The following is a 55,772-nucleotide window of genomic DNA, read 5'->3' on the forward strand; positions in this document are numbered from 1 at the left end:
TCGGTTTCCATCGAGGTTGCAATTCTGGCTGAACTGGGTCCTCGAGACGCAGCCATTTCCGCGCGAGACAGGCTCTACAAAATTCGTCCGGGGATAAAAATTGCTGACATTGTCTGGATGTATCGGCGCTTTGCGCGCCCGGATCAACATATCCTGCCTTTTGTCGAATCTTACAGAGCAGTGGACATGCCCGAGGGACAGTTTGCCCCGCTGCGGGAGGATAGTGCAGGCTGACCGCTACGATGCGGTCCTGCATGGAGTAGCATCAAGCTTGGCGCACCTTCTCATTCGGGCACCCCAACCCTTTGTAAGCTTGAGAGCCAGATCCATTGGCTTTCGAGGTGACTTTTTTTGCGAATTACCTGTTGCCAACGCGCCCAACTGCCGGGCTGCGCCCACTGCATTTTCACAACGTTCCACATTAGACTCAGATGAATTCGCACCGAAGTACCCCTTGATTTGCAAAATCATCTCGCCTTTCTGGAGCAAGAAACTGGTAGTCCGTTTCGCGCGACGCTTCCGACAGATCAGTACGGAATGATCATGGCTGTCGTCCAGAGCGTGGACATGCTGACGTGCGCGCCGCGCCACTTGCTAAAGCCATACGTGACCGACGGTCGGTTAAGCATACTGGAAACGTACGATCATCGTCCCACATGGCGGGTGGCTGCAGCTTACCGGGCCGTTTCGGCACTGCTGGACATGATCGAGGACTAGTTTGATCAGCAACGACAAAAACTGATCGAAAACGGGAATTCTTGTTGAAAAATCCCAAATTCAGGGTTCAAAAAGAACCGGGCCAACTCAGCAGTGCCAGTTGTCGAAAGTGCCAAATTCAGTTTGGCAGCACTCATAGTAAGCGCCGTTTTGACAATATTTGAGTCTCATGTCGATTTCGCTAAAGGCACCCAAGTATTCTATTTTCCAGATGGGCGCGAAAGGTTAACTTCACCTTTCAACTGATCCTGAAGTCGCCGCTATTGGGTTAGAATTAAGTGACACGATTTCCCACTTGTTAAGGAAGCTGCAGTAGCCCAGCACCACGGACCAAGCCGCCGGTCTCCTTCTTGCGTCCGCCTTCGAGACATCTCCGACAGCCAAGATACACCATAGGTGGGCGTCGGTTATTCTCTTCTGAGTCGACGTAATAGTTCAACTTCACCTCAAACTGGCATTCGTATTGCAAACATATTCAGAGGCGCGAGGCCGTCGTAAGCTCTTCTCTATCTTGTGTTGACCCGGGTGAAAGTTCAGAAGTACCCACTTGTTCGGCGCAAACGAAAATTTCTTTTGATCGAGGCGATAACAGTGGTCGCGGTCACCGAAAACCTGGCTTTGAAAAAGCTATTCTCGGACCTTATACGCCTCGATTTCATTGGATAAACCGCGGATTGAGTGACAGCCGGCTGATTGCATATGGTGTGGCATATGTTCTGCGACGCTCTGCGTCACCAGTAACTTTTCATCCAAATTCTTACATAGCTCCTGAACACGACTGGCCACATTCACAGCTTGTCCGACAACTGTGAAATCCAAGCGATCCGGACTGCCGATGTTGCCAAAGGTGACGCGACCGAAATCAATGCCGACTACGAATTCTATTGGCTCTTTTCCCGTGTCGGCGGCTGTTTCGTTGTAGCCTCTCAGGGTGGTCAGGGCTTGTTCTGCAGCTAGCACCGCAGATCTACACGAGGTTTCCGCATCGTCATCAATGTTGAAAACTGCAAGTATGCCGTCCCCCATGAACTTGAGAACGTCACCGCCCTGTTCTTGGATGGGCGACACGACCATTTCGAAATACTCACCCATCATGGCAAGCAAAGCGTCTTCGGACCAGGATGAGGCTTTGCTGGTGAAGCCACGAAGATCCGCAAATAGGATCGCGGCTGAAACTGTTCTGTGTTCTCCGCGCTTTATGTGGCCCTGATCAATCTCTTCGGCGGGACCGTGCCCCAGATAGGTTTGCAGAAGGCTTTTTTGCGAATGACGCATTGCGATGGGTTCCAAAGCAGCGGCAAGTGCGTATCGCGTGTCTTCGATGTATCGGATATGCGCGTCCGAAAACCCAGCATCTGCGTCCGAGGTGAAGCTGGTGCCCTGAACCGAACCGTTGCCATGCTCCAGCGGGATGGCCAGAAAATCTGTGGCACCTGCTTCGGCCAACTCGGCATAGACCGGATGTTCTTCCAGAACGTCAAGATCGGTCAGGCGTTTGCGCAATGGGCGCCGCTGCGTGACGACATATTCAAACGGGCTGCCGTGCCATGCACTTGTTGCCAGAACCGTGGTCGGTACGGTGTAGCGGCGGGTTTCTTCCGGCGTCCAGATGATGCCCCACGCGCTAAGCAAAGGGTTCGAGTAATTCTGGGCGATCCTTGCGCGGGCCAGGGGTACGCCAAGCGCCACCAATCCTTCGCAATACCCTTTGACAATGAGACCCTCGTCGCCCAGCAGGCGACCATCGGAAATCAACCAGTGTTTCAGGTGATCAGTCTCGGTCATCGTGGTCTCACACTCTTGTTCCGCGCTGATACTTTAGCTGTCATTGGTCACGAAAGAACCCACGCCGGCTGAAAAACTCATGCCTTTCTGCCAGACGCGGGATCCGTCGGCTTCAGCTCACCGCCGCCGTCAGCGAGGGGTCGTCTTCTAGTTGCTTGAGCAATCGGGCTTGTCTCACTCTTGGATCCAGTTCGGGATCACTCAAATAAGCCAGCATATGGGGCACATTCTCGTCAATCTGATCCTGAGTTGCCACCGCCATGCCGTGAGCCACGAACGGGCGTAGATATGTCATGCCTGCTAGGTTCGCCGTCTGTTGGAACGGTTTCAGAAACTCAGCCATGGAGAAGTTGTTGTATCCACCTGCGTGATAGCTGTGCTCCGGGCCACCGGTTGAGACGAGGATCAACTGCTCGCGCCCCTTCAAGCGGTCCCCGCCCGGCCCGTAAGCGAACCCATAGTTCAGCACCTGATCCATCCAAGCCTTCATCACCGGCGGTGCGGAATACCAGTAGAATGGAAATTGAAACACGATCCGGTCATGCGCCAGCAAGAGGGCCTGTTCGGCTTCTGTGTCAAAACGCATCTCGGCACCACCAATGGCGGTTAGATCTCGGGTCGTCACGTTCGAAACATCAGAGAGTGCGTCGAACCATGCGCGGTTGATTCGCGATTTGCTCAGGTCCGGATGGGCGGTCAGTACGAGGTTTTTCATGTATCAGCCTCTTGCAAGAATTTTGCGGAATAGTGGGTGATCAGCGGGCGGCCATCGGGTCGGGTTTCAAAGCGCCAGTCTTCCTGAACGCTGGCTTCAATGAGGTCGCCCGCAACGGTCGTGGCGCGAAACAGAAGTTCGAACTGTGCGGCACCGGGTTTGACTACGATCTTGCTGACGTGATGCTCGGTCGGGCGCTGCAAGGTTTCCAACACGACCCGATACCAGGCCCGCACCCGGTCATGTCCGCCAAGTGCGGTGTCGATGTCAGGCGTATCCCACTCTACGTCTGGATGGAGGTCAGGCAGGAACGCGTCGATCGGATCCAGCCTGTCGAACCGGGCAAACCAGTCGGCGATGAAACCGCGGATTTCGGGGTAATCGGTCACTTGAATCACCTGTTGATAGTTCACTTGGCCAGCCGCTCAGGGACCGGAGCCAGCGAGTACTGGGACCAGAAAAACGTGTTTGCCGCATCCTGATCGGCGGACAGGTTGGTTGCCTCGACGATCTTGCCATTCTCGATCCTGTAGACGAGCGCCCAGGTCGTATCGACATTCGGTTTGCCGTCGGCGTTCGACCAGCCGCGGTGGATATCAACCACATGGGTCTCATCCGCTCCGAAATAGATGGGTTCGGCCTGAAATCCGGCGGTGCCCAGCTGTTCGAAAAACGCCAGTACTTCATCCCGACCGGTCTTGGTTCCGGACAAGGGATGGCGGCCCGGGATGTGCCATTTTACGTTCTCGTCCATCACGGCTGCGATGCCGTTCAGATCGTTGGCGCCATAGGCGGCGAAGAAGTCCTGTACGACCTTGATATTGTCTTCGGGGGATGCGGCCATGGCGATCTCTCCTGTGATCAGAGCAGCGGTGAGGGCAGCAACTTTGGTCAGAGTGTTCATCTTGTATCCTCCTGAATACGTGGTGACACAAAGTTAATAATTTTCATTGCGCGTGATAATTAACCAAGTTGGCATTACTTTCATGTATCATATCGAATAATGAGGTAGCTCGGAGATATGATGCGCCTGCCACTTGCCACGCTTGAAATCTTTACGGCCATCGCGCGTCACGGATCGCTACGTGCTGCGGCCGAGGCGCTGGGTATCAAGCCGTCAACCGTTAGCCATCAATTGAAATCGTTGGAAGATCAGTTGGGCACCGCGCTTTTCATTCGGACAACACGCTCGATCAGCCTGACCGAGGCCGGACGCGCCCTGATCCGTGGCGCTGGGCCTGCCTTTGATCAACTCTCTGAGGCCGTCGAAAGCGCGCGCAGCACCGGTCACGCCGCGCGGGGCACGTTGAAACTGGCGATGCCCGAGTTTGCCTATCACCTCTTTGTTGGTCCGATCCTCAACAGTTTCTGCGCCGCGTATCCCGAGATCGAGTTGGAGCTGTCGCTAACGGATGCGCTGTCAGACATACTGGGCGAAGAGCTGCACGCCGGTTTCCGTCTGGGGGATCGTGTGGCGCAGGATATGGTGGCAGTGCGGTTGACGCCGCCGCTTCCGGTGACCGTTGTCGGCAGTCCGGACTACTTGGCGGCACGAGGCATCCCGGACACACCACGTGATCTTCTGGGGCATACTTGTATCCGCTACCGGTTTCAATCCTCGGGCCAGATTGCGCCGTGGAGTTTTCTATCGAGCGAGGGAGGGTATGACGTCGATGTGCAGGGCAACCTGATCGCCAACGCCCTTCCAGCCTCCGTCGATCTGGCTAAGCGAGGGCTGGGCCTCGCCTATACATTCAAGGCCTATGTCGGCACCCAGATCGCTGCGGGAGAGTTACAACCGGTTCTGGACGACCACTTGGGACCCACCCCTGGCTTTTTCATGTATTTCCCACGCGAGTATAAATCCATGATGCCCCTAAGGCTGTTCATCGACCACATAAAGCGCCAGCAAAGCGTTTGACCCTGCGCGCGCAGACCCCACATATCGAATAGTGCCAGCCGGAGCCGCTCTTTGCCCCTAAGATACGCTGATATCTACCCGTCAGAACCGTTGCTGAACAGCGATGCGATGCAGCGCCCTTCTGCGGCAGGTTTGATGTCAGTGCGGTATTTTCGCGCCGAACCCGATCGGATGCCGGAAGAGGTGTTTTCGGAACACCACGTCCTCCTGAACCTGCAGGAAAAGGGGCATCGCGTGCAAAACTGGCGGGACGGCACGCTGCGGGATTTCACCTTTTGCAAGGACGAAGTCATCGTGACCCCGGCAGGCATGCGGTCGGGTTGGCGGTGGTACGGGCAGTCCGACGTGATTGTGATCACCTTGCACCCGGACAAGGTTCAGCACTTTGCCCAATCTGAACTTGGTATGTTGCTGGCACCAGAGCAGTTTCACGACCAGCCGCAGTTTTCTGATCCTGACCTATGTGCTGCGGGCGTCATCCTGCGCGACGCGCTTGCGACCGACGATATGTCCTCGGCGGTGATGTTCGAAGCCATGAGCCGGGTTTTTCTGGTCAAACTGCTGCAGAAATACGGCAAACGCCGCGCCGAAGAGGTTGAGCTGTCCTCGCGCTTTACCTCTCAGCACTACCAACGGGTGCTGGCCTATGTGCAGGACCGTTTGGACCAGACGATCACCGTCGATCAATTGGCGTCTGAGGCGGGCATGAGCCCCTCGCATTTCGCGCGGGTATTCAAGGAAACGCTGGGCTCGACCCCCATGCAATATGTCATGGCCTACCGGGTCGAGCAGGCGATGAAGATGATCGAAGACACAGCGCGCCCTCTGGGCGACATCGCTTTGGCCTGCGGGTTCTCGGATCAGGCGCATTTCACGCGCAGTTTCAAACAGGTGGTGGGCCAGACCCCGCGCGTGTTCCGTGCGGCGCAGGCTCTCTGAAGCAGAATCTTTCAAAAACGCGGCAGTCCGGTGCAAGTATCCCTGCCACCGGCGTCGTATCTCAGGTGTCATTGGGCGTATGCCCATCCAGACAGATTTTGGGAGATACCGCTATGAACACCCTTGCTATGAACACTGCTGCCGCGTTGATGGCGTCGACAGCCGCCGTTGCGCAGGTGGAAACCCGCACCGTCACCTTTGAGAACGAAGGCGCCACCATGTCCGGCACATTGTATTTGCCGGAAGAGCGCGGAACCGAGCCGCTGCCGACCGTCGTCGTGACCGGGGCCTGGACCTCGGTTCAGGAACAGATGCCCGCCAACTATGCCCGCGAGATGGCCGAACGCGGTTTTGCGGCCTTCACCTTCGATTTCCGCGGTTGGGGCAAATCGGGTGATCTGCCGAACAACGTGCGCTTTGTTGAAAGCCCCGAGGCCAAGACATCGGACATCCAAGCCGCGATTGCATTCGTCGCGACCTTGCCCGAAGTAGATGCCGAACACATCAACGGTCTGGGGATTTGTGCCTCGGCCGGGTACATGGTCGATGCAGTCTCTGGCAATCCGCTGGTTCAGCGGCTGGGTCTGGTTGCACCTTGGTTGCAGAACGCCCAGATCGTCGAGGCGGTTTATGGCGGTGCAGAAGGTGTCGCAGGGCTGATTGAAGTGTCCCATGCCGCCGAGGCCGCTGGCGGCCAGATCATTCCTGCCGCAGGGCCCGAGGGTGCCGAGGGCGTGCTGATGCCAATCGGCGGATACTACTATGAGGCCGACCGTGGCGCGATCCCCGAATACGATGACAAATGGAACAATGCGGGCTGGGAAGGTTGGCTGACCTATCACCCCGCCGACAATCCGCAGCGTTTGGATAAGCCACTGGCCATTGTGCATTCGGAAAGCGCGGCGATCCCACAGGGCGTGCAGACCTTCCTTGCCGGCTTTGCAGGCGAGGCGACCGAGCAATGGCTGGAGGATGTCACGCAGTTCGACTTCTACGACAATCCCGCGGATGTCACCCGCGCAGCGGATACCGTCGCTGACCACTTCCGCGCCGGTTCGAGCAACTAAGCCCTGTCCGGACGCCGAGCAATCGTTCGGCGTCCACCCTCATCTATTCGGAGCATCCTCATGCGTAGAAAACTCACATCGACCCTTGCGGCCGTCTCTATGATCGGATCCGCGGCTTTTGCTGAACAACAAGCGGATATCTCGACTGCCATTACCGACATCGCGGCAGGTGCTGACCGCCACGACTGGGCCCGCGTACGCGGCGCGTTTTCCGATACCGTCACGACGGATTATACCAGCCTCTGGGGCGGAGACCCAGTAACACAACCCGCCGACGAGCTTATAGCTGGATGGTCCGCCTTTCTGCCCGGTTTCGACGCGACGCACCATATGGTGACCAATCACACCGTCACCTCCCTGTCCGATACATCTGCGACGGCACAGGCGGATTTCACAGCAACCCATCGTCTTGATGACGGCTTGTGGGTGCTGGGTGGCCGCTATGATTATGAGCTTGAGAAATCAGATGATCGCTGGGTTGTCACATCGATGACCATGACGGCAATCTGGGAATCCGGTGACCGTGGGCTTGTGGCTCTTGCCGGTCAGCGCGCGGCCGAGGCAAATTGAGGAAGGACCATGACCAGTCAGCGCGTCGCACTCGTGACCGGAGCCAATCGCGGTATTGGCAAAGAGGTCTCCCGGCAATTGGCCCGAGACCATGGGATGAAAGTTTTGATCGGTGTGCGCGACTTGGCAAAAGGGCAGGCCGCTGCGGATGAAATCGGATATGGGGCGGAAGCCTTGCAACTGGATGTCTCTAATCCGGACTCTGTTGCTGCCGCTTTCTTTTTGACGATTGAATCGGTCTATGGTCGCCTTGATGTTCTGGTGAACAACGCGGGCGTGGATTATGACGCCGACCAACAGGTTCACCACGCCGATCTGGACAGGGTCCGCCAAGCATTCGATACGAACCTTTTCGGACCATGGGAGACGACGATCGCGGCGGTGCCACTGTTAAAACGAGCCACGGATGCCCGGATCGTCAACGTGTCCTCTGGGGCGGGGTCGCTGTCCAGCATGTCCGCCGGAACGCCTGGCTATGGCGTGTCCAAAGCGGCTCTGAATGCGCTGACCCTCAAGACCGCTGCCGCCTTGAAACCTCAGAGCATTCTCGTGAACGCCGTTTGTCCCGGCTGGGTTGCCACGGATATGGGCGGCGGGGGACGTCCGATTTCCGAACGGGCCAAAGGAGTCGTCTGGGCAGCGACTTTGCCGAAAGGCGGCCCGACCGGAGGGTTCTTTCGCGATGGTGTTGCAATTGATTGGTAGGTTCAGCCGGGTGTCATGAAATCAATTAGCTTCCTGATCCGTGCGGGCAACAGACGGCGGCTGGGATAGACTGCGAACATGTCCCGCGTCAGAGGGACGGTGTCTATAACCTCAAGCCGTTTTAGATCGCTGTTTACCATATCCGAAGGCAGCATCGCGACACCCAGGTTTCGACGGGCGGCCTGCGCAATGACATCAAGGTCGGTTAAGTTGTGTGCGGTTTGCTTCGGGTGCAGTGTTTCCCCGCTCTCTAGCACCCAGGGTTGACCAGCTGTCAGCGCGGGCAAAGCAAGAAAGTCCGGTCTGGAAATCAACCCTCTTAGCCCACGCTCTCCAATAAACCCTTGTCCGGCACAAAAGCAGTAGGGAACCGACCAGAGCCGTTTCGCGACAAGGCTGGAGTCGGTGAGTGGGCCTACCCGAAAAGCCACATCAATATTGTCGCGAAAGAAGTCCAGCATGATGTTGGTGGTGGTCATCTCAAGCGCCACATCCGGATTCTGTTCCGCAAAATCCAACAGCCGAGGGCCAATCGTCGTGCGTGCTGCCAGCGGAGGTGCCGTGATGCGGATACTCTGGCGTCTGGTATCGTCGGCAAAGCCTGCAACACCCTGCAACGCCTCGATCGGATCCTGGCATCGGTCCAGAAGGCGCCGGCCCTCCTCCGTCAGGCGAACCTGCCGGGTTGTCCGCTCGAACAGTTTGGTGCCCAGATGGTCTTCTAACTCTGCAATCCTGCGGCTGACCCGGCTGAGCGGTATGCCCAGACCGTCTGCAGCCTTGGAAAAGCTCAGATGGTTTGCGACGACAGTAAACAGGGCAAGGTCGTTGTAGATCATTATTCTATTTTTGAGATTATAACTCCTGATATCAATCATTATCATTGCTTGATGTGACCTCTACCTTCTGCGCAACAGAAGGAGATAGCTGATGCCTTTCGCCATGGAAATCACCCAAACCGGCAAACCGGACGTCTTATTTAAGACCAACAAGGCGACCCCGACCCCCGATGCCGGGGAAATCCTGATCCGCAACTCAGCCGGGGCGGTCAACTTTATCGACACGATCATCCGACGCGGTGAGATGCCCGAGGGGATGATGCCCGATCTGCCTCATGTACCAGGGGTCGAAGGTGCCGGTGTGGTCGAGGCGCTGGGTGAGGGTGCCGAAGGCTTTTTTGTTGGGGACCGTGTGGCTTGGATGGGACCAATCGGGGCCGGTGGATACGGTACCCATTCGCTAATCGCTGCGCCCTACGTCACTCGGCTGGCCGATACCGTGGACTTCGAAACAGCCGCTGCAATCCCCGTCAACGGGATGACCGCCTATCACATGCTGGTCAATCTGGGCGGCGCGGCGGCCGGCAAATCGATACTGGTTCACGCGGCAGCCGGGGGTGTCGGCACCATGGCCCTGCATGTTGCCAAGCATCTGGGCATGACGGTAATCGCCTCGACCAGCACTGCCAAGGTTGGATATGCCAAAGATCAGGGCGCCGATCACGTCATCGACTATCGCACCGAGGATGTCACCGCGCGGGTGATGGACCTTACCGAGGGGCGCGGCGTGGATCTGACGCTGAACCCGATCTCGGGCGATACCCTGAAATCAGACCTCGATGTACTGGCACCTCTGGGCACAACCGTTCTATTCGGGTTTCTTGCCGGTCCGCCTACAGGCAGTTTTGCCGAAGACTTGGCGAAGCACTTCCAAAAGTCCGTCTCGGTCCGTGTCAGCGACATATACACCTATTTCATCAATCGACCTGATCAGTTTGGCGCGGATATGGCCACAGTGTTTGATCTGCTTGAGAGGGGCGTTCTGCGCCCTCAAGTCACCTCCCTGCCCATTGTTCAAGCTGCCGAGGCGCACCGCCGCCTAGAAGCCGGTGAAACAACCGGCAAGCTGGTGCTGAGCTTCGACTGACCCATCCAGTAAAAGAGGAATCACAGCAATGAACACTGTTTTCGAGACCGCCCTGAGTGGCAAACACATTGTCATCGTTGGTGGCAGCAGCGGCATGGGGAAAGCAACAGCAAAAATGGCTACCGCCCTCGGGGCAAAAGTTACAATCGCCAGTCACAATACTGCCAAGCTTCAGGCTGCCGCGGGCGAAATTGGGAGCGGGGTACGGATCGCGCCCGTGGATACGACTGATGGAGCAGGAGTGTCCTCCTGGGCCAGAGGGCTGGGATCGGTTGACCACTTGGTGATCTCTGCTTCAAGTGCTGCGCGTGGGGCGTTCACCGACCTGCCCATCGACGATCTGCGCGCTATGTTCGAGGCCAAGTTCATCGGCCCCTATATGACTGCACGTGAAGTGTTGCCGGTGTTGGTCAAAGGCGGCTCCATCACGTTCTTTTCCGGCGTGCTCAGTCGTCGCCCATCGGCCGGAGCTACTGGCCTGGGCGCAGTAAACGCGGCGGTCGAAGCGCTGGCCAAAGGGCTGGCGCTAGAGTTGGCTGGTCGGGCGCGGGTGAATTGCATCAGCCCTGGCATGGTTGCAACCGAAGCCTATGCCGCAATGACTGAAGAGAGACGTGAAGCCATGTATGCGCAGGTTGGCAGCAGCCTGCCCGCAGGACGGGTTGGAGAGGTCGAGGACATCGCACAAGCCGTTGTCATGGCGATGACAAACGGGTTTCTAACGGGCTCGGTCTTGGATGTGGATGGCGGTCACCTTGTGCGTGATTGACGTCTGCCACAAGTCCAAAGGCAAATAGGCAGTTTGCCCAAAACGGACTTGTTTAGGGTGGCGGTTCTGGCTTCATCAAAGCAGATTATGGGTTTGGAGGCAGCGTCCAAGTCGGGCCGAACGCGAGCGCAGGCGCAACCTGCATTGCTGACATTCAATCGGTCTGCAGTGTTAGGCAAATTGGGCTCCTGAGTCGCCGCTCACTGTCTAGCTGCGTATTGTAGCCCATCGAACGTCCGGTGGGCGGACTAACCAGGCATTTGAACTGCATAAGAAAAGGGCTGATTTGGCGCGACAAGCGGTCATCCGAGTTCAGGGGGGCTACCTGCTAACTGTCATGTTATTTCAGCCACCGACTGTCGCAATTTAAGAGTAACATCAATCAACTGTGAGTCAGGGCGGATGCCGTCCTCAATCCATCGGATGACCGCGTTTGCGGTCTTCTTTCCCATTTCAACCACCGGCAAGTGAACCGTTGTAATGCCTGGTACCGATTGACCGGATACGGGCAGGTCATCGATGCTAACCAAAGAGACGTTTGATGGAACCACCATGCCTTGCCGATTTAGCTCGAAAAGTACGCCCTGCGCGAGAACGTCCGACGTGCACATTACGGCGGTGAAGTGAGTTCCAGCGCTCAGGGCGTTTTGGATGGCTGTTGCGCCGCCTTCCAAAGTGATTTTGGTTTCAAATTTGAAAGTCTCCAAACCCGGCATATCGACAAGCAGGCCTGAAAGGCGCGCCCGCGTTCTGTCGTTGTTGTCCGCTGGGCCGTGAATAACGGCAATTTGGCGGTGCCCCGCGTCGATGAGGTATTGCAGTGCCATGCGGGAAGCGCGCGCATTGTCATAGCCGATGGTAGGCAGTGAATATCCGTCGTCGTAGTAAGATGTGGCTATGGTTGGCAGCCGCGTGCGAGAAATCAGGTTGTCGAAATCAGGGCTATGGGTAATTCCGGAAACGATTAGCGCTTCTGCACCAATGTCGATCAGACGTTGCGCCTTCTCGGCTTCGATTCCCGGGTCTCCTGCGGTTGTTGCAACCACCAAGGATAACCCGAACTCGCCGAGTTCATATTCGAGTGCGGAGAGGAATCTGGCGAAGATCGCATTGTCCAGTGTCGGCACCAAAGCACCCACCACCCGAGTTCGCCCCGAGTTTATGGCCCTGGCAGCTGCGCTGGGGACAAAGTGAAGGGATTCGATTGCCTGCTGGACGCGGTCGCGCGTGTTCTTGGATACAGCCTCAGGTGTGTTTAATACACGCGAAACCGTGGCGACGGAAACACCGGCGGCTCTGGCCACGTCCCTGAGGTTGGCTCGTTTCTTTGTCTCTTTTTCAGTCATTTACTTTCTTAATCGAGGCTGTTCAGCAAGCGCTATAGAAATAAACTTGACACATGTAACTAGTTTCATCAACTTATGTAACTAGTTACATTTAGCTGCGGCTGCAGGTTTCCATGACGTCCCATTCGGTCATTCACGACTTCAGCAACATCGGGTGGACTTCTCCCGAGCGATCCTTCTTTGGCTTTCCTAAGGCGCAAAGCGGGACAACCCATCGGCTCGCGGCACGAGAAGCTAAACGGTTTGACATGCAGCCTGGGGACCTGCTTTCACTATCGGGCCGCTGGCTGACGTCCGATCTGCAGATCGGTGCATTCGACTCAAAAGGCAAAGATGCTCTCGCGGCCCTCGGGGTAAATGCCACAGGCAAGCTGGACATGAATGCTGCTGATTGTCGGGCTTTGTTGGGTTGGGTGACTGCAATGGGTGGGAATGCATCTTCTGACATTCCCGTCACCAATGTTCCGGCGTCGGAAGATCAGGTGGTTTTCAGCGTGAAAGCGCGCGTCACTGTCTGGGTGGTGCGCTTGGGCAATAACGAACAACTGGTATCTGGCGCTCTCAACAGCTGGGTCACGGCATCCTTTCAGCCCGCCAAACGCAATACGCCAATCTTGCCGCCTGAATTGGGAGATGTGCGAGACGAGTTCACCGTCGCACGGGGTACTGGCGTGGCCTATGAATTGGCCCCCGGCGAAGTTGTTCAGATCATTGATGTCGAAGGGCAGCAATGTTCGGATTTTCTTGCGCTGCGCACCGACGGGCTGGACAGGGGCGAAGAGCTGTTGATTGACAATACGGCCACGCGATCTCTGGTTCGGCGCAGCTATCCGGGGCCCGGATCATTGGACAAATTTTTTGATCAGGACATGAACCCGCTTTTGAATGTACTTCAGGACACTTGTGGGCGTCATGATACCTTTGGACTGGCCTGCACCGCACGGGGGTACGAAGAGCGCGGTTTTCCAGGCCACGTTAACTGCTCGGACAATATTTCGGCGGCGTTGGACCCATTCGGAGTACGGCGGCGTTCAGCCTGGCCTGCGATCAATTTCTTTTGGAATACCTGGGTTGATCCCCACACCCATGATCTCCGGACTGCGGAGAGCTATTCGCGACCTGGTGATTATGTGGCGATGCGAGCGATGGAGCGGCTCACCTGTGTGTCAACCGCCTGCCCGGACGACATAGACCCGATAAACGGCTGGAATCCAACAGACGTACACGTCCGGATTTACAAGACGAACACCCCAATTCGCCGCGCTGTTGCTTATCGTGAAAAGGAAGATGCCCCAATGTCGCTCAGTCAGGAGTCTGCATTCTTCAAGCGGTTGGAGCCTTTGACGCAGGACTTCGCACCTGCGCGGGATCTTTGGGCACCTGTCAGCTTTCCTTCAGTCGGTTCGATCGGAGAATATTGGGCGTGTCGTGAAGCCGTGACCCTTCAGGATATGAGCGGCCTAAGGAAATTTGACATCATCGGGCCGGATGCTGAGAAGCTTTTGCAATTGGCCACGACACGCAACGTTGCAAAGCTGTCGGTTTGGCGCGGATCGTATACTTTGATGTGCGATCAGACGGGGGCTGTGATTGATGACGGCACGCTGTTCCGGCTAAGCGATCACCTGTTCCGCTGGTGTTGCGGCACTGAAGAGAGTGCCCGCGTGCTTGAAGCTTTGGCCTTGGAAAACAACCTTCATGTGCGCATTCATGCGATGCGAGGGTCTCTTCCCAATCTGGCGCTGCAAGGGCCGCGTTCGCGGGACCTGTTGCGCAAGATTGTGTTTACGCAGCCGCATGTCCCGTCTCTGGAACAACTAAAGTGGTTTGGTGTCACAATCGCCCGGCTGCACTCCCGCGACGGGGCGCCGTTTATGCTGTCACGGTCGGGGTATACCGGCGAACTCGGATATGAGGTGTTCTGTTCTCAGGCCGATGCGCTTTTGCTCTGGGATGCTCTTATGGAAGCCGGGCAAGAGTTTAACATCACGCCAATGGGGTCGGCCGCGCTTGAGACCATTCGGATCGAAGCGGGGCTAGCTGCGGCCGGTGCTGAATTCACCCCAGGCGTCGATGCGTTTGAAGCGGGGCTGGGCTTTGCGATTGATCTGAACAAACCCAAATTCGTCGGCAAGGGTGCATTGACGCGAAATGCCGAAAACCCACGTCGGGTTTTAAAAGGCATGACGCTAGGCGGCAGCGATGTTCCCGCGCATGGCGCCCCGATCTTTGCCGGAGAACGGCAAATCGGCGAGGTAACCTCTGCCACGTATTCGCCCACGTTTGAATGCGCCATTGCGATGGTACGGCTATCGATCGAATTTTCCGAGACTGGCACCCGCTTGGAAATTGGACAATTAGACGGTCGCCTAAAACGTCTTGGTGGGGTGGTTGTGGATATCCCGTTTGTGGATCCGCAACGCACGCGCGCCAGAGCATAAATCAAAAAAAGGAGAACCAACAGGATGAAAACGTTAACTAAAATTTCAGCAGCCATTGTGCTAAGCCTCGGCGCAACCAGTGCATTTGCGCAAGAAAAGGTAATGGTTGGTGAGCCGAGCTGGCCCGGAGCAAAGATCATGGCCAACGTAATAGGCCAGATCATCGAAGGTCGACTGGGTGGCGAAGTGGGCTATGCCCCCGGTGCGAATGCCGTCATTTTCGCCGCGATGGACGGCGGGCGTGGTGACATTGACGTGCACCCGGATGTCTGGCTGCCAAACCAGTCGTCCTTCACGGATGAGTATGTGGATGAAAAGGGCACGGTGTCTCTTTCGTCTGGTTCATACGAAGGTAAAGCCGGCTTCTGCACCCCGACTTACATGGCCGAAAAGCACAACATCAAATCCATCTTTGATCTGGCGACCCCGGACGCTCAGCAACTCTATGACGCCAATGGTGACGGTAAGGGTGAGATCTGGATCGGTGCTTCGGGATGGGCGTCGACCAACGTGCACCGGGTCAAAGTGCGCGACTACGGCGTCGAGACATTTCTTGAGCCGAGCACTGAAGACGAAACCGTCTTCTACGCACGCTTGAAGGATGCAGTGTCGAACGAAGAGGGTGTCGTCTTTTATTGCTATAAACCGCACTATGTTCATGCGCTTTACGATATGACGATGATCGAAGAACCGCCCCACAACCCTGATGAATACACGATTGTTCAGCCCGGTGATGACGCGGATTGGTATGCCAAATCGAAGATCACCAGTGGCGACGTTGTTAAAACCGTCAAGGTTGCCTACTCGAACTCGTTGAACGAACGGAACCCTGCAGCCGCGTCGCTATTGGCAAATATCGACATGGATTCGGATGCGCTGTCGGAGCTCACCTACAAGGTCGTTGTTCAGGGTGGCGACATTTCCGAAGTAGTCGCCGCATGGATTGCCGAGAATGGGGACACCGTGGATGGATGGCTGGGCCTAAACTAAACCGGGCTTGATCGAAATCGCCGACGGCGGGCAGCGCCGTCGGCACGCACTATCATTTTCTGGGTGGAGCCATGGCCAAAGATATAGCCATCGACGCGCGAGGCGTGTGGAAAGTTTTTGGGGATCGTTCAAAAGAAGCACTTGCGGCCATTCACGCGGAAGGGTTGGGAAAACCTGAGGTTCTTGAACGATTTAACTGCGTTGTAGGTGTCGCCGATGCCAGCTTTGAGATTGAACGCGGAGAGCTTTTCTGCGTCATGGGGCTGTCTGGATCGGGCAAATCGACCTTGGTACGTCACGTCAATCGGCTATTGGAGCCGACTGCAGGTGAGATCCTGCTTGATGGCGAAGATGTCATGGGTTTGGGGCCCGAAGGATTGCGGGACTTGCGCAATCGTCGCGTCGCCATGGTATTCCAGAATTTTGGCCTGATGCCGCATCGGACCGTGCGAGACAATGTGGCGATGCCGCTTGAAATTCGCGGTACAGGTAAGGCGCGGCGCTGGGAAGAGGCTGAGCGCGTTCTTAACCTGGTAGAGCTGACAGGTTGGGAAGACAAATACGCGCATGAACTGTCGGGCGGGATGCAGCAGCGCGTCGGGCTGGCCCGCGCCATTGCGTCGGATCCGGAAATCCTGCTGATGGACGAGCCTTTTTCTGCGCTTGATCCATTGATCCGCAAACAGTTGCAGGATCAGTTCATGGCGCTGAGCCGCGAGTTGAACAAGACAACGATGTTCATCACCCATGACCTAGACGAGGCAATTCGCATTGGTCACCGAATTGCAATCATGAAGGATGGGCGCGTCGTGCAGGTGGGCACCCCGGAAGAGATCATCCTTAACCCCGCAGATGACTATGTCGCGGACTTCGTCGCCGGAATATCAAAGCTTCACATGATCTTTGCACATTCCGTCATGACACCTGTTGATGAACACGAGGCCCAGAACGGTCCCATACCCGATGACCCTCATCAAGCGCATCCTGAGATGGATCTGGACGAACTCATGAACCTGTGCGTCGAAGGACATGGGATTGTTGCCGTCGTCGATGATGGCAAGACAGTCGGAGTGATCAATCGCACCGGCCTCATCCGCGCAATTCAACAAAATCAGGCGTGAGGACTGGCATGTCGGATATTAAACCGGAAACCGCCGAAAGACTGGGCCGTCTGGTCGAAGAATTTGTTGGCAACGGCGCGGATTACTACCGCAAAACATTTGCCTATATGATGGAAGCCCCTGGCTATCGCTTCACGCTGAACCTGGCTGCTGCAATCCTTGGGCCGCTCTGGTTTGGCGCGCGCGGTCTTTGGTCGTGGTTTCTGAGCTTTATGGTGCTGGAAACCTTTGCCTATATTCAGATTGGCAAAGGTCTTTTTGGGGATCTTGGCCGCGAAGCCCGGCAGCGCGCGGAAAAAATCGGAGAGACGCTCGACCTTCGTCGTGAACAGATCGCAGTCGCTGAGCAAACAGGGGCATCATCTTTGGATTCCTTGAAACGGGCTGCAGAGTCACTGGAAACAGCTCTGGCACAGGCTCAGGACGCGGCGGTTCAGGCGGATGCGACTGGACTTGGATTCATTATTGTTGGGCTGCTGTTATTGGTGGCGTTCAAATTTATCCAAGCCGCTCTTGCCAACTGGACGCTTGAGGGCCAGTTCGCGCGGTGGCGCTCGGACCGAAGCGCAGCCAGTGGGTGGTCACCCCAGCGTCTGCTGATCGCTGTGTTTCTCTTTGGCTGCGTTGTGAGCCTGTCGGTGATTAAGTTTGCCCAGCCCGATGCGTTTGCTGTGCTGAAGTCCTTTCCCACGGATCGCACCTGGAGATTGACCGTCGGCGATGGCGTTCAGGCCGTGTTTGATTGGACCAAAACCACTGGACGCGGTTTTTTTGACAGTCTGACATTCGGCATGAGAACCCTTCTTGACTGCATAGAGGTTATTCTTGTGCAAACCCCGTGGCCCGTAGTCGGGCTTGTCATCGTGTTGCTGGCCTATCTCACGGCTGGTGCTCGCGTTGCCATCTTCACCGGGGCTGCGCTCGCATATTTGGGTTTGCTCGATTTCTGGGAAAAAGCAATGACAACCATTGCATTGTTAGGGGCTGCGGCGTTGATCTCGATCACGCTTGGCATCCCACTTGGGATCTATTGCGCCCGTCGTCCCAAGGCATTTGCAATTGTTCGTCCGATCCTCGATTTCATGCAGTCCATGCCAAGCTTTGTTTACCTGATCCCGGTTGTTGCATTTATCGGTTCGGGCAAACCGGCGGGTGTCGTCGCGACCATGATCTTTGGCAGCCCACCGGTCATCCGCTTTACTGTACTCGGGCTTCAACAAGTGCCTGAAACCGTACGCGAAGCCGCATTGGCGTTTGGTGCGACACCGCGCTATTTGCTGTGGCGTGTCGATCTTCCGCTTGCGGCCAAGACCATAATGGCAGGGGTGAACCAGACTATTCTTCTGTCTCTGGCGATGGTGGTTGTGGCCTCACTGATCGGTGCCAAAGGGCTGGGCGAAGATGTGCTTGAAGCTCTGCAATACGCGGCAGCAGGACAAGGCATTCTTGCCGGTCTAGCGATCTTGTTCTGCGCTCTGATCCTTGACAGGATTGTCGCCGGAAAACGATAGTCGCCGTCTTTGCGAGGGGAAGTCGGTCTAGAGAAGAAGCTGTTTAACGCAAGTAAATGGCCAAAGGTGCGCCAAACCGGACACGCTTATCCGGCTTAGCGTAAAGCCAAGTTTGTGGGTGCAAACCTCAGACCGTTTCCGACTCGGTTGCCGCCATGAGTGTTGGCAGGCCTCCGATCCGAGCAAGGAGAGACACGATATCATCCACCCCTTTGCGATTTCGAAGTGACGCAAATACGAAAGGTCTGCCGCTGCGCATCCGTGTCGCGTCGCGGTTCATGACGTCCAACGATGCGCCGACATGCGGTGCCAGGTCGGTTTTGTTGATAATCAGAATGTCGGATTTGGTGATCGCGGGGCCGCCTTTGCGCGGGATTTCCTCGCCAGCGGCAACGTCGATTACGTAAAGCGTCACATCCGCAAGTTCCGGGCTGAATGTGGCTGACAGATTGTCGCCACCGCTTTCGATCAGCACCAAATCGACCTCCGGATGGCGGTCCTGCATTTCGGCCACGGCGGCAAGGTTGATCGAAGCATCCTCGCGGATCGCCGTGTGGGGGCAACCTCCGGTCTCGACACCGATGATCCGGTCCTGCGGCAGGATCTGCATGCGCATAAGCGCTTCGGCATCTTCGCGGGTGTAGATGTCGTTGGTGATCACGCCCACCGAAAGCTTGTCGCGCAGTGCCTCTGCCAGAGCGGCGGTCAGGGTGGTTTTGCCTGCACCCACGGGGCCTCCGATGCCCACGCGTAGGGGGCCGTTCATACTGGTCATGTTCGGAACATCCTTGAATATTGGGTTTCGTGTTTCATCGACGCGATGTCGGACAAGAAGGCGGTCGCGCCAAGGTCGTCCATGTTAGCTGCAAGAGCACCCGTTGCGACGCGTTGGCACAACAGGGTCAAATCCCGGATCAACCGCTGGCTTTCTGTCTGGCCCAACGGCACAAGACGTGTCGCGCAGGCGACCAGGTTCGACATGAATGCCTGAAGGTACATCTGCGCTGTCAGCGCCAAGGGCAGCCCCCTCAGTCCGGCGGCATGGCCCAGCGCGACAGGATAAGTCAGGGGTGGCAGGTCAAGCAACCAGATATCAGCTGTAAGCCCGCTGAACGCCTCACCCAGAAGATGTGTTTCCCGCAGACGCTCGGATGAGGGACAGAAGGCGCGTGCGGTTTGATCGATTTCGGCCAGAGCATCTGCCGGAGCGGCATATGCCGCCGACAGCAAGATACAATCGTTGCGTCCTGTGCCGAACTCGACGAGATCGGCAATCCACGCGCCTGTTTCGGCGGCCGAGGAAACGCTGCCGCTCTCGATTTCCCATTCCAGCCCATGCGAATAGGCAAATCCGCCTACGGGGTAGGCAGGTGAGAGCCATTGCGCCAGCGTCAGTATGTCGGTGTCAGTGGGCGTGGCCATGGGTCCTGCCGTGGCCATAGGCCCCACCTTCGGGGGTGAAAGGTTCGCGCACCTCTCGCACCGTGGCGCCAAGCTTCAGCAACATATCGCGAATGACGTGATCGATCTGTATCAGCAGACGCTGGGTTTCGACCTGGCAGGGCGTATGACGGTTGCCGATATGCCAGGCGATGCGGGTCAGCTCAGGTGCGGTGACTTCCAGCAATGCTTCGGGGGCGGCCTGAATGACCACCTCGCGCCCGTCATCAAGGACAAGCGCGCCGCCATGATCCAGCGAGGTGGTCTGGGCGAGGTCGATCAGAATTTGCTCGCCGCTGTCGCAGGTCAAAACCTTGCGACGCAGAAAGCGGTCTTCATAGGTCAGCGACAGATGATCGGCCGGTTCACCATGTGAGTGGTTCGAATATTGGCGCGCGGTGCAGAGTAGGGCGGTCATATGCTTGCCCCCTCTGCAGCGGAGATTTTCAGAGCCAGATCGAGTCCGCGAATACCCGGTGAACGATCCGATCCCGTGTCAGTCCACGTTTGCGAAGTTCTTCGTCGCTGAGCGATTGCAGGAATTCGACTTGCCGTACGCGTGTCTGGGCTTCGGCCACGCGGATCAATGCCAAATAGATTCGCGATGTGGTGGATGCGATCAGGCCGGACAGTGAAACCCGTGCCGGAGTGTGCGTTGCTGAATGTGCCATTTGGACCCTCGTTTCCGTTGGTCCTCCCATGAGCTTGAAAATGTGTCATGCCAGCCTCGTTGAGTAGTGGGTTTTTGGTCATGGCCGTGTTGCAAATGCCGCAACGCAGCACAATTTTTGGTCAAAACATAAAGTACCGCTGGGCCATCGGCAGAACCTCGGCCGGTTGGCAGCTCAGCAATTCGCCATCGGCGCGGACGTCATAGGTTTCAGGGTCAACCTCAACCTGCGGCGTCGCGTTGTTCAGCAACAAGTCGCGCTTGCCGATGTTGCGGGTGTTTTCGACGGCAACGGTTTGCTTTGCCAGTCCCAGTGTATCACCAATCCCCGTAGCCTGCGCCGCGCCCGAGACGAAAGTGATCGCCGAATGCTCGACCGAGCGCCCATAAGCCCCAAACATAGGCCGGCTATAGACCGGCTGCGGTGTGGGGATCGAAGCATTAGGGTCGCCCATCTGCGCGCAGGCAATGGTGCCACCCAGCAGAACCATCTCGGGTTTGACCCCAAAGAAAGCTGGGTTCCACAACACCAGATCGGCGCGTTTGCCTTCTTCGATGCTGCCGATCTGATGGCTTAGACCGTGGGCAATCGCCGGGTTGATGGTGTATTTGGCGATATAGCGGCGCACGCGAATATTGTCGTTTTCGCCGGTTTCCTCGGGCAGGCGACCGCGTTGTTTCTTCATCTTGTCGGCGGTCTGCCACGTGCGGATCAGAACCTCACCCACGCGGCCCATGGCCTGACTGTCGGATGCGATGATGCTGAACGCGCCCATGTCGTGCAGAATGTCCTCGGCTGCGATGGTTTCACGCCGGATGCGGCTTTCGGCAAAGGCCACGTCCTCGGGGATGGATTTGTCGAGGTGGTGGCATACCATCAGCATGTCTAGATGCTCTTCGACCGTGTTCACGGTGAAGGGGCGCGTCGGGTTGGTCGAGGAGGGCAGAACGTGGTTCTCGCCACAGATCTTGATGATGTCCGGGGCATGGCCGCCGCCTGCGCCCTCGGTGTGGAAGGCATGGATCGTGCGGCCCTTCATGGCGCCCACGGTGTTCTCGACAAAGCCGGATTCGTTCAGCGTGTCAGTATGAATCATCACCTGCACGTCCATCGCATCGGCCACCGAGAGACAGCAATCGATGGCGGCAGGGGTTGTGCCCCAATCCTCGTGCAGTTTCAGGGCGCAGGCACCTGCGTTGACTTGTTCTTCCAGCGCGGCGGGCAGCGAGGCGTTGCCTTTGCCTGCAAAGGCGAGGTTCATCGGAAAGGCGTCGGCGGCCTGCAGCATCCGCCCGATATGCCAAGGGCCGGGGGTGCAGGTGGTGGCCAACGTCCCATGGGCCGGGCCAGTGCCGCCGCCCAGCATGGTGGTCAGGCCGGAATGCAGCGCATCTTCGATCTGTTGCGGGCATATGAAATGGATATGGCTGTCGAACCCGCCGGCGGTCAGGATACGCCCTTCGCCTGCAATGGCCTCGGTGCCGGGGCCGATGATGATGTCGACACCGGGCTGCGTGTCGGGATTGCCGGCCTTGCCGATCTTGGCGATGCGTCCGTCTTTCAGACCCACATCCGCCTTGTAGATGCCCGAGTGATCCACGATCAGCGCATTGGTGATGACCGTGTCCACGGCCCCCTCGGCCCGCGTGGTCTGAGACTGCCCCATCCCATCACGGATCACCTTGCCGCCGCCGAACTTGACCTCTTCGCCGTAGAGCAGCGCATTGTCGCCCGTTCCCCCAGTCGCGGCAGCGCCGGCGCGTTCGGCGGTCAGGTCGCGTTCAACTTCGATCACCAGATCGGTATCTGCCAGCCGCAGCTTGTCGCCGGTGGTGGGGCCGAACATGGCGGCATAGTCAGAGCGTTTGATTGTTGCTGGCATCAGAGCGACCCCATGACCTTTTGATTGAACCCGTAAACCTTGCGCGCCCCCCCGATGGGGATCAGCGAGACTTCGCGCGCCTGACCGGGTTCGAACCGAACGGCGGTGCCCGGCGCGATGTCCAGACGCAGGCCATGTGCGGCAGTGCGGTCGAATTCCAGCGCGGGGTTGGTTTCGGCGAAATGATAGTGCGAGCCGACCTGAACCGGGCGGTCGCCGGTATTGGCGACCATGAGGGTGATTGCCTCGGCATTCGCGTTCAGGGTGATCTCACCCTCGGCTGGGAACAGCTCACCGGGGATCATTTGTTCAGCTTTGTCATCACGACCAAAGCTGCCAGCGCGACAACCGCCAAACCGACGCCCAAAGTGGCATAGTCTGTGCCATGCGCATGAATATGCGTGTCGGTATGAGCGGCTGCAGGGCCAGCAAGGATCAGGGCTGGGAAGAGCATACGGGTCATATTTGTGTTCCTTTGTTAGCGAATAGGGTTGTGGACGGTCACCAGTTTGGTGCCATCAGGGAAGGTGGCTTCGACCTGAACTTCGTGGATCATCTCAGGCACGCCTTCCATGCATTGCGCGCGGGTGATCACTTCGGCCCCGGCTTGCATCATGTCAGCCACCGATCGGCCGTCACGCGCACCTTCGACCACCGCGTCGGTGATCAGGGCGATCGCCTCGGGGTGGTTCAGCTTGACGCCGCGGGCCAGCCGCTTTCGGGCGACCTCGGCGGCCATGGCGACCAGCAGTTTGTCTTTTTCACGGGGGGTCAGGTTCATGTCAGATCATCCAGCATCGGGGAAGCGTGTCATTGTTCAGTCGCCGCAGAACCGGCATCAGCGTGCGGCGGAGGGTAAAGCTGTTCTCGGCCAGCACTCGGATCACCAGCAGATCGTCCTGGATCAGCGAGGCTCCGGCAGTGTCAGGCAGCATATTGCGAATGGGGTCGATCTGGCCCTCGGCTGTGGGTGAGACAAAGGCCACCAGCGCCATCGCCCCCGCACCGCCTGCAATATGCGGTTTGGACAGATGGGCGTGCAGATCACCGGTGAACTGCATCGCGTCGAGAAACAGGGGGGTGCCATCGCGCAGGATCTCGATCCGGTCGCGCAGGCGGATATCGGTCAGGGTCTCGCCCATCGCCATGCGGCCAAAGACCAGCGGTTCTACCATCAGTGCGGTGGCTTCCGGGGCAAGGTCGATCTGCAACCGACGCTCCAGCGCGCTGCCGTCAAACAGGATGGTTTCCTGCGGCAGCCAGTTCAGCCGCGCACCCGGAGCGACGCTTAGGTGGTTCACGATCTGGCCCGAGGGACCAGGTTTGGCTTTATACGCGCGCTCGCAGGCCTGAGTTGTTAGCGTCAGGGTGGTGTCGTCGCCCGCATGGCCGGTAAAGCGGAAATTGTCGCCGCCGGTGATCCCGCCAGCGGTGTTCAGCAGCACCGCGTTCAACGCGTCGCCATCGGTGCGCGGAAACAGGCACTTGAACGAGCCCGACTGCCGGAACCCGTCCAGAACCGAGGATGTGCCCAATCGTTTGGCACTCAGCCGAATCGCACCTTGCGCGCGCGGCGGGGTCGCGGCTTGCGTGGGCAATATCGAGGCATGATGTGTAATGGCGCACCTGCGGATCACTTTGTTCTGCCGCTTGTTTCGCCGTTTGGACGTCGGAACTCTATTCTGCCTTGTCGGAATTGGGCCAATATCCGGCGGATTGGGTTAATTTTTGAGCGAATTGGTTAACGACTGCCTGAAAATTAAACAAATGAGGCGGATTGTCGGAAATGATCTGTCAACTATTTGCCAAATTCTCTGCGATGCAGAAACGGTATGGGTGCCCGCCACGGGGACGATCCCCGAGGGTGTGTGACGGCTGCGCGAATTGGACCTCGGACACAACCGCCACACGGAACGCAACAACAGTTGCGGGGATCAGGTAGAAGAAGAGTGCGTATCTGCGCAAGCCCTCTCTCCCGGCCCCGCCCAGGAGAATCATATGACATCTCTCAAATCCACGCTCGCCGGATCTCTTGTCTTTGCCGCCATGGCGACCGCTGCACTGTCTGCCGAAGACACGATCAAAGTCGGTGTATTGCACTCGCTTTCTGGCACCATGGCGATTTCGGAAACCACGCTGAAAGACACCATGCTGATGCTGATAGACCAGCAAAACGCCAAGGGTGGCCTGCTGGGCAAACAGCTTGAGGCGGTTGTCGTCGACCCCGCATCCGACTGGCCGCTGTTTGCTGAAAAAGCGCGCGAGCTGCTGACCGTGCATGAAGTGGATGTGATCTTCGGCAATTGGACCTCGGTCAGCCGCAAATCGGTTCTGCCGGTGATCGAAGAACTGAACGGCCTGCTGTTCTACCCTGTTCAGTATGAGGGCGAAGAATCGTCCAAGAACGTCTTCTACACCGGCGCCGCGCCGAACCAGCAGGCAATCCCTGCGACCGACTATTTCCTGGAGGAACTGGGGGTCGAGAAATTCGCTCTGCTCGGCACAGACTATGTCTACCCCAGAACCACCAACAACATTCTGGAAAGCTATCTGAAGGGTAAAGGCATCGCGGACGAGGATATCTTCGTCAACTACACCCCGTTCGGTCATTCCGACTGGTCCAAAATCGTGGCGGACGTTGTCGCGCTGGGCGCGGATGGCAAGAAGGTCGGCGTGATCTCGACCATCAACGGTGACGCGAATATCGGTTTCTATAAAGAACTGGCCGCCGCTGGGGTTTCGGCAGATGACATTCCGGTCGTGGCCTTCTCGGTCGGTGAGGAAGAACTGTCCGGCCTGGACACCACCAACCTTGTGGGCCATCTGGCCGCGTGGAACTATTTCCAGTCGGCGGACACCGACGCGAACGCCGAATTTGTCGAAACGTGGAAAGCCACCATGGGCGACGAGCGTGTGACCAATGACCCGATGGAAGCCCACTATATTGGCTTCAACATGTGGGTGAACGCCGCGACTGAAGCCGGCTCGACCGAAGTCGACGATGTACGCGCTGCGATGTACGGCCAGGAATTCCCGAACCTGACCGGCGGTACGGCGGTCATGCTGCCGAACCACCACCTGGCGAAACCGGTTCTGATCGGTGAGATTCAGGAAGACGGTCAGTTCGATATCATCAGCGAGACCGATGTTGTGCCGGGTGATGCCTGGACCGACTTCCTGCCGGAATCGGCGGTTCTGATCTCGGATTGGAAAGAGCTGGGCTGCGGTATGTACAACACCGAGACCAAGACCTGCGTTCAGACGCTGTCGAACTACTAAACGGCACGCAAGGCGGGTGTGATCGCCCGCCTTGCCCTTAAGACACCTCGGGTTTCTCTACATGTTACGACTATTCCTTGCGGGCCTCGCAATCCTGTGCGCCTGCCTGACGGCCAACGCGCAAGAGGGCGGTCTGCAACCGATCCTGCAAGAGCATCAGGAGATCATCGCCAAAAGCTCGCGCAAGACGATCGGACCGGCGATTGAAGCGATTGCCAGCAGCGGGTTGCCGCAAGCGCAGGTCATGCTTGAGACGTGGGCCGCCAAAAACGTGTGGATGCGCAAGTCCGATGGCCTGTTCTTTGCCGGCAAAAAGGGTGAAGGGCGTTCATATGAGCTGACCGATTTCGACACCGGAGAGGTCGTCGGGACGTTTGAGAAATCCGACCTGAAACAGTTGAAACCCAATAGCGGCATCCGCGCGATGATCGGCACGGCACTGGTACAATTCCAACTGACCGACCCGGATCGTGCAAAACGACTGGCCGCTTTGACGTCTATCCAACGCGATCCCGAGGGCGCTCTGCTTGAGCCGCTGCGCGCGTCGATTGATGGCGAACCCGATGCCGATCTGAAAGCGCAGAAGCAACGCCTCGAGCGGTTGCTGACCATCGGCTACGACGAAGATACTGAAGCCCGTGTGGTCGCGATCGAGGAGATGTCCGACGATCTGGGTGTGGACGTGCGCGCGGCTTTGAACCCTCTGGTCGTGACCAGGCTGCAAACGGCGACAGATTTACCTTCGGATGTGAATATCGCCGGTGTACTGCAACCGGGCTCGAATGACCTGTCGCGTGATGCCGCTTATGACTTGTTGGTTACCAGCGATCTGGCCGAACCCCGTGTATCACCCGATGATATCCGCGCTGCACTGGCCGCCAATATCGACGGGGGCCGCGTTGGGGGCATTCCGGTCGCGCAACTGAACACCGACATCGCCCGCACGCAGGCTTATGCGGCGCTGGCCGAGGCCGGGACCGTTTCGGCGTTGATCACGCAAGCCGATGTCGACGCGGCGCTGGGCGCGCATGTGTTCTTTGAAACCTATGCAGAGCCGTCGGGCGAAGTCACAGCCGCCGCCGAAAAGGCGTTGGACCAGATCGAGCTAAAAGTTGGCCTGAACCAGGCCCTCGACCTGACGCTGGACGCGATTTCTCTGGCCTCGATCTATTTCCTCGCCGCTATCGGTCTTGCCATCACCTTCGGCGTGATGGGCGTGATCAACATGGCCCATGGCGAGTTCATCATGATGGGCGCCTATACCGGCTATGTGGTGCAGCAGTTTGTCCCCGACCATACGCTGTCGATCATCGTCGCCATCCCGATGGCCTTTGCCGTCACTTTCGCCATGGGCGTCGCGATGGAGCGGCTGGTGATCCGTTGGCTTTATTCTCGCCCGCTGGAGACTCTGCTGGCGACGTTTGGTATCTCGATTGCGCTGCAACAACTGGCCAAGAACATCTTTGGCACGCAGGCCCGCCCACTGACTGCACCGGGCTGGCTGGACGGAGCATGGGTGCTGAACGATGTGGTCTCGATCAGTTACATCCGTATCGCGATCTTCGTTCTGGCGATGATCTTTCTGGGACTGTTCCTGTACATCATGAAACGCACGCGGCTGGGGCTTGAGATGCGCGCCGTCACGCAGAACCCGCGCATGGCCGGGTCGATGGGCATCAACCCGGGGCGGGTGAACATGCTGACCTTTGGCCTCGGCTCGGGCATCGCCGGGATCGCGGGGGTTGCGATTGGGTTGTTCGCCAAGGTCACGTCCGACCTAGGCAGCGATTATATCGTGCAAAGCTTCATGACCGTGGTTGTCGGGGGTGTCGGCAACATCTGGGGTGCTCTGGCTGGTGCGGGCATGATCGGCTTCCTGCAAAAGGGGATCGAGTGGATGAACCCGTCGAATACCCTTGCAGCGCAGACCTACATGATCATCTTCATCATCATTTTCATCCAGTTCCGGCCAAGGGGTATCATCGCCCTCAAAGGCCGCGCGGCGGGGGATTGAGCCATGGAACGCAGCTTTGTTGCCAAAAACCCCTCGGTACTGGTCTTTCTGGCCATCCTGTCCCTGTTCACTTTGGGCGTCACCGTCCTGTCCGAAGGGTTCGGGATCGGCGTGATCTCGACCAGTTTCGTCAAGACGCTGGGCAAAACCCTGTGCCTTTGCCTGATTGCCGTAGCAATGGATCTGGTCTGGGGCTTCACCGGCATCCTTTCTCTGGGCCATTTCGCCTTTTTCGGGCTGGGCGGCTACATGATCGGCATGTGGCTGATGTATGAACGCACGCGGCTGATCGTCGTCGAGTCACTGTCGCAAGCCGAAATCCCTCCGACGTCATCCGAGGTCGTGGACGCCATCGGCACGCAGATCTTCGGTGTGGTCGGGTCGTCCGAATTCCCGTTGATCTGGGCCTTCTCGGACAGCCTGTTCCTGCAACTGGCACTGGTGGTGCTGGTGCCGGGCCTTCTGGCGCTGATCTTTGGTTGGCTGGCGTTCCGCAGTCGGGTGACGGGCGTCTACCTGTCGATCCTGACCCAAGCGATGACTTTGGCACTGGCGCTGTACCTGTTTCAGAACGACAGTGGCTTGCGCGGCAACAATGGCCTGTCGGGCCTACAGAACCTGCCGGGTGTCACCGTCTCGCAGGACGTGGTGTCGATCTGGTTCCTTTGGGCCTCGGCACTGGCCTTGGGGCTGGGCTATTTGCTGGCGGCATGGGTGGTGTCGGGCAAGTTCGGCTCGGTCATTCGCGGCATCCGCGATAACGAGGCGCGGGTGCGGTTCCTCGGCTATTCGGTCGAGGTCTACAAGCTGGCCGTCTTCACTCTGACCGCCTGCATCGCCGCCATCGCGGGCGCACTCTATTATCCGCAGGCGGGCATTATCAACCCCGAGGAGATGGCCCCCATCGCCTCGATCTATCTGGCGGTATGGGTCGCCATCGGCGGGCGTGGTCGTCTGTATGGCGCCGTCATCGGCGCGGCATTTGTCAGCCTGCTCAGCACATGGTTCACCGGTGGGCAGGCTCCGGACATTCCGTTGGGGTTCTATACAATCAAATGGGTCGATTGGTGGCAGGTGCTGCTGGGCGTGTCTTTCGTGCTGGTCACGCTGTTCGCCCCGCAAGGGATCGGCGGGCTGTTCGACCTCTGGACCAATCGTCGCGCACCGCAGCGCCACGGTGCGGCCCTCGGGCCCGATGAAAGCGCATTGCGCGAAAAGGAGGCCACGGAATGAGCACTCTGCTAGAGGTCAGCGGCGTTTCCGTCACCTTCGACGGTTTCCGCGCAATCAACAACCTTTCGTTCCAGATCGGCAACGCGGAGTTGCGCGCTGTGATCGGACCAAACGGGGCAGGTAAAACGACTTTCATGGATATCGTCACCGGCAAAACCCGACCCGACGAAGGCCGCGTCATCTGGGGCGAGAAATCCGTTTCCCTACTGCGCATGAGTGAGGCCAAGATCGCGCAGGCCGGGATCGGGCGGAAGTTCCAGAAACCTACCGTGTTCGAAGACCAGAGCGTGCAGGAAAACCTGCTGATGGCGCTGAAGAACAAACGCGCATGGCTGGGTGTGCTGTTCTATCGCCCTTCAAAGGGTGATCTGGAGAAAGTCGAGGAACTGGCCGCCGAGATCGGCTTGAAGGACGAGTTGACCCGCAAATCGGGCGAACTCAGCCACGGGCAGAAGCAATGGCTAGAGATCGGTATGCTGCTGGCGCAGGAACCGCGCTTGCTGTTGGTCGATGAACCCGCCGCTGGGATGACACCGCAGGAACGCGAACACACCACCGATCTTCTGGTGCAGGCCGCGAAAACCCGCGCCGTGGTTGTGGTGGAGCATGATATGGAGTTTGTCCGCCGTCTGAACTGCAAGGTGACTGTGTTGCACGAGGGCTCGGTTCTGGCCGAAGGCTCTCTGGACCACGTGACATCAAATCAGGACGTCATTGACGTCTATCTGGGGCGCTAGGCGATGCTGAAACTGAACGATCTGACCCTGCACTACGGGCATTCGCAAATCCTGCACGGTGTTTCGATGCAAGCCGCGCAGGGTGAGGTGACCTGCGTGATGGGCACCAATGGTGTCGGAAAGACCAGCCTGATCAAGGCAATCTCGGGCACGCATCCCCGCTCTGGCGGTACGCTGGAGCTGAATGGTGAGGCCCTCCCGCCCTTTCCGGCGCATAAAATGGCGTGGAAGGGGGTGGCATACGTTCCCCAGGGGCGCGAGATCTTTCCCCTGCTGACTGTGCGCGAAAATCTGGAAACTGGCTTTGCTTGCCTGCCGTCCAGCGAACACTTTATCCCCGATGAGATTTTCGACTTGTTCCCGGTTCTCAAGAAAATGCAGAACCGCCGCGGAGGTGATCTGTCAGGTGGCCAGCAACAACAACTCGCCATCGCACGTGCCCTGATCACCAAACCCAGCCTGCTGTTGCTGGATGAACCTACCGAGGGTATTCAGCCCAACATCATCCAGCAGATCGGTGAGGTCATTCGCCATCTGCGCTCTAAAGGTGAGATGGCGATCGTTCTGGTCGAGCAGTATTTCGATTTCGCCTATGACCTCGCTGACCGCTTCGTTGTTCTGAGGCGCGGTGAGATTTTGATGCAAGGATCGCGGCAGGAGCTGTCGCGCGACCGGGTTCTGCAAGGCGTAACAGTGTAGAACACTCAATCCGCGAATTGGGGGCAAATGTGGCCGATCTGTGTCCTCAGATCGGCCATAGACGTGTTTGCGTGTGAAATAAGCGGGAATCACCGATCGAATCGCTGATTCAACGCAAGAGCAAGGTCACAAATCTGCCTTAAACGACAAAAAATTCCCGTTATACGGGAAAACCTTTTCGTTTGTGGGGAGGCTCTAAAGGTTCACGGCTGGTAAACATTCTATTAACGGGGATGCTGCCTGGTACCTCGTAAGCGTGCGGATTTCGCACTTGGTAAAACAGTCTGGAGTAAAAATTATGTCGAAAACTATTCGCAAGTTCTTTCTGAAGCTGCGTAAAGACGAGCGCGGTGCGACCCTGGTTGAATATGGTATCGCCCTGCTGGTTGCGATCGTTGCCGGTGGCGGTGTTCTGATCACCGTTGCGCAGAGCACCAGCTCGAACTTCACTGAAGCTAACGGTTCGATCACCAACCGTACTCCGTAAGTCTTCGGCAGTTGGGTCCAGCCAGAGGCTTGATCCCCGTTTGGTCGATGCTTCAAAACATACCTCGACTGGACGTTTTGAAAACTAGCCAAACAGCTAGAAACAAGCCAACTCTCCCGCATTATTAAGCGGGAGGGTTGGAGATCATGACTAAAAAATACGTCAGTGTGAATGCTGATTTGCTCAGTTCGATTGAAGATCGCCCATACCTGACAGCCAAAGCTAACTTCGGAAATTGGAGGGCAACATGCGCGTTAAATCTCTTTTAATGACTATCTTCGGTGTCGGCCTTGCTGGAGGCGCAGTTTTCTGGGCTCAGGACCAGCTGGCACGGAATCAAGCTGCTGCAGTAGACGCGAGCATCGTTCGGGTTGTTGCTGTTTCAGAAGACATCCCGTTTGGAAATCCGATTGAGAGCCATAAGCTGACCACAATTGAATGGCCGGCTGAATCTGTCCCAGTCGGTGTATTCACAAGCTTTGATGACGTACTGCCTGGGGCAGGCGGTGAGCCGCGCCGGGCCAAGCGTGCCCTTGCGCAAGGTGAGATTCTGCTTGCTTCAAAAGTTTCAGAATTCGGGGAAAAAGTTACCATCGTTCAGACGATCGGCGAAGGCAATCGCGCGATGGCAATTAATGTCAACGCACAGTCGGGCGTTGGTGGATTTGTCACACCGGGTGATTTCGTGGATGTTGTTCTTACACGCGGCACAGATGAATCGCTGCGTGCCTTGACCATCCTTCAAAATATCCGCGTCATTGGTGTTGACCAAAAGGCTGATGAAGAGATCGACCAGCCCGGTATCGCGCGGACCGTCACCGTTGAGGTGACGCCGGAACAAAGCCAGCGGCTGGCTTTGGCGCAAAAAGCCGGACAGCTTAGCCTGTCTTTGCGTTCACTGGATGAGACTGAAAATAAACCTCTTGAGGCCGTTCGCCTCAGCGACATCCTGCTGGAAAAATCACCAGTCGAAGACGGTGCCCCGCAACCTGTTGTGAAAGTGCGCCGCGGTATTTCGGATATTCAGGAAGAAAAAGTGACAATTACGGCAACCGACGACGAGGTGCCGGAAGTTGAAATCACAGCATCCGAAGAAGAGGTCCCGGTCACGGATACATCAAGCACCGTGAATTGATACCAGTCAGGGTCAGGGAGGGTTATCGATGACTTTTGTTTCCAAGTTCAAGAAAGAAGAAGACGGAACGATCCTGGTTTTTGTGGCACTTTGCCTGGCTATGATCCTCGGCTTCGCCGCCCTGACCTTTGACCTTGGCCGTATGGCCTCGACCCAGACCGACCTGCAGTCTTATGCCGACCATGTGGCCTTGGCCGCTGCGGGTGAGCTTGACGGCAATGCCGACGCAATTACCCGCGCTCGTACAGCCGCCGAGAACATGATCGCGGATCGCCAGTTCTTTGCCGATGGCGATCAGACGCTGGACTCGGCTGCCGATTTCAGCCTGCGCTTTCTGACCGGTTTGCCGGACCCTGCTGTCGACCCAGACGATGATGACGCGGTAGATGGTTTTTTGACCAGCGATGCGCGTGAAGCCATCATGGTCGAGGTGCAAGCAACGCCGCGAACCGTTTTCCTGCCTTTTGCCCGTGGTTTAGCGACGTTGTTGGGTGCTGCGGTTCCCAATGAACAAGTCGGAGCGACAGCGATTGCTGGGTATACAGGATTTGCCTGCGACGTGACCCCCTTGATGTTTTGCATTCCGGGCGGCTGGACGGCTAACGCAAATGTCGGTCAGGCTATCCAGTTGCGTACCGGTGGCAACGACTCGGCCTGGGGTCCTGGAAACTTCGGCTTTCTTGACCCTCAAGATATTGGGATCAATCCCAACGGCCCCTGTGCGGGTTTGAATGGATCAAGCCTTTATATCTGTCTTATCGCCGCCGAGGGCAACTTGACTAAGTGTGTGTCGCAGCGTGGGGTGGACACGGAACCGGGGCAACGGAACGGTATTGGTTCGGCCATCTATAACTCTCGTTTTGATTTATTCCTCGCAACGATGAACAGCTTGCGGAATGATCCGGCCTATGCCCCTGGTCCTCAAGTTATTGCTGGGTGGGAGAATCCGACCGGCCAGTGCTTGAAAAACAATCCAACGATTTCAGATGACACCATGCCGTTCCCGCGCGACGACTGTTTTGATGCCGGAAACTGCGCCACATTGGTGCCCGAAGGTGCCGGCCGCTTCGGTGATGGGGACTGGGATGATGGGAGAGCCGCCTATTTGGCGACGAACTATGGTACTGGAACAGACCCTTTAAACCCGCTGCAACCGCATCCGCTGATTGCTGATGGGACCATAAGCTTGCCTACCGGCAACACGCGCTACCAGATGTATCTGGATGAGATTACCAAGTTCGCTGGCCGTGACATTCTTGAGGGACGCAGTGAAACTGGTCGTCGGCAATGTGCGAGCACAACGAACCCTGACCCTGATCGCCGCACATTCATCGCCGCCGCTATCGATTGCGATGCCAATCCAGTTGTAGGTCGCGCCGTAGACGTGCCGGTGCAGGAATTCGTAAAAGTCTTTCTTATTCAGCCACTAGAGCAAACCTCGGGAACTGATTTCGATATCTACGTCGAAGTGGTCGAACAGGTCGGTGGTGCTGGTGTTGGCATCGACGAAGGTATCTTCCGCGATGTCGTGAGGTTGTACCGGTGAAACGTTTGCTGTCCCATATCACTCGCTTCAAGCGCTGCGAATCCGGTGCCCCAATGGTTGAATTCGCCATGGTCATGCCCTTGATCCTGCTGTTTCTGGCCGTGATTATTGAAGGCGGCCGGATCACCTGGATCCATCAGGTGACTTCGGCAGGGGTGCGTGATGCTTCGCGCATGATTGCCCGAATTGCACCGCTGGATCTGTGCGCGGCTGGCACAGTCGGAACCTATGACGCGCTGGCAACGGACATTGTTCAGAACCAGCTGGGCGGGTCGACGGTCATCCCCGGCGGCGCGACAATTGTGGACGTAACACCAACCTGCATTTCGCGTTCTGGAACCTATCGGCTTGATCCGACCTCGGTTGTGGAGGTTACGGCCGATGTGCGCATTGATCTGATATTTGGCGGAATTTTTGACTTCTTTGGAGACGGGATTGGCCCGCTGAATATCCAAATCGCGGATCAAAGCAGGGTGTATGGCGTATGAACCGAGTTCCACATATCCTACAAGCCGTTGCCCGCAATCAGCGTGGTGCCGCTTTGGTCGAGCTGGCAATCGTTATACCGTTGTTTCTGTTCCTGATTTTCGGGGTCGTTGACTACGGACGTCTGTACTGGTCGACAACAGCGGCGCAAAAAGCGATGCACACGGCCGCCCGTTTGGCGACGGTGGGTCCGCCGCAATGCGGGGCGCTGCCTGCAACACATACTCTTTCCGGCGGTGCTCCTGCAAATACAAGATTTGGTGCTCTGTGCCGCAACGGCGGCATCTGCGCCGTGCCCAACCTGCCTGCGCCCTGCACGCTGGATACCTCAACCCCATACGGCGCGCGCATCTGGAACCAGATCGGTCCGCTGCTGCCGCCCGGTACAGGCCCACAGAACGTTCAGTTCACCTATTCGCATGATACCCGTCTGGGTTTCCTGGGTGGCCCCTATACCCCGGTTGTGACGGCCGATCTGATCAATGTCGATTTCAATTTCGTAATGCCGCTGGCTGGTCTGGCTGCGTTGGCCTCGGGCAATCCGGCGGTCACGTCCAATACCCCGAACAGTATTTCCCTTCCCGCGATGAGCACTTCGGTTCCTGCCGAAGACCTGGCTGTCGGGGCGGTAGAGTAAGGAGTAAGATAATGAATTCCAAGCAGATTTCAGTGTTTTTGATTTCGCCCGATGAAGAGATTTACTCGGCTATCGAAGGGTCTCTGGCGGATCAGGAGAATTGCAGCTTTACTGGTCGGAAAGAAACGGTGTCCGGCGTCAATGGAAAGGCCGCAAACCTTGCGTCTTTGCATGATGTTGTCCTGTTCGATGTCGAAGATGACGCCGATGGTGCGTTGAAGACGGCGCAGAATATCTGCGATGCGCGGATGCCAAACGCCATCATCATCGCACTGGCCCCCGAAGATCTGCCGCTGGAAAAGGCGCGGCAGCTCACGAAGCTGGGCGTGGACGAGGTTTTGCCCCGCAAAGCCATCAATGAAGAAATCGTGCCGCAGGTGGATGCAATCCGAAACCGCCGTCAGGCGCAACTGCCCACCGTTTGGAGTGGACATGCAACGCTCGGCAAAGTGATCGCGGTTGCCAAGTCGCGTGGCGGCGTCGGCTCTTCGCTGGTGGCCGCGAATATGGCCAACGAGTTGCAGGCCAAAGAGGGTTTCTTCAAGAAGAAAGCGACCAACGAGGTTGCGGTTGTGGATCTGGATTTCCAGTTCGGCTCGATCGCGGCACTGATGGATGTGGAAGAAAGCGACGCGATGTGGCGCATGGCGATGGATGAAAGCATCCCCGACGGTGCGTTTCTGGAACAGGCTATGGTCAAGGCACCCTGCGGTGTTGACGTTCTGGCTGCACCCTCGCGCTACGGCCCGCTGTCAGCCATTCAGGAAGACCAGATCACGGCAATTCTGGATAACCTGAAGCGGACTCATGACTATGTGGTCGTCGATCTGCCGCGGGCCCTGGTGGAATGGATCACTCCGGTGCTGACACAGGCCGACAGGCTGTATCTGGTCACGGATGTCGCCGTCCCTTCGGTGCGGTCGGCCCGCAAACTGATGGATTTCTATCAAAGCGAGAACCCCGCCATCGATATCCAACTTGTGGCGAGCCTTGAAAAGAAACCTCTGTTGCCCGCAGCCCATCACCGCGCAGCGGCGAAGTTGCTGGAACAGGATTTTGCCCATTGGGTGCCCAAGGATGACCGCACGGTTCGTGAATCCGTGGACCGGGGCATCCCGTTGCAAGATGTTTCCAACCGTGCGCCGGCAACGCGGGCAATCAAAAAACTGGCCGATGATGCGCGCGCTGCTATGCCGCCGCGTGTTAACAACTCGTAATCGCATATCCGCAGACGTGAAGTGAAAAGTAGTAAAGGTTAAGAACATGTTTCGTGAATTTGACAGGACAGGTCGCACAACTTCGAACACCGCTAAGGTCGTTCCGCTGGATACGAAGCAGGTTTCTGATAAAGCTTCGGATAACGTTGTGTTTGAAGCCGAGAAATTGGCGACCAAGCGTGCCAGAGAGATGGACCGCATCGACCTGAAAGCGCGGATGCACAATTCGCTGCTGGACAAGCTGAACCTGGCGGTGATCGACAAGGTTGAAGAAGATACGCTGCGCGGTGAGATCGGCAAACATGCCACCGAACTGTTGCGCCACGAAGGCCGCGCCATGCGCAGCGAAGAGGTCAAGCAACTGGTCGAAGAGCTAATGCATGAGGTTCTGGGCCTTGGCCCGCTCGAGCCATTGCTTGCCGACCCGACGATCAACGATATCCTCGTCAACGGCCATCAACAGATTTTCGTGGAACGCTCTGGTATTCTTGAGAAAACCTCGGCCCGGTTCCGGGATGAGCGTCATCTTCTGCGCATCATCGACAAGATCGTCAGCCGCGTAGGTCGCCGCATCGACGAACGTCAGCCTTGGGTGGACGCGCGTCTTGAGGATGGCAGCCGTGTGAACGCGATCATTCGGCCCTGTGCGTTGGACGGCCCGGCCCTGTCCATCCGTAAGTTTGCCCGCGTACCGCTGACCATGCAGCGCCTTGTGAACAATGGCGCGCTGAATGAAAGTGCTGCGGCGCTGCTGCAAGGGCTGGTCGAAGCCAAGATGAACATTCTGATCTCGGGCGGTACCGGGTCCGGTAAAACGACGATGCTGAACGCTCTTTCGACTTATATTGGTGGAAACGAGCGGATCGTGACCATCGAAGACGCCGCTGAATTGCAACTGCAACAGGAACATGTGCTGCGCATGGAAACTCGCCCTGCTGGTTTGGATGGAACCGGTGCTGTTGCGCAGCGTGATCTGGTTCGAAATGCGCTGCGGATGCGTCCCGATCGTATCGTGGTGGGCGAGGTACGTGGTTCTGAAGCGTTCGACATGTTGCAGGCCATGAACACCGGCCATGATGGCTCGATGACGACGGTTCACGCCAACAGCCCGCGCGACGCGCTGTCGCGTGTAGAGCAGATGGTTCAGATGGGTGGTATGGAACTGCCGCACTCGGCCATCCGCGCGACCATCGCGTCGGCCATCCACTTCGTGTTGCAGCTCAACCGTCTGTCCGACGGGACCCGCCGCGTCACTTCGATCGCAGAAGTGACCGGTATGGAAGGTGAGATCGTCACCATGCAGGATATCTTTGTCTTCAAACGCGAAGGCAAGGACGAGAACGGTAAGGTTAAGGGGCGCTTCAAACCAACGGGCATCCGCCCGAAATCAAGCGATGCGCTGGCCGCTGCGGGTATCGATCTGTCCTCGATCCAGTTCAATTAAGGGAGGACTGGCAAAATGGAACAGCTTCGCGCATTTATCGAGAACCTGGACCTCAGCGCAATTGTTGGTCCGGAAATGGAAGTCGCCGGATTTGATGTTCGGTTCGTGCTGGCCTTGGCCATCTTTGTTGGTGCATTGATCGCATTCGAAGGGATCCGGCAGTTTGCCCGTCGTGGTGAAAACCGGGACGAGGCGATCAATCGCCGTATCCAAATGCTGAACGAAGGCAAGACGGGGGAGGATGTCCTCAATCTGCTCAAACCTCAGGAGGCGCGTCCGTTCCTGCGCAACTTCCCCTTTGTGGGGGACTTGCCCGCCGCCTTAAAAGCAGCTGGCCTGAACATGGTGCCCGAGATGTTTCTGCTCGGGTGCGGTGTTGCCTTCCTAATCTGTGCCATAGGCGGCTCGACAATTGCGAACCCGTTACAGGTTGTAGCAATTTCCGCTTTTGTCTTCCTGATCGCCCCCTTGATGCTTTTGGGAGCGACCTTGAACCAGCGTAAGGCGAATCTGCTGAAACAGTTGCCGGATGCACTGGATCTGATGTCTCGGGGCTTGAAGGTTGGGCATCCTTTGAACACCACCTTGCAAAGTGTGGCCGAAGAAATGCCGGATCCGATTGGAACTGAATTTGGATTGGTTGTCGATCAGGTTGCCTTTGGCGAAGAATTGACGACGGCCATGAAAAGCATGGCGGATCGAATCGATGAGGAAGACGTCCGGTACCTGGCCGTTGCGCTGATGATGCAGCACGGTTCAGGCGGTGATCTTGCCGGCATTCTGCGGACCCTGGCCCGCGTGATCCGTGCACGACTTTCGTTGCGTCGTAAGATCAAGGCCATTTCTGCCGAAGGACGCATGACCGCCTATATCTTGTCCGCTATCCCGGTCGCAATTGCGGTATTCATGACGATCCTGACCCCATCTTACTATGGCGACGTTATGGACGCTCCAGCATTTTGGCCCGTCATGGGAGCCATTGCAGTGGCAATCGTCCTGAACGCCATCGTCATGTTCAGACTCGTGAATTTCCGGATATAAGGAGGATTTACGATGGAATTCATAAATTCTTTGCTTCAAAACAACATTGTTTTACAGATCCTGATTTTCGGCCTGGTTCTGATTGGCGCGGTTGTAGCCTTCTTCGGTATCTCATCCTCGTTGAGCGAACGGTCGACCGCAGCTGAGCGGATGCTGCCCAGTCGCCCACGTCAAAATCTGGCGCGCGCGAATATCGATCGAGGGGAAGACCCCGAGCCGACTGGCTTGAGCGCAGCGCTGATCCCGGCGGACGCCAGTGTTCGTTTCGAAGTTGGTCAGGTTCTGGCGCAATCCGGTTTCCGTGGCAAGAACGCGATCGCCGGCTACTATATGATCCGTCTGGGTCTGGCGACGTCTCTACCGTTGCTCTTTATCCTGCTGTTGAACTGGCAGCCGCCGACCAGATTTGGCGCGTCCATTTCAGAATATATGTCCGGCCTGGACCTGATCGCGATACTTCGCAACGTTGCATTGCTGTGCGGGCTGGGATTTTTTGGCCCACACTACTGGATGAACGCGCGCATCAAGGAGCGCCGTCGCAAGATGGAAAATGCGTTCCCGAACATGCTGGATCTTCTGCAGATCGGGGTTGAGGCTGGGATGGGCTTTGATCAGGCGTTGCTGAAAGTAGCCGTAGAGATGCAGTTGGTCTCTCCCGAGATGTCCGAAGAGATTTTGATTGCGCTCAGCGAAATTCAAGCTGGCCGCGACCGGGACACCGCATTGATGCGTATGGCCCGTCGGACTGGGATTGAGGAAATGAGCTCATTTGTGAGTGTCGTTCTGCAATCGACCCGCTTTGGTGTGCCGTTGGCTTCGGCTTTGACGACTTACGCCAACGAAATGCGGGAGTTGCGCGAGCTGCGAGCGCAGGAATTGGCCAACAAATTGCCGGTAAAGATGTCAGCGGTTATGGCATTCCTCATGCTGCCAGCGATTGCGGGTTTGATCCTTGCACCGATTTTCATCCGCTATGCTGAAGCGTTTGGGAACTAAACGTTGAAAACCGACATCGCAATCATGGCCAAGCCTGACGCCCCTATGGCGATGCCCATCGGAAACTCTCGTGATTGCGCTGTCGACTCGAATTTGGGGGACAAACGCTTGGCGTAGCGCCGAAAGAGGGACATCCCGATCAAACCCAGAGCCATGGCCGCGGAAAATACAATCATGTATGTGGGCACGACGCTTGGGGGCATGGCCAAAAAAATGACTGGCAACATCTTTGCGTCCCCTCCACCCAGCCAGTTGATCGCAAATAGCCCCAGGCAGATAAGAAAACACGCCCCGCCGACTAGCAAACGGATCAGCAATTCGTTCCAGTCCAGGAAAGGGGCGGCGACAACGCATAGTGCTAGGCCAATTAAGCAGTATAGGTTCGGGATACGAAGTTGGGTGAAATCGGTCCATGCGATCGCCACGAACAGCGGGGCGAACAGCCAAAGCGAGATCCAGTTTTGCCAGTCTAGTTGTGGCATTAAGCCCTTGCTTGATGCTGCTTCCCATGCAGAGCTTCACGCTCTTCAACGGATACTAGCCGACGGGCCAGCATATGGAAGTTGTCCAGACCTGTTTTGGAATAGATATGCTTGAGGTGTGTCCTGACAGTAGCAGCGCCAATGTCCAACTCGGCGCCAATAGCCTGCGAGGACAATCCTCGAGATACCAGTACACAGACCCGCCACTCAGCCCGCGTCAGGCCAGTCGGGTTGTCGGTGCTGAGAATCGCAACGTTTTCCGTGCTACTTTTCCGAATGGTCGCAACCGACTGGCGCGACAGCGCTTCGGTTACCAGACCGGGACGGCGACTTTGGAATGTTTCGGACAATTGGGGTGCAATTTGTTCAATTGCCTCTTTGAAACCCGGTTCCGGGTTGCGCCCGAAATGCAGCTCTAAGAAGTCAATCTCACCGCCCTGGTGATCAAGACAGACAAACAGAATGTCCGAAAGGCTGCGATGTGAAATCCACTCGGTCAGGACGGGGGAAAGATCGCTCGGGTCTTCGCCATCTTCAACCAGACTAAAGACCGAGGCCCGCTTGGGCATATTGCGAAACGGCCCCAACGCGTCATTCGCGAAAGACAGGAATAGAGGACGGCAATGGGCAGGATCTCGGGTGTCAGCCCTGGCGGCAACGCGATGAGAACCCTTGTTCAGCCACAGACGGCTGATTACGGCGCATTCGGCGCCAAATGCTTCGGCAATACCATTCAGCGCTGCGTCCAATACAAGACCGCCCTGACTCCAATGAATGAAATTGATGATCGCTCTGGCATGTTGCGCGTTTGGCAGCCACGCACCGCTATGAGCTTTCCCCCCAATCATGAGTTACCGTTCCACACTGGTTAAAACAACTTACTGGCTAATGGCACGAATTGTATTTTCGCCTCAACCGATTCTTCAATAGTCCAAAAATCCTACCAATCGTACATGAACCGAAAATTAACAATACATAAATCCTGACTGTGCATCTAATCATGTGTCTTATTGGTCGTAAGTCGGAGACAAACGGTTGTAAAGTATCGAAATGTGTCTTTAGAAGCCTCAAACAGAGACGCGTTCTATGCCCAGATATGGCGGCTCTCGCGTTAAAATTTGAACAAAATGGTTGCCGTGGCGTCGTTTCTCAAAGCGAAAGGCAGTTGGCACAAACCTTGATATTCTCAATGGAAATAGAGAGATAGCTGCGCTCCAGTCAGAGAACCCTGCTGACCTGGTGTGTTGTCATTGACGAGAGAGTGTTTCGAGGGCAGCTCGATGCTTTGAAACTGTTTTCTTGCACAACCCTGCGATGCCCCTCAGTTTCGGCTGTGACTGGATAGGTTTGATGGCATGACACGGGGAATGGAAAGAGTGGATGAGTAACAAATCTGTCACACGTCGCTACACGCTGACCGGTGGAGTCGTAGCGAGCACCGGCCTTGCGTTGCCTATGATATTTCCCGCCTCGTCCTCTGCTGCTTTCACGAATGCAACAAACGGAAGCACGGTTACGTTTGGCTTCAATGCGGCTTTGTCAGGACACTTCTCGGAGGAAGGAAATGACCAATTGCGCGGGCAGAAACTGGCCGTCGAGCATCTTAGTGGCCAAGGAGATGGCGGGTGCCTGAACACTTTTTCCTCGCGGGCTCTGTCCGGGAATGGTGTTTTGGGCAAGAAAGTTACGTTTGTCGTGGCAGATTCAGAAGGCAAGGCGTCCAAGGCGCATTCTTCTGCCAAAGCAATGATAAATTCCGATGGCGCAGTGATGCTGAATGGCGGGTCGACGTCGGGCGAGGCCATTGCGGTTCAGAACTTATGCCAAGACGCGGGCGTGATCTTCATGGCTGGCCTGGCCCATGCAAATGACCTCACGGGTAAGGAGAAGAAAGCCAATGGTTTCCGCAATTACTTCAATGCTTATATGACGGGTGCCGCCCTTGCTCCGGTTTTGGCGGCTGAGCTGGGCACGGACCGCCGTGCTTATCATCTAAGTGCTGACTACAATTGGGGCTGGTCCCAGGAAGAGGCGATTGTTGCCTCGACCGAAGCGTTGGGATGGCAAACAGTCAATCGGGTTAAAACCCCTCTGACATCGACGGAATTTACGACACATATCGCGCCGATTCTGAACTCAGGCGCGGATGTTCTGATCCTGAACCACTATGGTGCCAACTTAGAGGATTCGTTGGCCAGCGCGTTGCAATTCGGTTTGTTGGACAAGGTCGTGAATGGCAAGGATTTCAAGATTGTCGTCCCGGTACTTTCCGATCTCATGGCCGCGAAGGCGGGTGCGACTATCGAGGGCGTGCTGGGTTCGGTGAATTGGAGCTGGCAGCTTCAGAATAAAGGGACAAAGGCGTTCGTGTCGTCCTTTCAGGAAGCATATGGCTTCCCGCCTTCGATCGCTGCACAGACCGGCTATTCTCAGGTTTTGCTCTATGCCGATGCAGTCGAACGGGCGGGAACCTTCAACCCATGTGGTGTTGTCGAAGCTCTCGAAGATTTCGAGTTTGACGGTTTGGGTAATGGGCCAAGCTGGTACCGTGGTGCGGATCACCAGTGTTTCAAAGACGTACTTGTTGTGCAGGGACGTGATAGCCCGACCGACCCTTATGACAGGCTGGAAGTCGTCGATGTTACCCCAAGGGCGCAGGTCGAATATGACCCTCAGCATCCGATGTTTTCTGGTGGCCAGTTAGGAAAGTGCAATCCGGGCGCATAATTGACGCACAAGAATTTTCGACGAAAATTCTCTGTCTCGCCGAATACGGGAAACCCCCAATATCTTCGGAGGGCGCGGGCGGTTAACTCTAGTTCATCCAAGGTTACACCGAGGACAATCCACTTCCCCGGATGAGGGGCTGGCTACTTTCCCCCTCGGCCGGCCCTTCATTTTCGGGTCAGGCTGTTTCTTCCAACATCGTCAGCGACGCCCTCACCGCTGGCGGCAATTCTATCGCTTGGTCATAGCTGAGCATGTGGGGGATCTCGTCAATCGATGATTTGCGATAGCCTTTCGTGAATAGCAGGAATGGAACCTTTGCGCGTTGCGCTGTTTCCGCATCGACCTCGCTGTCGCCGATGAACAAGCGCGGACCGGTTTGAGGGATCGCGTCAAAGCTGGCGTGCAGATGGGCGGGGTCGGGTTTGCGGGTGTTCAGCGTATCGCCGCCGAAAACGGTATCGAAAAATTGCGACAGCCCTAGCGCGTCCAGGATGTGGCGAGCCGGGGCCTCGGGCTTGTTGGTGCAGATGCCAAGTACGCAGCCCATTTGCTGCAATTGGGCCAAAGCCTCCGGTACGCCCGGGTAGACAACGGTCTGCGCACTGGAGGCCGCCCCGTAGTAGTCCAGAGTTCGTTTGGCCAATTCGCTGTGGCGGTCTAGCGGTATGTCGCAGTGACCCATCACACGCTCAACCAGTTTCGGCAGGCCGTTGCCCACGAATTTCTGGATGATCTCCTGCGGCAGCGCGGGTTTGCCTTCGTCGCCCAGCATCCGGTTCGCCGCTGCGGCGATATCGGGCAAGCTGTCAATCAGCGTACCATCCAGGTCGAACATCAGCGTTGCGGTCATTGAAACCTCGGTCGTTGAAATTGTTCAGTCAGACCTAGCCTTTTCGCAATTTCAGCGCAATTCCACACTCTTGGTTGCAGCGTATAGATTGCCGCTTGACATACCTGAGTAAAATAATCAGATTATCCAGCAAGACACACAGCCAACCCGGAATCGGGTCAGCCATCCCAAAAAATGAGAACAGATATCGGCCTTTCGCCCGTGACCCTCTGGAGTTGACCTGATGAATGCGCAGAACCCGAACCCGACGCAATCCTACCCCGTATCGATGCTGCCGGCACACAAGGCCGAAGAGCTGACCAAAGGCGGGAACCTTGCTCATATCGCGTTGGGTGACCAGCTTTACACCCTGCGCATTACACGCGCGGGCAAGCTGATCCTGACTAAATGACCGCCTCGTTATCACGCGGAGGGGCGGCGGTTGGAAAGCTGTCCGATCTCAGCCCGATCGAGGCCAGCGCGGTCCTGTACCTGCGGCTTTGGGGCGACGCCACGGCGCGCAAAGACATCGCCTGCAAGATCGGGGTCGACCTTGGCACCGAACCTGAAGCTGTTGCAATGATGACCATTGATCGACTGTGTGCGCTCTGTGCGCATCACGGGCGACGCCCTTTGATCCGTCATCAGGTTGGGTGTTCCTGTCTTGGCGCGGATGAGAACTGTTTTGCGCAGATGATCGCTGCGGCCTCGGAAGGGGCGCGCGAGGACGCGATGATGATGGCGACGCTGATTGTCCGGCCGGACTTTGCCCCCGCACTTACCGCCTTGTCCGAAGAGCTGGGTCTGGCGCTGCGCCGGATGACCGCGCCGCAACCTCTGCCCTCAACCGGGCATCTATCCCCCTCGGCCGCGTTGCATTGACAGCGAAGCCGATCCAGACCTCTGGTCATATCTGGCCAGAGGTCTGATCGTTCAGCAGCACCCGCAGCCGGCATGGTGGTGATCATGATCACATGTTGGGGCAGGGGCATAGTCGCCCACCTCGGCCAAAACATTCCCCAATGCCCACAGGATCATGTCAACGTCCACGGCCTCGATTGTCAGAGGCGGTCGGATTTTGAGGATATTGTCTTTGGGCCCTTCGCTGCCGATTAGAATGCGATGATCGCGCATCCGGTTCTTGACGTATTTGCAGATCTCGGTGCCCTCGGAGCCGTCTGGGTTGATCAACTCGACCCCCAGAAACAGGCCCATGCCCCGCACATCGCCGACACAACCGAAATCGGCCTCGATCCTGCGTAACCCGTTCATCAGCCGTCCGCCCATCACGCGGGCGTTGTCCTGCAGCCTCTCGTCATCGATGATGTCCAGCACCTCTTTCCCGATCCGGCAAGACAAGGTCGATCCGCCGAAGGTCGAGAAGAACTCGATCCCGTTGTCAAAGCTTTGTGCGATTTCCCTGGTCGTGACCAACACGCCCAAGGGGTGCCCGTTACCGATCGGTTTGCCCATCACCACGATATCGGGCAGCGCGCCCTGGTGCTCAAAGCCAAAGTAGTACTCACCCAGACGCCCCAGTCCGGTCTGCACCTCATCGGCGATACACACCCCTCCGGCGGCGCGGATTTTTTCGTAGACTGCGGGCAGATATCCTATGGGAGGGATGATCTGACCCCCGACCGAGGGGAAGGTCTCGGCGATGAAACCGGCGATGCCGTGGCCCTTGTCCTGCAAAGCGGCAATCGCAGGGTCCACAAAATTCGCGAATTTTGTGGCGCGGTCGGGATCGTCGCGCTTGAATGATCCGCGATAATCGTCGGCCACCTCGACCAGTTCGACCCAATCCGCCTGACCCACGCCATCAGGCTTTTTGAACTTATAGGCCGAGATCGCAACCGCCGCATTCGTATTGCCATGATAGCCGTGATCGGGCGTCACGATCCCCTTGGCCCCGGTATGGGCGCGGGCCAGCCGCAGGGCCAGTTCGTTCGCCTCGGTGCCGGAGTTCACAAAGAAACAGACTTCAAGGTGATCAGGTAATTTCGACAGCACCTTATCGGCAAATTCGGTCTGCGCCGGGTGCAGATAGCGCGTGTTCGAGTTCATGCGCCGCAACTGATCCGCCGCCACCGCCTGAATGCGCGGATGCGCGTGGCCCACATGGGGGACGTTGTTATAGGCGTCCAGATAAGGCCGCCCCCATTCATCGAACAGATGGTGCTTCCAACCACGCACCAGCATGACTGGATCGTCATAGGTCAGGCTGAGATTGCCGCCAAAATGATCCAGCCGCCCCTGCAGGATCGCCTGCTTGTCGGTCGGTTGATAGAACACCTTTTCATCAGGCAGGTTCAGCAGGGCCGCCGGGTTCGGGCAAACCGCGTGCCACAGTTCCATCTCATCGGGATCACCGACACCGGGCCAGTTGCTTTGCATTCCGTCCGTGGTCATCGCCAGCTGGAAATGCACATGCGGGGCCCAGCCGCCGTTCTGTGTGGCATCCCCCAGCTGCGCGAACGCCGCGCCCTGTGCAACCGGATCACCGGGTTTCAGTCGATCACAAACCTCGGGGTCCAGATGACCATAGAGCGTATAGAACGCATCCCCTTCGGGCGTTTCATGATGCAGGATCACCACGCCGCCATAATCCAAGTGCGCGTCACGGTTCTCGACCGCCTCAACCCGCCCGCTGACCGGAGCATGCAACACGGTGCCCGCCAGGGCAAAGACGTCTACCGCCAGATGCACCGTGCGCCGGTCCGAGGCCTTCCACGGCCCCTTGCGGAACCCGGGTTCGGCATAGATCAGGCGCGGCTCGTTATAGTAGCCCAGCCACTGGCCTTCGCCATATTCCTCACCTACGCGCGCGGCCTCGGCCAAGGACATGTGGAACGGGTTTTGCGGCCAGACGCAGTTTTCAACCGACAGCGACCCCATCGGCACGTCACTCAGATCCTGTCCGAACATCGGGGCGAACTGCCCTCGATGTTCGGTTAGGTAAGCGTGGACCCGTTCGGCCCCATCGGTCACAGGCAACCCGCAGGCCACGCGCAACCGCGCGCCCATCAAGCCGCCATTGACCGTATCATTTTCCAGAAACCGCCAGGCAGGGGCCTGGCTAATTGTCACATAGGGATCATCTGGGTTCTTAATTGCCATCAAGGTCGAGTTTACAACCGACACCGCCAACCGCATCCGCAACAGCGGCCAGATCAGATCAACCTCATCTGCCCGCAATCGATTGGCCGCATGATACCCTCGTACCAAAGCGGCCAGCGCTCTCTCCGGCTGTGGGTGGTCTAGAACGATATAGGCCCCAGCGATCGCCAGATCACAAACCCGGGGTGCCGCGCACATGTCCCCAAGATCAATTAAGCCCGCGATAGATTGGCGCTGCCCCAATTCTCCTTCAACCAAAATATTGTAGTCATTGGCATCGTTGTGGATGGCTTGTCTCGGAAGGTCGTTCAAAGTCTCCCGGACAGTGTCGAACTCTGCGCAAATGTCGGACAATAACGCGTGGCGCGCGGCGTCACTGATCGTATCCAGATGATCCGCAATCCAACTGGCTTGCATAAGGTCCCATTTGAAACCCGCGCGATGCAAACCCTCGTGATCGAACCGCTCAAGCGCTCGGTCGGTCGCTCCCAGAACTCGGCCCAGTTTCAGGATCAACTCCTCGGATTTAGGCGCGGCGTTGGCGTAACTCGAACCCGGCAGACATTCGAGCAGCCACACCAGCCGGGGGTTTTCGTCCTGATCCGTAATCTGGGGCAATAGCCTCCCATTCAAATCGCTAAACACCTTGGGAAACGGGAGTCCGGGCGCTTCCGAGGCCAGATGCTCCAACGCTTTGATCTGCAAGTCCACCAGCTCGGCCTCACATCCTGGCCGCATAACCTTCAGAACATAATCCTGCCCATTGGTCGCCCGCGCCAGGAAGTTCAGATCATATTCGCCATCCAGCCGGGTCAGCTTGGCGTCCAACCCCCAATGCGTCCGCAACGCGGCCGCCCAGAACACAGTTATGTCGTCCATTCAAAACCTCGGCCCGCGCAAAACGGGATCCTCTTCATCTGGTCAAAAATATCCTCGGGGGGAGTCGCGCCTCGGCGCGATGGGGGGCAGACCGCCCCCCTTTCCCGATCACCCCAAAGCGCGCAACCGCTTGATCAGCGAGGACGTATCCCACCGTCCCCCGCCCAGTTTCTGCACATCCTTGTAGAACTGATCGACCAAGGCTGTCACCGGCAGCGAGGCTCCGGTCTCATCCGCGGTATCAAGGCAAATCCCCAAATCCTTGCGCATCCAGTCGACAGCAAAACCATGGTCGAAATGATCGTCCAGCATCGTCTCATAGCGATTGGCCATCTGCCAGCTGCCGGCCGCCCCCTGGCTGATCACTTCAACAACCGATCGCCCGTCCAACCCGGCCTTTTCCGCGAAATGCAGCGCCTCGCTCAGACCTTGCACCAATCCGGCAATGGCAATCTGGTTGCACATCTTGGTCATCTGACCTGCGCCGCTTTCGCCGATACGGCGACAGATTTTGGAATAGACCTGCATCACCGGTTCTGCCGCATCATAAGCCGCCTGATCTGCGCCGCACATGATCGACAAGACCCCATTCTCAGCCCCCGCCTGACCGCCTGAGATCGGAGCATCAACAAACGCAATACCTGCGGCTTTTCCGGCTTCGTAAAGCTCACGCGTGACTTTGGCGGATACGGTTGTGTGATCAACAAATATCGACCCTTCGGACATGCCGTGAAACGCGCCGTCCGGGCCATTACAGACCATAAGCAGATCGTCGTCATTGCCGACGCAGGCCATGACAAAGGCCGCCCCCTCAGCGGCTTCGCGTGGTGTCGCCGCCATCGAGCCACCATGCTGGGCGACCCAAGCCTCAGCTTTGGCTGTGGTGCGATTATAAACGGTGACGTCGTGACCGGCGGCTTGCAGATGGCCGGCCATCGGATAGCCCATTACACCTAAACCCAAAAACGCGACTTTTGCCATGTGGAGATCCTCTCTGCTGTCCGATACCCACCTAGCGCAGCAGATCGGAATGTTTAGCAGAGACAAAGCAAAGCTGCGCGAAAAGGGCAACCCTGCGCTATGGTTTGCCACCCAAATCTTGCAGGATCGGACAATCTGGACGGTCGTCCCCGGCACAGGCCTCTACCAGATGACCCAGCGTATCCCGCATGGCGTTCAGATCGGCGATCTTGGCCTCGATCTGCGCAAGATGTGCCCGGGCGACCTTTTTGACATCCGCGCTGGCGCGGGTTTCGTCCTCATAAAGTGCCATCAGGGTTCGGCAGTCTTCGATGGTGAACCCTAAGGCGCGAGCGCGGCCCAGAAAGTTCAGCTTGTGCACGTCCTGGCTGCGAAATACCCGATACCCGTTGTCGTCCCGCAGCGGTTTGACTAGCCCGATGTCTTCATAGTACCGGATCGTTTTGGCGGGCAGGCCCGTCTGGGTCGACACGTCTCCGATATTCATGAGGTCACCGCCTGAGTTTGGTGTTTCATGTCCCGTTCGGGCAGGCTGGCCCGCACCCGTCGCAAGCGCAGGGCGTTGGTGACGACAAAGACGCTGGACAAGGCCATCGCTCCTGCTGCCAAAGCCGGGGACAGTAGCGGTCCGCCAAGGGGATACAAAGCGCCCGCCGCCACCGGGATCAAAAGGGTGTTGTACCCGAACGCCCAACCCAGGTTCTGACGGATGTTGCGCATCGTCCGGCGGCTGATCTCAACGGCATTGGCCACACCGCGCAGATCGCCGGACATCAGCACGACATCGGCGGTTTCAATCGCCACATCCGTGCCGGTTCCAATCGCCACGCCGGTGTCGGCAGCGGCCAGCGCAGGGGCGTCGTTGATACCATCGCCCACAAAGGCCAGCGCGCCAAATTGGTCGCGTAGAGCATTGATCGCCTGCAACTTGCCATCGGGCAGCACCTCGGCGGTCACGTGGTCGATGCCCAGCTTATCGGCCAGCGCCTGCGCTGTGCGGGCGTTGTCCCCCGTGACCATGGCAAGTGTCAGGCCCATCGCGTGCAGCCTGTCCAGAGCCTCAATCGTGCCGGGTTTGACCGGGTCCGACACCGTCAGCAAAGCCGCAGCCTGACCGTCAATCGCCACAAACAAAGGCGTGGCCCCTGCGGCGGCGCGCTGATCTGCCTCGGACGTCAGGCCCGACAGATCCACGCCGTTTCGGTACATCAGACGGGGGGAACCGATCACCACCTCGCGCCCTTCAACTACGGCCCGGACGCCCAGCCCGGTCTGCGATGTGAATCCTGTTGGCTGCGGCAAGTCCGCAGGTCCGGCGCGCGTGATGGCGGTGGCGACGGGGTGCTCGGACCGCGATTCCACCGCAGCGGCCTGGCGCAACACGTCGTCGCGATCGAACCCGTTGACGGTGGTGATACTTTCCAGCTCGGGCCGGCCCATAGTGAGAGTACCGGTCTTGTCCAAGGCCACAACTTTGGCCTGTTGCAACTGTTGCAGCGCGTCGCCTTTGCGGAACAGAACACCCAACTCAGCCGCGCGCCCGGTGCCGACCATGATCGAAGTTGGCGTCGCCAGACCCATCGCGCAGGGGCAGGCAATGATCAGGACCGAAACCCCCGTGACCAGCGCCATCGGCAGGGCAGGTGCTGGTCCGAAGATCAGCCAGATCGCAATGGTCAACAGTGCAACAGCCAGCACGGCAGGCACAAACCACGCGGTAATCTTGTCGACCAGCCCCTGAATTGGCAGCTTGGCCCCCTGCGCCTGTTCAACCATCCGGATGACCTGTGCCAGAACCGTATCGGCCCCGACCCGCGCCGCACGCACGCGCATTGCGCCGGTGCCGTTAACCGTACCGCCCACCACCTGATCGTAGGGGGCTTTGCCAACCGGAACGGGCTCGCCGCTGATCATGCTTTCATCGACATAGGACGTGCCGTCCAGCACCACGGCATCTACCGGAACCCGTTCGCCCGGGCGGATTTGCAGGATATCGCCCACCATAATCTGGGAGATCGGGCGGTCCAGGGTGGTATCGCCATGTTCCACGCGCGCGGTTTTAGGCTGCAGGCCCACCAGCTTGCGGATCGCGGCGCCGGTGCGGCCCTTGGCCCGCGCCTCCATCGCCCGGCCCAGAAGGATGAGGACAACGATGACCGAGGCAGCCTCGAAATACACATTCGCGCTGCCTTGCGGTAATAGGCCCGGCGCGAAGGTAGCGATGATCGAGTACAGATACGCCGCGCCCGTACCCATTGCCACCAGCGCATTCATATCCGGTGCGCGCCGCAGCAGCGACGGAATGCCCTTGGCATAAAACACCCGGCCCGGTCCGACCAGCAAGGCCGAGGTCAGGGCGAATTGGATCAGGTAGCTGGCTTGCATTCCGATGGTCTGATGCACCCAATGATGAAAGGCGGGGATCATATGTCCGCCCATTTCAAGGACAAATACGGGCAAGGCCAGCGCTGCCGCGATCAGAGTCGTGCGGGTCAGTGCCGTGGCCTCATGTACCTTGTCGGCGGGGGCCTCGTCTGTTTGGGCGATATGCGCCGGATAACCTGCATCGCCCGCCAGTTTCGCAAGCGCGGCAGGGTTTGTCGCGCCCTCGACATAGCGGATCGTTGCGCTTTCGGTGGCCAGGTTCACATCCGCCGCGATCACGGCGGGGTCGGCGCGCAATACACGCTCGACCCGGCCCACGCATGAGGCGCAGCTCATCTGGTCGACTTTCATGGTGACATTGGCGATTGCAGCCGGATAACCCGCAGCCTCCAGCGCTTGCGTTACATCGCTGACGGGGCCGTCATAAGCGACCTGCGCGGCCCCGGTTGCGAAATTCACCGTTGCCTCGGACACGCCCGCGACGCCTTGCAAGGCCGCTTCCACGCGCCCCACGCAGGATGCGCAGCCCATTCCTGTGATGTTCAACCGGGTTTCATGTGCGGAGGTCATCCGACTCATCCTGATCTGCTGTTGCCCTCTAAATGGGGGTTCCAGTCACGGGAAGGTCAAGGGTTTATGCCGCATACCCGCCATGCATTGTGGCTCAGCGCTGGGGCAAGGCTTGCAACAACAGAGAGTTATACTGCGCAGGCGGCGCTGCGCGCACCGCTTCGGGCGAGGCAAAAAAGCCCAGCATCAGGACCGATACGCAAGCCAGCAGGCCCAAAAGGCACAGGCCGGTGAGGTTGAGTGTCGTGCGTAGCATTGACAGTTTTTCCATTCCTAAACTCACTGAGACCTTACGGGTCGGTTCAAGATCTTTGTGCCAGCTCTTGCCTTAATTTTTCGTTCTCGGCCTGAAGCTGCGCCAGTTGCTGGCCAAGTGTATTCAAATGCGGGCGCAATTCGGCCTCGGTGAAGCGCGGCGTGATGTGGCGGGGGCAGTTCCAGTCCAGCCCCTCCACCCGGATGATCGCAGCGCGTTCGGCTGGTGCTTCGGCCCCATCGGGATAGAGGCTGGCGGCGGCGGCTTCGCCCTCGGTGAACTCTACCCGACCCAGTATTTTCAACCGGCGTTGGTTGGCGTAGTCCATCAAGATCATGGCAACCCGGTCATTCCCGTCCAGATTCCCGCGCGAGATATATTGCTTGTTGCCCGAAAAATCAGCGTATCCGATGGTAGTGGGCCCCAGCACGCGCAGAAACCCAATCGGCCCGCCACGATACTGCACATAGGGCCAGCCGGTCTCGGAAACGGTGGATTGATAGAACCCGTCCCGAGCCTCGATAAAGGCTTTTTCCGCCGGACCAATCTGGTGCCCTTGCTGCGGCCCGTCTTCGATGAATTTGGCATAGGTCCTTGCTGATCCCATCCGTTCCTGATGGGCCAGAACCGCCGGGGTGAAGGTCAATTCGGAAAAGGCGCGGGGCATGAGCGATCCTTTCTACAGGCCCAGATCAGACAGGCCGGGGTGATCTTCGGGCCGTGGGCCTTGGGGCCAGTGGAACAACCGGTCTTCCTCGGCAATCGGCAGGTCATTCAGCGAGGCATGACGTTTGGCCATCCGGCCATCTTCGGCAAATTCCCAATTCTCATTGCCGTAAGACCGGAACCATTGGCCGCTGTCGTCGTGCCATTCATACGCATAGCGCACAGCAATCCGGTTGCCGGAAAAGGCCCAGAGTTCCTTGATCAGACGGTAGTCCAGTTCTTTGTTCCATTTGCGGGTCAGGAAGGCATGGATGTCTTCGTGTCCCGATAGGAATTCAGCGCGGTTTCGCCATTGGCTGTCCTCGGTATAGGCGGGGGTCACCAAATCGGGATCACGGCTGTTCCAGCCATTTTCAGCCATGCGCACTTTTTGTGTGGCAGTTTCCAGGGTGAAGGGGGGCAGAGGGGGTCGGCTCATAACTTGATCTTTCAGGTCAGTGCGGCGGCAAGCATCGCAAGGGTCAACAGGAACGGGACGTACTGAGGGGAAAACGGGCTGGTGCGGCGTTTCATTGTCAAGCTCCTAAGTTTACTGATCGGTACATTTTGAGGTGAATGTGTACTGATCGGTAAACTTTTGCAAGTCTCAAAGTGAAAAAACTTTGCGACTGACGTTAAATCGCTTTCTTTTCAAAGCTGTTGACTTTGGATTTCGTGTAACCTTGTCGCGGGGCGCGGCTGCAATTATGTACTGATCAGTACACTCAGGAGCCGAATCATGCGACCGAACAAACGAGATGAACTGGTTCGCAACGCCTTGCAGGTTTTCTACCGGGACGGGTTTCACGCCACTGGTATGGACAAGCTGGTGGCGGAAACGGGCGTCTCGAAAACCTCGATGTACAAACACTTCCGGACTAAGGAAGAGTTGATCGTCGCGGCCCTGCAGCTGAGGGACGAGAACTTTCGCACCTGGTTTTATCAGCGGATCGACGCGCTGGGCCAAACGCCGGGGCAAAAGCTGTTGGCCAGTTTCGATGCACTGGCTGAATGGTTTCAGGAAGACGGATATCGCGGCTGCATGTTCATCAAGGCAGGGGCTGAATATCAGGATAAGGATCACCCGATCCACGTTCAGGCGGCCGAGCACAAGCGCCTGTTGTTGGAGTATTTCACCGACTTGGCCCGCGCCGCCGGTGCGGCTGATCCCGAAAAGCTGGGCTGTCAGATATTGATCCTGAAAGAAGGTGCTATCGTGTCCGCTGTGTTGTTGAAAAGCTGCGACCCGGCGCGTGATGCTAAAGACGCGGCGCTGACTCTATTGGAAAGCGCGCTGCCCGGGTGGGAAAAAGCCTGAAAGACGTTGCGTTGCGGCGTCTTTTGGCGCATTGGATTGCAGCGAGACGAAGAGTAACTTCCTGAGAAATTGAAACGGGAGGACACTTGATGTCTTTGTTTACAAGCTCTGCTAGCTGGGTCACTGAAGAACACCGCATGTTCGCCGAAATGGCGGATCGGTTCATGCAGGACGAACTGGTCCCCAACGAAGAACGTTGGAACGATCAAGGAATGGTGGACCGCGCATTCTGGCAAAAAGCCGGTGAGATGGGCCTTATGGCAGGATCAATCGCCGAGGAACATGGCGGCGTTGGCGGGGATCTGGGGTTTGACGCGGTCACTCTTTATGCCCAGTCGTCGCACGGCAATTGCGGCTGGGGCTATCCGATCCAGTCGATCGTGATCCACTATCTGACGGCTTATGGCAGCGAAGAGCAAAAGCAGAAATGGCTGCCGAAACTGGCCTCGGGCGAGATGGTCGGCGCGCTGGCCATGACTGAACCCGGCACCGGGTCGGACGTACAGGCGATCCGCACCACCGCAGATAAGGACGGCAATTCCTACCGCCTGAACGGGTCGAAGATCTTTATTACCAATGGCCAGTCGGCTGACCTGATCCTTGTGGCGGCCAAAACCGACAAGTCGCAAGGCTCTAAGGGTGTGTCGCTGATCGCGGTCGAGACCAAGGGCGCCGACGGTTTCCGCAAGGGGCGCAACCTCAAGAAGCTGGGCATGAAGGCCAACGACACGGCCGAGCTGTATTTTGAGGACGTCAAAGTGCCGATGACCAATCTGATTGGTCCTGAAGAGGGGCAGGGCTTTTATCAGATGATGAAGCAGCTGCCCTGGGAGCGGTTGACGATTGCTCTGATCGCTCTGGGTTCGATTGATTTCGCCATTGCCGAGACGGTGCGCTACACGCAAGAGCGTAAGGCCTTTGGTCAGCGCGTGATGGATTTTCAGAACACGCGCTTCAAGCTGGCGGAGTGCAAGACCAAAGCCGAAGTTCTACGCAGCTTCCTCAACGACTGTCTGGCTCAGTTGCAGGCGGGTACGCTAGATGCGGCCACGGCGTCGATGGCGAAATACTGGGGTAGCGAAATTCAGAATGAAATCATGGGTGAATGCCTCCAGCTCTTTGGCGGTTATGGATTCATGATGGAATACCCGATTGCGCGGCTTTACGCGGATGCGCGGGTACAGACGATCTATGGCGGCACCAATGAGATCATGAAAGAACTCATCGCTCGCTCGCTGGACAAATAAGAACGACAGGGCGCTCTCGCCCGTCGTCGACGTTTCTGGCGAAACATCTCCTCCTGTTGGGCCGGGCAGGCGCGGGCTCAGTCCACGCCTGCCCGGCCCCCTGCCGTCCGCAGGACGCAAGGCCGAAGGCCGCGCAGTTTGCTACTGTTGTTACGCGTGCTGGTTTAAGGTTTGGGTTACCCGACCTGTCCGCGTAGCCATTCAACAAAGGATTTCAACGGCTCGGATTCGGCCCTGGATTGGGGCCAGACCAAGTAGAAATCCCCCAGACTGACGCCCGGACCGTGCCAAGCGGGAACAAGACGCCCTGAGCGCAGGTCATCTTCCACAAGGTAACTCGGCAGCAGAGCCACACCCAACCCGTGAACGGTTGCCTGCCCCATGGTCGAAAACTGGTCGAACAGCATTCCGCCAAGCCCAGACACCTCTTTGCCCTGAAACGCAAACCATCTCTCCCACGCATCCGGGCGGGTTTCGAGGTGGAGCAAAGGCGCGCTGAGCAGCCAGTCGATGCGATCTGCCCGCTCTGGCAGGATCGAGGGGGCACAGACCGGCACGACATCCTCACGCATGATGGGCAGGTAATTCACGCCCCGCCAATCCCGTTGTCCAAAATGAATGGCGGCATCGAAATGCTCGACTTCGAAATCAAAGGGTCGGAGCCGTGTGTTGAGGTTCACCGTTACCTCGGGATGGCGGCGTGCAAAATCCTGAAGGCGGGGGGCCAGCCAGTGCATGCCGAAGGCGGGCAGGATCGACAGGTTCAGCGACCCGCCCTTGGGGTTTGCTTTCAACTTGACCGA

General features: G+C 57.5%; 58 protein-coding genes (2 of these 58 running past the window's edge). 32 read left to right on the plus strand and 26 right to left on the minus strand.

Features of this window, described 5'->3' with window-relative positions:
- Both ACR0DB_RS15165 and ACR0DB_RS15170 read left to right on the plus strand, forming a co-directional pair.
- On the plus strand, positions 1–234 hold the end of the coding sequence (locus tag ACR0DB_RS15165; protein ID WP_480551962.1) for an adenylate/guanylate cyclase domain-containing protein. It extends 1,683 nt beyond the left edge of the window; only the last 234 of its 1,917 coding nucleotides appear in the window; the start codon falls outside the window, past its left edge; it ends in the stop codon at positions 232–234.
- A 225-nt stretch (positions 235–459) separates the two neighbouring features.
- Entirely contained in the window at positions 460–717 is a 258-nt protein-coding gene (locus ACR0DB_RS15170; RefSeq protein ID WP_480551964.1) for a LysR substrate-binding domain-containing protein, read from the plus strand.
- Positions 718–1,344: 627 nt separating this feature from the next.
- Here the strand turns inward: ACR0DB_RS15170 and ACR0DB_RS15175 are convergent.
- The 4 genes from ACR0DB_RS15175 to ACR0DB_RS15190 all read right to left on the minus strand — a co-directional run bounded on the left by ACR0DB_RS15175 (position 1,345) and on the right by ACR0DB_RS15190 (position 4,121).
- Entirely contained in the window at positions 1,345–2,502 is a 1,158-nt protein-coding gene (locus ACR0DB_RS15175) for an adenylate/guanylate cyclase domain-containing protein (RefSeq protein ID WP_480551966.1), read from the minus strand.
- 112 nt (positions 2,503–2,614) lie between these two features.
- The gene (locus ACR0DB_RS15180) at positions 2,615–3,217 is read right to left on the minus strand and encodes an NAD(P)H-dependent oxidoreductase (protein WP_480551968.1); all 603 of its coding nucleotides are present in this window, start codon (positions 3,215–3,217) and stop codon (positions 2,615–2,617) included.
- Positions 3,214–3,606, minus strand: a complete 393-nt coding sequence (locus ACR0DB_RS15185; RefSeq protein ID WP_480551970.1) for a nuclear transport factor 2-like protein — start codon at positions 3,604–3,606, stop codon at positions 3,214–3,216. Before ACR0DB_RS15185 ends, ACR0DB_RS15180 begins: the two co-directional genes overlap by 4 nt.
- A 20-nt stretch (positions 3,607–3,626) precedes the next feature.
- Positions 3,627–4,121 carry a nuclear transport factor 2 family protein gene (locus ACR0DB_RS15190; RefSeq protein WP_480551972.1) on the minus strand — a complete coding sequence of 165 codons (495 nt, stop codon included), beginning with the start codon at positions 4,119–4,121 and terminating at the stop codon, positions 3,627–3,629.
- A 120-nt stretch (positions 4,122–4,241) separates the two neighbouring features.
- Here ACR0DB_RS15190 and ACR0DB_RS15195 point away from each other — a divergent pair, with 120 nt between their 5' ends.
- The 5 genes from ACR0DB_RS15195 (at position 4,242) to ACR0DB_RS15215 (ending at position 8,419) form a co-directional block, all read left to right on the plus strand.
- A complete protein-coding gene (locus ACR0DB_RS15195) occupies positions 4,242–5,138 on the plus strand; it encodes a LysR family transcriptional regulator (protein WP_480551974.1) in 897 nt (298 codons plus the stop codon).
- Positions 5,139–5,189: 51 nt separating this feature from the next.
- Positions 5,190–6,077: a helix-turn-helix domain-containing protein gene (locus ACR0DB_RS15200; RefSeq protein WP_480551976.1), complete on the plus strand. Its 888-nt coding sequence runs from the start codon at positions 5,190–5,192 to the stop codon at positions 6,075–6,077.
- Between the two features lie 113 nt (positions 6,078–6,190).
- Complete coding sequence (locus ACR0DB_RS15205; RefSeq protein ID WP_480551978.1) at positions 6,191–7,144, plus strand: alpha/beta hydrolase; 954 nt, start codon at positions 6,191–6,193, stop codon at positions 7,142–7,144.
- 60 nt (positions 7,145–7,204) lie between these two features.
- Entirely contained in the window at positions 7,205–7,714 is a 510-nt protein-coding gene (locus ACR0DB_RS15210) for a nuclear transport factor 2 family protein (RefSeq protein WP_480551980.1), read from the plus strand.
- Positions 7,715–7,723: 9 nt separating this feature from the next.
- A complete protein-coding gene (locus ACR0DB_RS15215) occupies positions 7,724–8,419 on the plus strand; it encodes an SDR family NAD(P)-dependent oxidoreductase (RefSeq protein WP_480551982.1) in 696 nt (231 codons plus the stop codon).
- A 2-nt stretch (positions 8,420–8,421) separates the two neighbouring features.
- On the opposite strand, the gene ACR0DB_RS15220 is transcribed toward ACR0DB_RS15215, so the two are convergent.
- Positions 8,422–9,258 carry a LysR family transcriptional regulator gene (locus ACR0DB_RS15220; protein WP_480551984.1) on the minus strand — a complete coding sequence of 279 codons (837 nt, stop codon included), beginning with the start codon at positions 9,256–9,258 and terminating at the stop codon, positions 8,422–8,424.
- Between the two features lie 91 nt (positions 9,259–9,349).
- Here ACR0DB_RS15220 and ACR0DB_RS15225 point away from each other — a divergent pair, with 91 nt between their 5' ends.
- Entirely contained in the window at positions 9,350–10,345 is a 996-nt protein-coding gene (locus ACR0DB_RS15225; RefSeq protein WP_480551986.1) for a quinone oxidoreductase family protein, read from the plus strand.
- A 28-nt stretch (positions 10,346–10,373) separates the two neighbouring features.
- Positions 10,374–11,114 (plus strand): SDR family oxidoreductase, encoded by a 741-nt coding sequence (locus ACR0DB_RS15230; protein WP_480551988.1) that lies wholly within the window; start codon positions 10,374–10,376, stop codon positions 11,112–11,114.
- A 335-nt stretch (positions 11,115–11,449) separates the two neighbouring features.
- Here the strand turns inward: ACR0DB_RS15230 and ACR0DB_RS15235 are convergent, their stop codons facing one another.
- A complete protein-coding gene (locus tag ACR0DB_RS15235) occupies positions 11,450–12,460 on the minus strand; it encodes a LacI family DNA-binding transcriptional regulator (RefSeq protein WP_480551990.1) in 1,011 nt (336 codons plus the stop codon).
- A 113-nt stretch (positions 12,461–12,573) separates the two neighbouring features.
- On the opposite strand from ACR0DB_RS15235, the gene ACR0DB_RS15240 reads away from it, so the two are divergent.
- The 4 genes from ACR0DB_RS15240 to ACR0DB_RS15255 all read left to right on the plus strand — a co-directional run bounded on the left by ACR0DB_RS15240 (position 12,574) and on the right by ACR0DB_RS15255 (position 18,523).
- On the plus strand, positions 12,574–14,901 hold the full coding sequence (locus ACR0DB_RS15240) for a DUF1989 domain-containing protein (protein ID WP_480551991.1): 2,328 nt from the start codon (positions 12,574–12,576) through the stop codon (positions 14,899–14,901).
- A gap of 24 nt (positions 14,902–14,925) precedes the next feature.
- Complete coding sequence (locus ACR0DB_RS15245; RefSeq protein WP_480551992.1) at positions 14,926–15,891, plus strand: ABC transporter substrate-binding protein; 966 nt, start codon at positions 14,926–14,928, stop codon at positions 15,889–15,891.
- 71 nt (positions 15,892–15,962) lie between these two features.
- A complete protein-coding gene (locus tag ACR0DB_RS15250) occupies positions 15,963–17,012 on the plus strand; it encodes a quaternary amine ABC transporter ATP-binding protein (RefSeq protein WP_480551993.1) in 1,050 nt (349 codons plus the stop codon).
- 8 nt (positions 17,013–17,020) lie between these two features.
- Positions 17,021–18,523 carry an ABC transporter permease gene (locus ACR0DB_RS15255; protein WP_480551994.1) on the plus strand — a complete coding sequence of 501 codons (1,503 nt, stop codon included), beginning with the start codon at positions 17,021–17,023 and terminating at the stop codon, positions 18,521–18,523.
- 127 nt (positions 18,524–18,650) lie between these two features.
- Here ACR0DB_RS15255 and ureG read toward each other — a convergent pair whose 3' ends face one another.
- From ureG to ACR0DB_RS15300, 9 genes are all read right to left on the minus strand, one after another.
- Positions 18,651–19,298 carry an urease accessory protein UreG gene (gene ureG, locus ACR0DB_RS15260; RefSeq protein ID WP_480551995.1) on the minus strand — a complete coding sequence of 216 codons (648 nt, stop codon included), beginning with the start codon at positions 19,296–19,298 and terminating at the stop codon, positions 18,651–18,653.
- The gene (locus ACR0DB_RS15265) at positions 19,295–19,945 is read right to left on the minus strand and encodes an urease accessory protein UreF (RefSeq protein WP_480551996.1); all 651 of its coding nucleotides are present in this window, start codon (positions 19,943–19,945) and stop codon (positions 19,295–19,297) included. The genes ureG and ACR0DB_RS15265 overlap by 4 nt, the downstream gene beginning before the upstream one ends.
- Positions 19,929–20,381 (minus strand): urease accessory protein UreE, encoded by a 453-nt coding sequence (locus tag ACR0DB_RS15270; RefSeq protein ID WP_480551997.1) that lies wholly within the window; start codon positions 20,379–20,381, stop codon positions 19,929–19,931. The genes ACR0DB_RS15265 and ACR0DB_RS15270 overlap by 17 nt, the downstream gene beginning before the upstream one ends.
- A gap of 28 nt (positions 20,382–20,409) precedes the next feature.
- Positions 20,410–20,634, minus strand: coding sequence for a DUF1127 domain-containing protein (locus tag ACR0DB_RS15275; protein WP_170790649.1), 225 nt, complete (start codon positions 20,632–20,634; stop codon positions 20,410–20,412).
- Positions 20,635–20,755: 121 nt separating this feature from the next.
- A complete protein-coding gene (gene ureC, locus ACR0DB_RS15280) occupies positions 20,756–22,516 on the minus strand; it encodes an urease subunit alpha (protein ID WP_480551998.1) in 1,761 nt (586 codons plus the stop codon).
- Entirely contained in the window at positions 22,516–22,821 is a 306-nt protein-coding gene (locus tag ACR0DB_RS15285) for an urease subunit beta (RefSeq protein WP_170773781.1), read from the minus strand. Before ACR0DB_RS15285 ends, ureC begins: the two co-directional genes overlap by 1 nt.
- A complete protein-coding gene (locus ACR0DB_RS15290) occupies positions 22,818–22,979 on the minus strand; it encodes a hypothetical protein (RefSeq protein ID WP_170773783.1) in 162 nt (53 codons plus the stop codon). The genes ACR0DB_RS15285 and ACR0DB_RS15290 overlap by 4 nt, the downstream gene beginning before the upstream one ends.
- A 15-nt stretch (positions 22,980–22,994) precedes the next feature.
- Positions 22,995–23,297, minus strand: coding sequence for an urease subunit gamma (locus ACR0DB_RS15295; protein WP_152460019.1), 303 nt, complete (start codon positions 23,295–23,297; stop codon positions 22,995–22,997).
- Between the two features lies 1 nt (position 23,298).
- Entirely contained in the window at positions 23,299–24,153 is an 855-nt protein-coding gene (locus ACR0DB_RS15300) for an urease accessory protein UreD (RefSeq protein WP_480551999.1), read from the minus strand.
- Positions 24,154–24,514: 361 nt separating this feature from the next.
- On the opposite strand from ACR0DB_RS15300, the gene urtA reads away from it, so the two are divergent.
- The 14 genes from urtA (at position 24,515) to ACR0DB_RS15370 (ending at position 39,467) form a co-directional block, all read left to right on the plus strand.
- Entirely contained in the window at positions 24,515–25,795 is a 1,281-nt protein-coding gene (gene urtA, locus ACR0DB_RS15305; RefSeq protein WP_480552000.1) for an urea ABC transporter substrate-binding protein, read from the plus strand.
- 61 nt (positions 25,796–25,856) lie between these two features.
- The gene (urtB, locus tag ACR0DB_RS15310; RefSeq protein WP_480552001.1) at positions 25,857–27,809 is read left to right on the plus strand and encodes an urea ABC transporter permease subunit UrtB; all 1,953 of its coding nucleotides are present in this window, start codon (positions 25,857–25,859) and stop codon (positions 27,807–27,809) included.
- Positions 27,810–27,812: 3 nt separating this feature from the next.
- Positions 27,813–29,042: an urea ABC transporter permease subunit UrtC gene (urtC, locus tag ACR0DB_RS15315; RefSeq protein ID WP_170773790.1), complete on the plus strand. Its 1,230-nt coding sequence runs from the start codon at positions 27,813–27,815 to the stop codon at positions 29,040–29,042.
- Complete coding sequence (urtD, locus tag ACR0DB_RS15320; RefSeq protein WP_480552002.1) at positions 29,039–29,779, plus strand: urea ABC transporter ATP-binding protein UrtD; 741 nt, start codon at positions 29,039–29,041, stop codon at positions 29,777–29,779. The genes urtC and urtD overlap by 4 nt, the downstream gene beginning before the upstream one ends.
- Before the next feature lie 3 nt (positions 29,780–29,782).
- Complete coding sequence (gene urtE / locus ACR0DB_RS15325) at positions 29,783–30,478, plus strand: urea ABC transporter ATP-binding subunit UrtE (RefSeq protein WP_480552003.1); 696 nt, start codon at positions 29,783–29,785, stop codon at positions 30,476–30,478.
- 298 nt (positions 30,479–30,776) lie between these two features.
- Entirely contained in the window at positions 30,777–30,965 is a 189-nt protein-coding gene (locus ACR0DB_RS15330; protein WP_170773795.1) for a Flp family type IVb pilin, read from the plus strand.
- A 247-nt stretch (positions 30,966–31,212) separates the two neighbouring features.
- Complete coding sequence (cpaB, locus tag ACR0DB_RS15335) at positions 31,213–32,100, plus strand: Flp pilus assembly protein CpaB (protein WP_480552004.1); 888 nt, start codon at positions 31,213–31,215, stop codon at positions 32,098–32,100.
- A gap of 28 nt (positions 32,101–32,128) precedes the next feature.
- Complete coding sequence (locus ACR0DB_RS15340; RefSeq protein ID WP_480552005.1) at positions 32,129–33,646, plus strand: pilus assembly protein TadG-related protein; 1,518 nt, start codon at positions 32,129–32,131, stop codon at positions 33,644–33,646.
- Entirely contained in the window at positions 33,643–34,134 is a 492-nt protein-coding gene (locus ACR0DB_RS15345; protein ID WP_170773802.1) for a TadE/TadG family type IV pilus assembly protein, read from the plus strand. The genes ACR0DB_RS15340 and ACR0DB_RS15345 overlap by 4 nt, the downstream gene beginning before the upstream one ends.
- Entirely contained in the window at positions 34,131–34,769 is a 639-nt protein-coding gene (locus ACR0DB_RS15350; protein ID WP_480552006.1) for a TadE/TadG family type IV pilus assembly protein, read from the plus strand. The genes ACR0DB_RS15345 and ACR0DB_RS15350 overlap by 4 nt, the downstream gene beginning before the upstream one ends.
- Positions 34,770–34,780: 11 nt before the next feature.
- Positions 34,781–35,986, plus strand: coding sequence for a CpaE/TadZ family protein (locus ACR0DB_RS15355; protein ID WP_170773806.1), 1,206 nt, complete (start codon positions 34,781–34,783; stop codon positions 35,984–35,986).
- Positions 35,987–36,032: 46 nt separating this feature from the next.
- Positions 36,033–37,430 carry a TadA family conjugal transfer-associated ATPase gene (locus tag ACR0DB_RS15360; protein WP_170790699.1) on the plus strand — a complete coding sequence of 466 codons (1,398 nt, stop codon included), beginning with the start codon at positions 36,033–36,035 and terminating at the stop codon, positions 37,428–37,430.
- Positions 37,431–37,445: 15 nt separating this feature from the next.
- Positions 37,446–38,471, plus strand: a complete 1,026-nt coding sequence (locus ACR0DB_RS15365) for a type II secretion system F family protein (protein WP_170790701.1) — start codon at positions 37,446–37,448, stop codon at positions 38,469–38,471.
- Positions 38,472–38,483: 12 nt separating this feature from the next.
- A complete protein-coding gene (locus ACR0DB_RS15370; protein ID WP_170773813.1) occupies positions 38,484–39,467 on the plus strand; it encodes a type II secretion system F family protein in 984 nt (327 codons plus the stop codon).
- Here the strand turns inward: ACR0DB_RS15370 and ACR0DB_RS15375 are convergent.
- Both ACR0DB_RS15375 and ACR0DB_RS15380 read right to left on the minus strand, forming a co-directional pair.
- Positions 39,464–39,949 (minus strand): A24 family peptidase, encoded by a 486-nt coding sequence (locus ACR0DB_RS15375; RefSeq protein WP_480552007.1) that lies wholly within the window; start codon positions 39,947–39,949, stop codon positions 39,464–39,466. The two genes, ACR0DB_RS15370 and ACR0DB_RS15375, sit on opposite strands and share 4 nt — an antisense overlap.
- A complete protein-coding gene (locus ACR0DB_RS15380; protein ID WP_170773817.1) occupies positions 39,949–40,797 on the minus strand; it encodes a response regulator transcription factor in 849 nt (282 codons plus the stop codon). Before ACR0DB_RS15380 ends, ACR0DB_RS15375 begins: the two co-directional genes overlap by 1 nt.
- A 532-nt stretch (positions 40,798–41,329) precedes the next feature.
- Here ACR0DB_RS15380 and ACR0DB_RS15385 point away from each other — a divergent pair.
- Positions 41,330–42,676 (plus strand): ABC transporter substrate-binding protein, encoded by a 1,347-nt coding sequence (locus tag ACR0DB_RS15385; RefSeq protein ID WP_480552008.1) that lies wholly within the window; start codon positions 41,330–41,332, stop codon positions 42,674–42,676.
- Between the two features lie 178 nt (positions 42,677–42,854).
- On the opposite strand, the gene gph is transcribed toward ACR0DB_RS15385, so the two are convergent.
- On the minus strand, positions 42,855–43,529 hold the full coding sequence (gph, locus tag ACR0DB_RS15390; protein ID WP_480505076.1) for a phosphoglycolate phosphatase: 675 nt from the start codon (positions 43,527–43,529) through the stop codon (positions 42,855–42,857).
- A 223-nt stretch (positions 43,530–43,752) separates the two neighbouring features.
- On the opposite strand from gph, the gene hemP reads away from it, so the two are divergent.
- Positions 43,753–43,920, plus strand: a complete 168-nt coding sequence (hemP, locus tag ACR0DB_RS15395) for a hemin uptake protein HemP (RefSeq protein WP_480552009.1) — start codon at positions 43,753–43,755, stop codon at positions 43,918–43,920.
- Complete coding sequence (locus tag ACR0DB_RS15400; protein WP_480552010.1) at positions 43,917–44,390, plus strand: hypothetical protein; 474 nt, start codon at positions 43,917–43,919, stop codon at positions 44,388–44,390. Before hemP ends, ACR0DB_RS15400 begins: the two co-directional genes overlap by 4 nt.
- A gap of 51 nt (positions 44,391–44,441) precedes the next feature.
- Here the strand turns inward: ACR0DB_RS15400 and ACR0DB_RS15405 are convergent, their stop codons facing one another.
- From ACR0DB_RS15405 to ACR0DB_RS15435, 7 genes are all read right to left on the minus strand, one after another.
- Positions 44,442–47,507, minus strand: a complete 3,066-nt coding sequence (locus ACR0DB_RS15405; protein ID WP_480552011.1) for an aminotransferase class III-fold pyridoxal phosphate-dependent enzyme — start codon at positions 47,505–47,507, stop codon at positions 44,442–44,444.
- A gap of 108 nt (positions 47,508–47,615) precedes the next feature.
- Complete coding sequence (locus tag ACR0DB_RS15410; protein WP_480552012.1) at positions 47,616–48,644, minus strand: NAD(P)-dependent oxidoreductase; 1,029 nt, start codon at positions 48,642–48,644, stop codon at positions 47,616–47,618.
- Positions 48,586–48,975: a Cu(I)-responsive transcriptional regulator gene (cueR, locus tag ACR0DB_RS15415; RefSeq protein WP_170773831.1), complete on the minus strand. Its 390-nt coding sequence runs from the start codon at positions 48,973–48,975 to the stop codon at positions 48,586–48,588. Before cueR ends, ACR0DB_RS15410 begins: the two co-directional genes overlap by 59 nt.
- Positions 48,972–51,443: a heavy metal translocating P-type ATPase gene (locus ACR0DB_RS15420; protein WP_480552013.1), complete on the minus strand. Its 2,472-nt coding sequence runs from the start codon at positions 51,441–51,443 to the stop codon at positions 48,972–48,974. Before ACR0DB_RS15420 ends, cueR begins: the two co-directional genes overlap by 4 nt.
- Positions 51,444–51,537: 94 nt before the next feature.
- A complete protein-coding gene (locus ACR0DB_RS15425; protein WP_170773835.1) occupies positions 51,538–51,714 on the minus strand; it encodes a hypothetical protein in 177 nt (58 codons plus the stop codon).
- 31 nt (positions 51,715–51,745) lie between these two features.
- Positions 51,746–52,366, minus strand: a complete 621-nt coding sequence (locus tag ACR0DB_RS15430; RefSeq protein WP_480552014.1) for a pyridoxamine 5'-phosphate oxidase family protein — start codon at positions 52,364–52,366, stop codon at positions 51,746–51,748.
- A 12-nt stretch (positions 52,367–52,378) separates the two neighbouring features.
- Positions 52,379–52,843 (minus strand): nuclear transport factor 2 family protein, encoded by a 465-nt coding sequence (locus ACR0DB_RS15435; protein WP_480552015.1) that lies wholly within the window; start codon positions 52,841–52,843, stop codon positions 52,379–52,381.
- A 300-nt stretch (positions 52,844–53,143) separates the two neighbouring features.
- Between ACR0DB_RS15435 and ACR0DB_RS15440 the strand changes: the two genes are divergently transcribed.
- Together ACR0DB_RS15440 and ACR0DB_RS15445 are read left to right on the plus strand one after the other, a co-directional pair.
- Positions 53,144–53,722: a TetR/AcrR family transcriptional regulator gene (locus ACR0DB_RS15440; protein WP_480552016.1), complete on the plus strand. Its 579-nt coding sequence runs from the start codon at positions 53,144–53,146 to the stop codon at positions 53,720–53,722.
- 89 nt (positions 53,723–53,811) lie between these two features.
- A complete protein-coding gene (locus ACR0DB_RS15445; protein WP_480552017.1) occupies positions 53,812–54,969 on the plus strand; it encodes an acyl-CoA dehydrogenase family protein in 1,158 nt (385 codons plus the stop codon).
- 176 nt (positions 54,970–55,145) lie between these two features.
- On the opposite strand, the gene ACR0DB_RS15450 is transcribed toward ACR0DB_RS15445, so the two are convergent.
- Positions 55,146–55,772: the 3' portion of a LysR family transcriptional regulator gene (locus tag ACR0DB_RS15450; RefSeq protein WP_480505091.1), read on the minus strand. Its footprint extends 258 nt past the window's final position; 627 of the gene's 885 nt are visible here — the last part of the coding sequence; the start codon falls outside the window, past its right edge; its stop codon occupies positions 55,146–55,148.

Source organism: Ruegeria sp. AB6 (genome assembly GCF_056542685.1).

Excerpts from the sequence above, each read along its gene's own strand:
- ACR0DB_RS15175 (WP_480551966.1), bottom strand. The coding sequence starts at position 2,502 with ATGACCGAGACTGATCACCTGAAACACTGGTTGATTTCCGATGGTCGC.
- ACR0DB_RS15180 (WP_480551968.1), bottom strand. The coding sequence starts at position 3,217 with ATGAAAAACCTCGTACTGACCGCCCATCCGGACCTGAGCAAATCGCGA.
- ACR0DB_RS15190 (WP_480551972.1), bottom strand. The coding sequence starts at position 4,121 with ATGAACACTCTGACCAAAGTTGCTGCCCTCACCGCTGCTCTGATCACA.
- ACR0DB_RS15195 (WP_480551974.1), top strand. The coding sequence starts at position 4,242 with ATGCGCCTGCCACTTGCCACGCTTGAAATCTTTACGGCCATCGCGCGT.
- ACR0DB_RS15205 (WP_480551978.1), top strand. The coding sequence starts at position 6,191 with ATGAACACCCTTGCTATGAACACTGCTGCCGCGTTGATGGCGTCGACA.
- ACR0DB_RS15210 (WP_480551980.1), top strand. The coding sequence starts at position 7,205 with ATGCGTAGAAAACTCACATCGACCCTTGCGGCCGTCTCTATGATCGGA.
- ACR0DB_RS15215 (WP_480551982.1), top strand. The coding sequence starts at position 7,724 with ATGACCAGTCAGCGCGTCGCACTCGTGACCGGAGCCAATCGCGGTATT.
- ACR0DB_RS15220 (WP_480551984.1), bottom strand. The coding sequence starts at position 9,258 with ATGATCTACAACGACCTTGCCCTGTTTACTGTCGTCGCAAACCATCTG.
- ACR0DB_RS15225 (WP_480551986.1), top strand. The coding sequence starts at position 9,350 with ATGCCTTTCGCCATGGAAATCACCCAAACCGGCAAACCGGACGTCTTA.
- ACR0DB_RS15230 (WP_480551988.1), top strand. The coding sequence starts at position 10,374 with ATGAACACTGTTTTCGAGACCGCCCTGAGTGGCAAACACATTGTCATC.
- ACR0DB_RS15235 (WP_480551990.1), bottom strand. The coding sequence starts at position 12,460 with ATGACTGAAAAAGAGACAAAGAAACGAGCCAACCTCAGGGACGTGGCC.
- ACR0DB_RS15240 (WP_480551991.1), top strand. The coding sequence starts at position 12,574 with ATGACGTCCCATTCGGTCATTCACGACTTCAGCAACATCGGGTGGACT.
- ACR0DB_RS15245 (WP_480551992.1), top strand. The coding sequence starts at position 14,926 with ATGAAAACGTTAACTAAAATTTCAGCAGCCATTGTGCTAAGCCTCGGC.
- ACR0DB_RS15250 (WP_480551993.1), top strand. The coding sequence starts at position 15,963 with ATGGCCAAAGATATAGCCATCGACGCGCGAGGCGTGTGGAAAGTTTTT.
- ACR0DB_RS15255 (WP_480551994.1), top strand. The coding sequence starts at position 17,021 with ATGTCGGATATTAAACCGGAAACCGCCGAAAGACTGGGCCGTCTGGTC.
- ureG (WP_480551995.1), bottom strand. The coding sequence starts at position 19,298 with ATGACCAGTATGAACGGCCCCCTACGCGTGGGCATCGGAGGCCCCGTG.
- ACR0DB_RS15265 (WP_480551996.1), bottom strand. The coding sequence starts at position 19,945 with ATGGCCACGCCCACTGACACCGACATACTGACGCTGGCGCAATGGCTC.
- ACR0DB_RS15270 (WP_480551997.1), bottom strand. The coding sequence starts at position 20,381 with ATGACCGCCCTACTCTGCACCGCGCGCCAATATTCGAACCACTCACAT.
- ACR0DB_RS15275 (WP_170790649.1), bottom strand. The coding sequence starts at position 20,634 with ATGGCACATTCAGCAACGCACACTCCGGCACGGGTTTCACTGTCCGGC.
- ureC (WP_480551998.1), bottom strand. The coding sequence starts at position 22,516 with ATGCCAGCAACAATCAAACGCTCTGACTATGCCGCCATGTTCGGCCCC.
- ACR0DB_RS15285 (WP_170773781.1), bottom strand. The coding sequence starts at position 22,821 with ATGATCCCCGGTGAGCTGTTCCCAGCCGAGGGTGAGATCACCCTGAAC.
- ACR0DB_RS15290 (WP_170773783.1), bottom strand. The coding sequence starts at position 22,979 with ATGACCCGTATGCTCTTCCCAGCCCTGATCCTTGCTGGCCCTGCAGCC.
- ACR0DB_RS15295 (WP_152460019.1), bottom strand. The coding sequence starts at position 23,297 with ATGAACCTGACCCCCCGTGAAAAAGACAAACTGCTGGTCGCCATGGCC.
- urtA (WP_480552000.1), top strand. The coding sequence starts at position 24,515 with ATGACATCTCTCAAATCCACGCTCGCCGGATCTCTTGTCTTTGCCGCC.
- urtB (WP_480552001.1), top strand. The coding sequence starts at position 25,857 with ATGTTACGACTATTCCTTGCGGGCCTCGCAATCCTGTGCGCCTGCCTG.
- urtC (WP_170773790.1), top strand. The coding sequence starts at position 27,813 with ATGGAACGCAGCTTTGTTGCCAAAAACCCCTCGGTACTGGTCTTTCTG.
- urtD (WP_480552002.1), top strand. The coding sequence starts at position 29,039 with ATGAGCACTCTGCTAGAGGTCAGCGGCGTTTCCGTCACCTTCGACGGT.
- urtE (WP_480552003.1), top strand. The coding sequence starts at position 29,783 with ATGCTGAAACTGAACGATCTGACCCTGCACTACGGGCATTCGCAAATC.
- ACR0DB_RS15330 (WP_170773795.1), top strand. The coding sequence starts at position 30,777 with ATGTCGAAAACTATTCGCAAGTTCTTTCTGAAGCTGCGTAAAGACGAG.
- cpaB (WP_480552004.1), top strand. The coding sequence starts at position 31,213 with ATGCGCGTTAAATCTCTTTTAATGACTATCTTCGGTGTCGGCCTTGCT.
- ACR0DB_RS15340 (WP_480552005.1), top strand. The coding sequence starts at position 32,129 with ATGACTTTTGTTTCCAAGTTCAAGAAAGAAGAAGACGGAACGATCCTG.
- ACR0DB_RS15350 (WP_480552006.1), top strand. The coding sequence starts at position 34,131 with ATGAACCGAGTTCCACATATCCTACAAGCCGTTGCCCGCAATCAGCGT.
- ACR0DB_RS15355 (WP_170773806.1), top strand. The coding sequence starts at position 34,781 with ATGAATTCCAAGCAGATTTCAGTGTTTTTGATTTCGCCCGATGAAGAG.
- ACR0DB_RS15360 (WP_170790699.1), top strand. The coding sequence starts at position 36,033 with ATGTTTCGTGAATTTGACAGGACAGGTCGCACAACTTCGAACACCGCT.
- ACR0DB_RS15365 (WP_170790701.1), top strand. The coding sequence starts at position 37,446 with ATGGAACAGCTTCGCGCATTTATCGAGAACCTGGACCTCAGCGCAATT.
- ACR0DB_RS15370 (WP_170773813.1), top strand. The coding sequence starts at position 38,484 with ATGGAATTCATAAATTCTTTGCTTCAAAACAACATTGTTTTACAGATC.
- ACR0DB_RS15375 (WP_480552007.1), bottom strand. The coding sequence starts at position 39,949 with ATGCCACAACTAGACTGGCAAAACTGGATCTCGCTTTGGCTGTTCGCC.
- ACR0DB_RS15380 (WP_170773817.1), bottom strand. The coding sequence starts at position 40,797 with ATGATTGGGGGGAAAGCTCATAGCGGTGCGTGGCTGCCAAACGCGCAA.
- ACR0DB_RS15385 (WP_480552008.1), top strand. The coding sequence starts at position 41,330 with ATGAGTAACAAATCTGTCACACGTCGCTACACGCTGACCGGTGGAGTC.
- gph (WP_480505076.1), bottom strand. The coding sequence starts at position 43,529 with ATGACCGCAACGCTGATGTTCGACCTGGATGGTACGCTGATTGACAGC.
- hemP (WP_480552009.1), top strand. The coding sequence starts at position 43,753 with ATGAATGCGCAGAACCCGAACCCGACGCAATCCTACCCCGTATCGATG.
- ACR0DB_RS15400 (WP_480552010.1), top strand. The coding sequence starts at position 43,917 with ATGACCGCCTCGTTATCACGCGGAGGGGCGGCGGTTGGAAAGCTGTCC.
- ACR0DB_RS15405 (WP_480552011.1), bottom strand. The coding sequence starts at position 47,507 with ATGGACGACATAACTGTGTTCTGGGCGGCCGCGTTGCGGACGCATTGG.
- cueR (WP_170773831.1), bottom strand. The coding sequence starts at position 48,975 with ATGAATATCGGAGACGTGTCGACCCAGACGGGCCTGCCCGCCAAAACG.
- ACR0DB_RS15420 (WP_480552013.1), bottom strand. The coding sequence starts at position 51,443 with ATGACCTCCGCACATGAAACCCGGTTGAACATCACAGGAATGGGCTGC.
- ACR0DB_RS15425 (WP_170773835.1), bottom strand. The coding sequence starts at position 51,714 with ATGGAAAAACTGTCAATGCTACGCACGACACTCAACCTCACCGGCCTG.
- ACR0DB_RS15430 (WP_480552014.1), bottom strand. The coding sequence starts at position 52,366 with ATGCCCCGCGCCTTTTCCGAATTGACCTTCACCCCGGCGGTTCTGGCC.
- ACR0DB_RS15435 (WP_480552015.1), bottom strand. The coding sequence starts at position 52,843 with ATGAGCCGACCCCCTCTGCCCCCCTTCACCCTGGAAACTGCCACACAA.
- ACR0DB_RS15440 (WP_480552016.1), top strand. The coding sequence starts at position 53,144 with ATGCGACCGAACAAACGAGATGAACTGGTTCGCAACGCCTTGCAGGTT.
- ACR0DB_RS15445 (WP_480552017.1), top strand. The coding sequence starts at position 53,812 with ATGTCTTTGTTTACAAGCTCTGCTAGCTGGGTCACTGAAGAACACCGC.